The organism is Lysinibacillus parviboronicapiens (assembly GCF_003049605.2).
GTDB classification, from domain to species: domain Bacteria; phylum Bacillota; class Bacilli; order Bacillales_A; family Planococcaceae; genus Lysinibacillus; species Lysinibacillus parviboronicapiens.
This window is the reverse complement of sequence record NZ_CP073713.1, coordinates 3,163,913-3,221,583: the sequence shown is the minus strand read 5'-3', so window position 1 is coordinate 3,221,583 and position 57,671 is coordinate 3,163,913. Positions and strand designations below refer to the sequence as shown.

The 57,671-nt window shown below is 36.1% G+C and carries 63 protein-coding genes, 1 riboswitch and 1 other annotated feature (2 of these 65 running past the window's edge); of the genes, 47 read left to right on the top strand and 16 right to left on the bottom strand.

Annotated elements, in window-relative coordinates:
- Together C9J31_RS15550 and C9J31_RS15545 are read right to left on the bottom strand one after the other, a co-directional pair.
- On the bottom strand, positions 1–539 hold the beginning of the coding sequence (locus C9J31_RS15550) for a site-specific integrase (protein WP_476638794.1). The gene continues 682 nt to the left of window position 1, outside the view; 539 of the gene's 1,221 nt are visible here — the first part of the coding sequence; the start codon lies at positions 537–539; the stop codon falls past the left edge of the window.
- A gap of 59 nt (positions 540–598) precedes the next feature.
- Entirely contained in the window at positions 599–1,459 is an 861-nt protein-coding gene (locus C9J31_RS15545) for a helix-turn-helix domain-containing protein (RefSeq protein ID WP_107950296.1), read from the bottom strand.
- A 183-nt stretch (positions 1,460–1,642) separates the two neighbouring features.
- On the opposite strand from C9J31_RS15545, the gene C9J31_RS15540 reads away from it, so the two are divergent.
- The 10 genes from C9J31_RS15540 to C9J31_RS15495 all read left to right on the top strand — a co-directional run bounded on the left by C9J31_RS15540 (position 1,643) and on the right by C9J31_RS15495 (position 7,558).
- Positions 1,643–1,822 carry a helix-turn-helix domain-containing protein gene (locus tag C9J31_RS15540; RefSeq protein ID WP_107950294.1) on the top strand — a complete coding sequence of 60 codons (180 nt, stop codon included), beginning with the start codon at positions 1,643–1,645 and terminating at the stop codon, positions 1,820–1,822.
- A 129-nt stretch (positions 1,823–1,951) separates the two neighbouring features.
- Complete coding sequence (locus C9J31_RS15535; protein WP_107950292.1) at positions 1,952–2,221, top strand: hypothetical protein; 270 nt, start codon at positions 1,952–1,954, stop codon at positions 2,219–2,221.
- A 60-nt stretch (positions 2,222–2,281) separates the two neighbouring features.
- Positions 2,282–2,677: a hypothetical protein gene (locus tag C9J31_RS15530; protein ID WP_107950290.1), complete on the top strand. Its 396-nt coding sequence runs from the start codon at positions 2,282–2,284 to the stop codon at positions 2,675–2,677.
- 52 nt (positions 2,678–2,729) lie between these two features.
- On the top strand, positions 2,730–3,599 hold the full coding sequence (locus C9J31_RS23755; RefSeq protein ID WP_238602127.1) for a hypothetical protein: 870 nt from the start codon (positions 2,730–2,732) through the stop codon (positions 3,597–3,599).
- 30 nt (positions 3,600–3,629) lie between these two features.
- A complete protein-coding gene (locus tag C9J31_RS15520; protein ID WP_193767091.1) occupies positions 3,630–4,022 on the top strand; it encodes a hypothetical protein in 393 nt (130 codons plus the stop codon).
- Positions 4,023–4,038: 16 nt separating this feature from the next.
- On the top strand, positions 4,039–4,584 hold the full coding sequence (locus C9J31_RS15515) for a hypothetical protein (protein ID WP_107950288.1): 546 nt from the start codon (positions 4,039–4,041) through the stop codon (positions 4,582–4,584).
- A 19-nt stretch (positions 4,585–4,603) separates the two neighbouring features.
- A complete protein-coding gene (locus tag C9J31_RS15510; protein WP_193767092.1) occupies positions 4,604–4,765 on the top strand; it encodes a hypothetical protein in 162 nt (53 codons plus the stop codon).
- A gap of 321 nt (positions 4,766–5,086) precedes the next feature.
- Positions 5,087–5,992: a head maturation protease, ClpP-related gene (locus C9J31_RS15505; RefSeq protein ID WP_107950287.1), complete on the top strand. Its 906-nt coding sequence runs from the start codon at positions 5,087–5,089 to the stop codon at positions 5,990–5,992.
- A gap of 49 nt (positions 5,993–6,041) precedes the next feature.
- On the top strand, positions 6,042–6,959 hold the full coding sequence (locus tag C9J31_RS15500; protein ID WP_107950285.1) for a hypothetical protein: 918 nt from the start codon (positions 6,042–6,044) through the stop codon (positions 6,957–6,959).
- Between the two features lie 377 nt (positions 6,960–7,336).
- Complete coding sequence (locus tag C9J31_RS15495) at positions 7,337–7,558, top strand: hypothetical protein (protein WP_107950283.1); 222 nt, start codon at positions 7,337–7,339, stop codon at positions 7,556–7,558.
- A 311-nt stretch (positions 7,559–7,869) separates the two neighbouring features.
- Here C9J31_RS15495 and C9J31_RS15490 read toward each other — a convergent pair whose 3' ends face one another.
- The 3 genes from C9J31_RS15490 to C9J31_RS15480 form a co-directional block, all read right to left on the bottom strand.
- The gene (locus tag C9J31_RS15490; protein ID WP_107950282.1) at positions 7,870–8,892 is read right to left on the bottom strand and encodes a hypothetical protein; all 1,023 of its coding nucleotides are present in this window, start codon (positions 8,890–8,892) and stop codon (positions 7,870–7,872) included.
- Between the two features lie 204 nt (positions 8,893–9,096).
- On the bottom strand, positions 9,097–9,285 hold the full coding sequence (locus tag C9J31_RS15485; protein ID WP_107950280.1) for a hypothetical protein: 189 nt from the start codon (positions 9,283–9,285) through the stop codon (positions 9,097–9,099).
- Between the two features lie 39 nt (positions 9,286–9,324).
- Positions 9,325–10,215, bottom strand: a complete 891-nt coding sequence (locus C9J31_RS15480) for a 3'-5' exonuclease (RefSeq protein ID WP_193767093.1) — start codon at positions 10,213–10,215, stop codon at positions 9,325–9,327.
- Between the two features lie 240 nt (positions 10,216–10,455).
- On the opposite strand from C9J31_RS15480, the gene C9J31_RS15475 reads away from it, so the two are divergent.
- The 4 genes from C9J31_RS15475 (at position 10,456) to C9J31_RS15460 (ending at position 13,428) form a co-directional block, all read left to right on the top strand.
- Positions 10,456–11,037: a hypothetical protein gene (locus C9J31_RS15475; RefSeq protein ID WP_107950276.1), complete on the top strand. Its 582-nt coding sequence runs from the start codon at positions 10,456–10,458 to the stop codon at positions 11,035–11,037.
- A gap of 90 nt (positions 11,038–11,127) precedes the next feature.
- Positions 11,128–11,991 carry a DUF3775 domain-containing protein gene (locus C9J31_RS15470; protein WP_107950274.1) on the top strand — a complete coding sequence of 288 codons (864 nt, stop codon included), beginning with the start codon at positions 11,128–11,130 and terminating at the stop codon, positions 11,989–11,991.
- Positions 11,992–12,133: 142 nt separating this feature from the next.
- Complete coding sequence (locus tag C9J31_RS15465; RefSeq protein WP_107950273.1) at positions 12,134–12,439, top strand: hypothetical protein; 306 nt, start codon at positions 12,134–12,136, stop codon at positions 12,437–12,439.
- A 371-nt stretch (positions 12,440–12,810) separates the two neighbouring features.
- Positions 12,811–13,428, top strand: coding sequence for a DUF1643 domain-containing protein (locus C9J31_RS15460; protein WP_107950270.1), 618 nt, complete (start codon positions 12,811–12,813; stop codon positions 13,426–13,428).
- A 388-nt stretch (positions 13,429–13,816) separates the two neighbouring features.
- Here the strand turns inward: C9J31_RS15460 and C9J31_RS15455 are convergent, their stop codons facing one another.
- A complete protein-coding gene (locus tag C9J31_RS15455; protein WP_107950268.1) occupies positions 13,817–14,770 on the bottom strand; it encodes a hypothetical protein in 954 nt (317 codons plus the stop codon).
- Positions 14,771–15,137: 367 nt separating this feature from the next.
- Positions 15,138–15,356 (bottom strand): helix-turn-helix domain-containing protein, encoded by a 219-nt coding sequence (locus C9J31_RS15450; RefSeq protein WP_107950266.1) that lies wholly within the window; start codon positions 15,354–15,356, stop codon positions 15,138–15,140.
- A gap of 239 nt (positions 15,357–15,595) precedes the next feature.
- On the opposite strand from C9J31_RS15450, the gene C9J31_RS15445 reads away from it, so the two are divergent.
- The 4 genes from C9J31_RS15445 to C9J31_RS15430 all read left to right on the top strand — a co-directional run bounded on the left by C9J31_RS15445 (position 15,596) and on the right by C9J31_RS15430 (position 18,203).
- Positions 15,596–15,787 (top strand): hypothetical protein, encoded by a 192-nt coding sequence (locus C9J31_RS15445; protein WP_107950265.1) that lies wholly within the window; start codon positions 15,596–15,598, stop codon positions 15,785–15,787.
- Positions 15,788–15,817: 30 nt separating this feature from the next.
- A complete protein-coding gene (locus C9J31_RS15440) occupies positions 15,818–16,609 on the top strand; it encodes a helix-turn-helix domain-containing protein (RefSeq protein WP_107950263.1) in 792 nt (263 codons plus the stop codon).
- 133 nt (positions 16,610–16,742) lie between these two features.
- Positions 16,743–17,045, top strand: a complete 303-nt coding sequence (locus tag C9J31_RS15435; RefSeq protein ID WP_153062793.1) for a hypothetical protein — start codon at positions 16,743–16,745, stop codon at positions 17,043–17,045.
- A 141-nt stretch (positions 17,046–17,186) separates the two neighbouring features.
- Entirely contained in the window at positions 17,187–18,203 is a 1,017-nt protein-coding gene (locus C9J31_RS15430) for an RES family NAD+ phosphorylase (protein ID WP_107950259.1), read from the top strand.
- Between the two features lie 404 nt (positions 18,204–18,607).
- Here the strand turns inward: C9J31_RS15430 and C9J31_RS15425 are convergent, their stop codons facing one another.
- Positions 18,608–19,264, bottom strand: coding sequence for a potassium channel family protein (locus C9J31_RS15425; protein WP_107926681.1), 657 nt, complete (start codon positions 19,262–19,264; stop codon positions 18,608–18,610).
- Between the two features lie 23 nt (positions 19,265–19,287).
- Positions 19,288–20,625 carry a TrkH family potassium uptake protein gene (locus tag C9J31_RS15420; RefSeq protein ID WP_107926663.1) on the bottom strand — a complete coding sequence of 446 codons (1,338 nt, stop codon included), beginning with the start codon at positions 20,623–20,625 and terminating at the stop codon, positions 19,288–19,290.
- Positions 20,626–20,797: 172 nt separating this feature from the next.
- A riboswitch (cyclic di-AMP (ydaO/yuaA leader) is annotated at positions 20,798–20,937 on the bottom strand.
- A gap of 226 nt (positions 20,938–21,163) precedes the next feature.
- Between C9J31_RS15420 and rpsU the strand changes: the two genes are divergently transcribed.
- The 7 genes from rpsU (at position 21,164) to C9J31_RS15385 (ending at position 26,993) form a co-directional block, all read left to right on the top strand.
- Positions 21,164–21,337 carry a 30S ribosomal protein S21 gene (gene rpsU / locus C9J31_RS15415; RefSeq protein WP_004227078.1) on the top strand — a complete coding sequence of 58 codons (174 nt, stop codon included), beginning with the start codon at positions 21,164–21,166 and terminating at the stop codon, positions 21,335–21,337.
- Between the two features lie 414 nt (positions 21,338–21,751).
- Entirely contained in the window at positions 21,752–23,083 is a 1,332-nt protein-coding gene (locus tag C9J31_RS15410; protein WP_107950257.1) for an NfeD family protein, read from the top strand.
- Positions 23,084–24,088, top strand: coding sequence for a flotillin-like protein FloA (gene floA, locus C9J31_RS15405; RefSeq protein ID WP_054768188.1), 1,005 nt, complete (start codon positions 23,084–23,086; stop codon positions 24,086–24,088).
- Positions 24,089–24,114: 26 nt separating this feature from the next.
- Positions 24,115–24,618 (top strand): hypothetical protein, encoded by a 504-nt coding sequence (locus C9J31_RS15400; protein ID WP_107950255.1) that lies wholly within the window; start codon positions 24,115–24,117, stop codon positions 24,616–24,618.
- Between the two features lie 53 nt (positions 24,619–24,671).
- Positions 24,672–24,932: a hypothetical protein gene (locus C9J31_RS15395; protein WP_107926667.1), complete on the top strand. Its 261-nt coding sequence runs from the start codon at positions 24,672–24,674 to the stop codon at positions 24,930–24,932.
- Positions 24,922–26,034 carry a sporulation protein YqfD gene (locus C9J31_RS15390; RefSeq protein ID WP_107926669.1) on the top strand — a complete coding sequence of 371 codons (1,113 nt, stop codon included), beginning with the start codon at positions 24,922–24,924 and terminating at the stop codon, positions 26,032–26,034. Before C9J31_RS15395 ends, C9J31_RS15390 begins: the two co-directional genes overlap by 11 nt.
- Positions 26,035–26,036: 2 nt before the next feature.
- Positions 26,037–26,993, top strand: coding sequence for a PhoH family protein (locus C9J31_RS15385; protein ID WP_107950254.1), 957 nt, complete (start codon positions 26,037–26,039; stop codon positions 26,991–26,993).
- Here the strand turns inward: C9J31_RS15385 and C9J31_RS15380 are convergent.
- Positions 26,962–27,303 carry a hypothetical protein gene (locus C9J31_RS15380; RefSeq protein ID WP_211634921.1) on the bottom strand — a complete coding sequence of 114 codons (342 nt, stop codon included), beginning with the start codon at positions 27,301–27,303 and terminating at the stop codon, positions 26,962–26,964. The two genes, C9J31_RS15385 and C9J31_RS15380, sit on opposite strands and share 32 nt — an antisense overlap.
- A 412-nt stretch (positions 27,304–27,715) precedes the next feature.
- On the opposite strand from C9J31_RS15380, the gene C9J31_RS15375 reads away from it, so the two are divergent.
- The 6 genes from C9J31_RS15375 (at position 27,716) to recO (ending at position 33,218) form a co-directional block, all read left to right on the top strand.
- Complete coding sequence (locus tag C9J31_RS15375; RefSeq protein ID WP_107950252.1) at positions 27,716–29,836, top strand: HD family phosphohydrolase; 2,121 nt, start codon at positions 27,716–27,718, stop codon at positions 29,834–29,836.
- An 8-nt stretch (positions 29,837–29,844) separates the two neighbouring features.
- Positions 29,845–30,318 (top strand): rRNA maturation RNase YbeY, encoded by a 474-nt coding sequence (gene ybeY, locus C9J31_RS15370; protein ID WP_107950250.1) that lies wholly within the window; start codon positions 29,845–29,847, stop codon positions 30,316–30,318.
- Positions 30,319–30,669, top strand: coding sequence for a diacylglycerol kinase family protein (locus tag C9J31_RS15365; protein WP_054768193.1), 351 nt, complete (start codon positions 30,319–30,321; stop codon positions 30,667–30,669). It abuts the gene before it with no gap.
- Between the two features lie 276 nt (positions 30,670–30,945).
- The gene (locus C9J31_RS15360) at positions 30,946–31,359 is read left to right on the top strand and encodes a cytidine deaminase (protein WP_107926673.1); all 414 of its coding nucleotides are present in this window, start codon (positions 30,946–30,948) and stop codon (positions 31,357–31,359) included.
- The gene (gene era, locus C9J31_RS15355) at positions 31,346–32,263 is read left to right on the top strand and encodes a GTPase Era (RefSeq protein WP_107926675.1); all 918 of its coding nucleotides are present in this window, start codon (positions 31,346–31,348) and stop codon (positions 32,261–32,263) included. Before C9J31_RS15360 ends, era begins: the two co-directional genes overlap by 14 nt.
- 160 nt (positions 32,264–32,423) lie before the next feature.
- Positions 32,424–33,218, top strand: a complete 795-nt coding sequence (recO, locus tag C9J31_RS15350; protein ID WP_107926677.1) for a DNA repair protein RecO — start codon at positions 32,424–32,426, stop codon at positions 33,216–33,218.
- Positions 33,219–33,252: 34 nt separating this feature from the next.
- On the opposite strand, the gene C9J31_RS15345 is transcribed toward recO, so the two are convergent.
- On the bottom strand, positions 33,253–34,680 hold the full coding sequence (locus tag C9J31_RS15345) for an S-layer homology domain-containing protein (protein ID WP_107950248.1): 1,428 nt from the start codon (positions 34,678–34,680) through the stop codon (positions 33,253–33,255).
- 801 nt (positions 34,681–35,481) lie between these two features.
- Here C9J31_RS15345 and C9J31_RS15340 point away from each other — a divergent pair.
- A complete protein-coding gene (locus tag C9J31_RS15340) occupies positions 35,482–37,200 on the top strand; it encodes an HD-GYP domain-containing protein (protein WP_107924642.1) in 1,719 nt (572 codons plus the stop codon).
- 119 nt (positions 37,201–37,319) lie between these two features.
- Here the strand turns inward: C9J31_RS15340 and C9J31_RS15335 are convergent, their stop codons facing one another.
- On the bottom strand, positions 37,320–38,705 hold the full coding sequence (locus tag C9J31_RS15335) for a glycine--tRNA ligase (protein ID WP_107950245.1): 1,386 nt from the start codon (positions 38,703–38,705) through the stop codon (positions 37,320–37,322).
- Between the two features lie 137 nt (positions 38,706–38,842).
- Positions 38,843–39,020 (bottom strand) — a binding site (T-box leader).
- Positions 39,021–39,157: 137 nt separating this feature from the next.
- Here C9J31_RS15335 and ccpN point away from each other — a divergent pair.
- The 13 genes from ccpN to C9J31_RS15270 all read left to right on the top strand — a co-directional run bounded on the left by ccpN (position 39,158) and on the right by C9J31_RS15270 (position 51,408).
- Positions 39,158–39,790 carry a transcriptional regulator CcpN gene (gene ccpN / locus C9J31_RS15330; RefSeq protein ID WP_107924544.1) on the top strand — a complete coding sequence of 211 codons (633 nt, stop codon included), beginning with the start codon at positions 39,158–39,160 and terminating at the stop codon, positions 39,788–39,790.
- A 16-nt stretch (positions 39,791–39,806) separates the two neighbouring features.
- Complete coding sequence (locus C9J31_RS15325; protein ID WP_107950243.1) at positions 39,807–40,619, top strand: pyruvate, water dikinase regulatory protein; 813 nt, start codon at positions 39,807–39,809, stop codon at positions 40,617–40,619.
- Between the two features lie 220 nt (positions 40,620–40,839).
- Positions 40,840–42,660, top strand: a complete 1,821-nt coding sequence (gene dnaG, locus C9J31_RS15320; protein ID WP_238602129.1) for a DNA primase — start codon at positions 40,840–40,842, stop codon at positions 42,658–42,660.
- Positions 42,661–42,692: 32 nt separating this feature from the next.
- A complete protein-coding gene (gene rpoD, locus C9J31_RS15315) occupies positions 42,693–43,820 on the top strand; it encodes an RNA polymerase sigma factor RpoD (RefSeq protein WP_107924547.1) in 1,128 nt (375 codons plus the stop codon).
- A gap of 964 nt (positions 43,821–44,784) precedes the next feature.
- Positions 44,785–45,348: a hypothetical protein gene (locus tag C9J31_RS15310; protein WP_107924548.1), complete on the top strand. Its 564-nt coding sequence runs from the start codon at positions 44,785–44,787 to the stop codon at positions 45,346–45,348.
- A 531-nt stretch (positions 45,349–45,879) separates the two neighbouring features.
- Positions 45,880–46,230, top strand: coding sequence for a cytochrome c550 (cccA, locus tag C9J31_RS15305; protein WP_107950238.1), 351 nt, complete (start codon positions 45,880–45,882; stop codon positions 46,228–46,230).
- 153 nt (positions 46,231–46,383) lie between these two features.
- Complete coding sequence (locus C9J31_RS15300) at positions 46,384–47,076, top strand: tRNA (adenine(22)-N(1))-methyltransferase (RefSeq protein WP_107924549.1); 693 nt, start codon at positions 46,384–46,386, stop codon at positions 47,074–47,076.
- A gap of 1 nt (position 47,077) precedes the next feature.
- Positions 47,078–48,199 carry a Nif3-like dinuclear metal center hexameric protein gene (locus tag C9J31_RS15295; RefSeq protein ID WP_107950236.1) on the top strand — a complete coding sequence of 374 codons (1,122 nt, stop codon included), beginning with the start codon at positions 47,078–47,080 and terminating at the stop codon, positions 48,197–48,199.
- A 16-nt stretch (positions 48,200–48,215) separates the two neighbouring features.
- Positions 48,216–48,440, top strand: a complete 225-nt coding sequence (locus C9J31_RS15290; RefSeq protein WP_107950234.1) for a hypothetical protein — start codon at positions 48,216–48,218, stop codon at positions 48,438–48,440.
- A gap of 111 nt (positions 48,441–48,551) precedes the next feature.
- Positions 48,552–48,800 (top strand): DUF2164 domain-containing protein, encoded by a 249-nt coding sequence (locus tag C9J31_RS15285; protein WP_107950313.1) that lies wholly within the window; start codon positions 48,552–48,554, stop codon positions 48,798–48,800.
- Positions 48,801–49,172: 372 nt separating this feature from the next.
- Positions 49,173–49,709, top strand: coding sequence for an NADPH-dependent FMN reductase (locus tag C9J31_RS15280; RefSeq protein WP_107950232.1), 537 nt, complete (start codon positions 49,173–49,175; stop codon positions 49,707–49,709).
- Positions 49,710–49,877: 168 nt separating this feature from the next.
- The gene (lepB, locus tag C9J31_RS15275; RefSeq protein ID WP_107924553.1) at positions 49,878–50,453 is read left to right on the top strand and encodes a signal peptidase I; all 576 of its coding nucleotides are present in this window, start codon (positions 49,878–49,880) and stop codon (positions 50,451–50,453) included.
- A 58-nt stretch (positions 50,454–50,511) separates the two neighbouring features.
- Positions 50,512–51,408, top strand: coding sequence for a PhzF family phenazine biosynthesis isomerase (locus C9J31_RS15270; RefSeq protein WP_107950230.1), 897 nt, complete (start codon positions 50,512–50,514; stop codon positions 51,406–51,408).
- Positions 51,409–51,688: 280 nt separating this feature from the next.
- On the opposite strand, the gene C9J31_RS15265 is transcribed toward C9J31_RS15270, so the two are convergent.
- From C9J31_RS15265 to C9J31_RS15250, 4 genes are all read right to left on the bottom strand, one after another.
- Positions 51,689–51,886 (bottom strand): YwbE family protein, encoded by a 198-nt coding sequence (locus tag C9J31_RS15265; protein WP_107924554.1) that lies wholly within the window; start codon positions 51,884–51,886, stop codon positions 51,689–51,691.
- 51 nt (positions 51,887–51,937) lie between these two features.
- On the bottom strand, positions 51,938–52,474 hold the full coding sequence (locus tag C9J31_RS15260; protein ID WP_107950228.1) for a tubby C-terminal domain-like protein: 537 nt from the start codon (positions 52,472–52,474) through the stop codon (positions 51,938–51,940).
- A gap of 489 nt (positions 52,475–52,963) precedes the next feature.
- Positions 52,964–54,226 (bottom strand): dicarboxylate/amino acid:cation symporter, encoded by a 1,263-nt coding sequence (locus C9J31_RS15255; RefSeq protein ID WP_107924556.1) that lies wholly within the window; start codon positions 54,224–54,226, stop codon positions 52,964–52,966.
- A gap of 263 nt (positions 54,227–54,489) precedes the next feature.
- Positions 54,490–55,539 (bottom strand): TRAP transporter substrate-binding protein, encoded by a 1,050-nt coding sequence (locus tag C9J31_RS15250; protein WP_107950226.1) that lies wholly within the window; start codon positions 55,537–55,539, stop codon positions 54,490–54,492.
- Positions 55,540–55,650: 111 nt separating this feature from the next.
- Here C9J31_RS15250 and C9J31_RS15245 point away from each other — a divergent pair, with 111 nt between their 5' ends.
- Complete coding sequence (locus tag C9J31_RS15245) at positions 55,651–57,231, top strand: ATP-binding protein (RefSeq protein WP_235616285.1); 1,581 nt, start codon at positions 55,651–55,653, stop codon at positions 57,229–57,231.
- Between the two features lie 60 nt (positions 57,232–57,291).
- On the top strand, positions 57,292–57,671 hold the 5' portion of the coding sequence (locus tag C9J31_RS15240) for a response regulator (RefSeq protein ID WP_107924559.1). Its footprint extends 322 nt past the window's final position; the window shows 380 of its 702 coding nt (coding positions 1–380); the start codon lies at positions 57,292–57,294; the stop codon falls past the right edge of the window.

Sequence of the window (57,671 nt, the reverse complement as noted above, 5' to 3'; positions counted from 1 at the left end):
CTTTTAGTATTAGCAGGTAGTACAATGTCAACAAGAGGATTGTGGAGCAAGATTCTTTCTTTAATAGCAGCATTAATAATTGTTTTAAAGACATTGTGGGCTTGATGTACTGTACTAGGCTTGTACTGTTTAGCTAGCACGTCTATAAAGTTTTCTTGATACATAACATCATTAAGGCTTTGAAGCTTATAGCGTCCCAGCAGAGGCTTAAAGTGGAGACGTATAGCTTTCTCACGAATGAGAACTGAATTATCGCTCCATTTTTTCTTTTTGCAATTCTTCTCAAACCATAGATTTACATAATCACCAATAGTTAAATTTTCATTTTCTATATGTTTTGTTTCACCACGCAGCGTTGAAGCCTTCACTTCTAGTAGGGCTTTTAATGCTGCTTTTTCTGTTATAAAACCACTTTTCTTTTTCTCTTTCCGTTTTCCGGTAGCATCATAGTATTTATGTCGAAACATCCACAATTTTTCTTTATTCGCATTGAAATAGTGATATATTTCAGGTTCTTTTGTTGATTTATATAATTTCACCTTGTCCATTCCTTTCATGCTTGGCGGCGTGTGTACAGGAATAGGTGAGTAGGTGGGTATTATTTATTTTCTTTAATTGTCCATTCTTGAATGGTTTCTGGTGATTCATTTATTATTTTTGATATTTCTTCAACGCTGTTTCCTTGGGCAAACAATGTTAGTGCTATTTTCTTTGATTTTAGCGAATCCATAATTAATGTATCTAAAAAAGATTCAAGAAGTTTAATCTGCTGTTTGGATAATCTATGAGTTTTATATAGGATATTGGGTTGTTCTAAAAAAAACGAAAGTTCTTTATTTGATGTTTCAATTGATTCGGATGATGGGTTTATTCGCTCCAAAGCCAATTCTGTGAGTTTACCTAATACTTCTTCTCTCCAATCAAACGCCTTTGAATTGAGTTCAACAGTGAGTGTTTTAAGCACCGTATTGTAGTTATAAAATTTTATGAATGCTTCTTCCAATTCTACGTCTATATAGTCCGGTTCTTCCTCTTCTTTATATCTTAAGTATTCGAGATAGAACTTATCAAAATCTTCAAGACCTGGTTCAAAACTCATATTTCCTAAAAATATTTTGAATATCTTTATTTGAACATCTTCAAAAAAATACCCATTTGTTGAAAGTGCTTTTAGAACTTTTGTTGTCATCTCATGTAGTTTTACATCATGTTCATAGTAATCGTGTAAAGCCTCATTGTCTAAATGTCCAGCAGCTTTCAAAAGTTTTTCATATCGAACATCTAAAGGTTCAGAAATTTTTATTAGAATCTCTGGTGACGGGAAGTTTTTTAGTTTTCCGTTTTCTATTTGAGATAGATAAGGATGAGAAACTCCTGATAATGCAGATAACGAAGCGAGTGTTAGCCCCTTTTTTTTACGTAATTCTTTTATATAAGAACCAAATTGAATTAAATCCATGATTAGTACACCTCTCCTCTTTGACAATATCATAAACATTTAATGTTGATATAGCAACAAATAATAACGAATAACAAAATTGAAACAAATAAATGTTGACGCAACAACGATAGTTACGCTAATATTTGATGTATCAACATAAAAATTTGATGTATCAACATAAATGCGAGGTGGTGAAATCGAATGGATAAAATGACTGTAAAAGAGGCAGCTCCTTACATTGGATCATCAGAGTACAAGTTACGTGAGATGGTTCGAGGAAACGAAGTTCCTCATTACCGTATTGGCAATAAGATTATGTTTCGAAAAACAACGCTTGATGACTGGATAACACAACAAGAGTCAAAATCTTTGTCTAAATAAATATAGGTCAAGCCATATAGCTTAATTGCTTTTTATTTTTATTGCTCTTTTAAAAGGCAGTAAACCATAGGGGGTCTATTTAATTAAAGGATGAGGATAAAAAACTGATAGATAGGAGGTGGAATGTTTATGATTCCAGCAAACATTGAGGTTAACTTCGATAAACAAGCCATTCGACAATACATAGAGAAACGGCTTGATGAAGAAATAAGAGAAGTATTGTGGTGGATTGATTTAAACAAAATGGCAGAACTAACGAATATGTCACCACGATTTTTAGAAAGTGAGCTTGTATGTGATGTACGTATGCGAGCCATTGAGGTTAAGAAAAATCGTAAACGCTGGTGGCCGGCGAGACAGGCTTTTGAAGTAATAAGCGAAATTACAAGTGAATGGTGAAAATACACAGCTTGGCGGCGTGTGTTATAGGAATAAGTCATAAAAAAGGTGGTGAGAAAGATGAATGAAGAATATTTAATTGGACGTATAACTGTGCATTTTGGCATTGATATTGTTTCCTTAGTGCACAAAGTAAATGGCCGTTTTTCGTACATGGATTTAGTAGAAGGTGATCTTATCGAAGTAAAAGAGGATGACCAATACAAGGCGATTACTATTAAAGATATATTAAACACAATTGAACGCGATTCAAGTCAGGTGTGGAATCACGGTTCGTCAATTTATGAAGGTGCACAAGTTAGGGTGAAGCTAGACCCTCAAGGAAACAAAAGAGCAGCTTTAACGGAAAAAAGCCTAAAAATAAATAAAGTAATGTTTGCCCTTAAGCAAGGGCTCATAACTCATGAGGAAGCTACACAAGCATTTTTGGTGCTTGAATTAGACGATGATGAATAAAAGAGCATCTGCACTGTTTAAGCAACATAGGCATTGACAAGGTGGTGTGACGATGTCCGATAATTTCTTTTTTCCAGTTTTTACGGGTCTACTCGAGCCAGAACATGTCGAAAAAATTGGTTCTGCTTTATGGGAGTTTTTATGGTTAATATCTAAAGTTACAAAAGAAGTCGTCGAGAATGATGAAACTATCGGCATTGTTCTTGGCGGTAGGCCTGTTAAAAATATTGAAATGTCCGAATCGTTAGGTTACAGTCTGGCGAAAGTTGAACGGAATATTTCAACTTTAAAAAAACACGGATATATAACCACAAAGCGAACACCCTATGGAAATATTTTTAAAGTGAAAAACTCAAAGAAGTTCTATAAAAATAGAACCCTCAAAAATGACGGTTCTAAAAGTAGAGAACCCTCAGATTTGGAGAGAGAACCCTCAAATTTGGTGGAGAGAACCCTCAGATTTGAGGGATGTAATAAAGATATAAAAGATATAAAAGATATAAATACTACTCGTCAAAAAAAATATGACGAGGATAACACCTATTTCAAAATGGCAATGTACTTTCATGAAAAAGTTTCAGCAGTTGCAAATGAAGCTGGAATATCTCATTTGATTAAAAAGTCCAATATGCAAACCTGGGCTGATGATATGCGTAAATTAATCGAGCTTGATGGAGTAGATAAACATCAAGCGAAACAAGTAATGGATTGGGTAACACAAGATTCATTTTGGAAAACTAATGTACTATCAGCCAAAAAGCTTCGTGAGAGATTTATGGAGCTAGCTATCAAAATGAATGCAGATAAAAAACCTTCTCAACCAAAACAAAAACCGCAATATGATCCTAGAGATAAAGAAATAGAGTTCCAACGCTGGATACAAGACGGGAATGATCCAAATGACTTTGATTGGAGTGATTGAAATATAGGTTGTCAAAAGTAAGAAGCGAGGATGATACCAATGGAACTATTAAAACACTTAACTAGAGCAGAGAAAGTGAAAATTCGTAAAGCTGTTGTAAAAGAATTGGCACGATATCGAATTTCTAAATTTACTGATCCAGATAATGATAATGTTGCCTTTCAACAAATGATTGAACGAGCTATTGAGAGATTACCGACACCGGAACGCTTTCTAATTGAAGCAAGGTATTTGTCAGCTAATAGTGAATACTTGACAGATTATCACGTCTACAATTTAAAGTTTGATCCACCAATAAGTGCAATGACATATACAAAGATTAGAGATGCAGCCATGATAAAGATTTCATTGTATTTAAATCTTGATACAGGTGTGGAAATTGACTATTTAATTCAAACAAACTATCCGGTTAGGTTTAGTTGAAAGGAGGGTGTGCTGCATGAACCAAACCACAATTTCAGAAGATTTCGGTGAACAATTAGCACTTATTACAGCTGACACACCTTATGCAATTGAAAGTGATTCAGATACTTTTGTTTCAGAACTAGAACAAAAAGTAAGGAAGTATATGTATTCATTGTGGATGGATGCCCAAGCTTACAAACTAGCAAACTATTTGGAGAAAAGACAAGCAGCACACTTTGCTCAGCTGTACGAATTTAGTTATGGCGTGTCTATGTATGATAACGATCAATCTATTTCGAGTAGGTCGGATATTCTAGCATTTATGATTATTGACGAGAAGGCATCTTACAAGAAACGGCTAGAACGTATTAGGCTTCAATACAAGCGTTTTAGAGAGATATGTGAACTAATTAGTGCGGAAGATAGAAAGTTGTTTATACGCTATTTTGAGCAGTCTCAGAAGGTAGATTATGAAACCTTAAGGAAAGCTGTCATAAACAATCTAACATTAATTGGTGAACGTTATTGGCGTGATGAAAAAATGAAAGAGGAACACACTCGTCATTCTCTTAATACTTAAAAGATAATGAGGTGATTTTATGAAAGAGCTACGTTGCACAAAATGCGGAAAGCTATTATTAAAAGCTTCGCGTGAATATGAAGCTGGTGCTGCACTTATCCATTGTGATTTAGAAGTACAATGCACACGATCTGGCTGTAAAGCGATCAATCGTTACAAAGATAAACATAGAGACTCATAAAGTCCAGTAACTGCACAGTGATGTGTATGTTATTGGGCTTTTCTTTATTAGGGGGTGTGGCATTTGATTTCAATTAGAAGTCCGGCCAGTTTGCGTAGGTTCTTCTAGGACTCTTGTTGCATGCGGGGCTTGCGAGCCCCAAAAGTGGTCTATTTTTATTCCGAAAAATTCACTTTCGCTTTCGTTTGTGGGAGCTCAAAATTACAACTTTGAGAAAATTTCTACATCTAATGCTTTGAAAAATGAAGCGAGGATATAAGTGAAAAAGACGAAAGTAAGGTGTGTATACAAAACGAAAGTAAAGAAAGGAATTAAGAACAAATGAATATTAACATCCGTGGTCCAATCATTTCAGATAGCGAGCAGCAGATTTACGATTACTTCAATATTCCTGCTACTAGTCCGGGTGTAATTAATAAACAATTAGAATCTGCTAAAAAAACAGGATCAACGAAAGTGAACGTTTTAATAAATAGCGGGGGTGGTTCTGTTTTTAGTGCCTCTGAAATTTATACAGCTTTAAAATCATTTTCTGGAGAAGTAGTCGTTCAAATTGTGGGTGTGGCTGCATCTGCAGCAAGTGTAATTGCGATGGCCGGTAGCAATGTTGAAATGTCTCCTACGGCTCAATTAATGATTCATAACGCAAGTGTTTCTGTACATGGTGATTATCGTGAAATGGATCATACAAGTGAGTTTCTCAAAAATATTAACAAGTCTATTATGAATGCTTATACTGCCAAAACTGGTTTGAATGAAGCGAAATTAAAGTCCATGATGGATAAAACAACTTGGATGAATGCCCAACAAGCATTGGAATTACGCTTTATCGATTCAGTGATGTTTGAAAACGAGCAAAGTGTTACTGCAAGCATTAACATGCCACATTTAGTGAATGGTGTATTACCACCAGAGGTTGTTGAAAAAATGAGAAATCAGTTATCAAATAAGCGCTCATTCACTGCATCCAATACAACAGAAGATTCTAAATCAACAGAGAGGCAACTAATAATGGCACACAAAAATATGTTAAAAGACAAACCTGGGATTAACTCTTTACCAAAGGATAAACCTCCTTCATGTAGCCGTGAAGAAGGTGAGTATGCAATCAATGTAATGAAAACAATGAAAAATTTGAATACAAAAGGGATCGACACTAATGATCTTACTACAGATGAGGTTTTGGAAGTACAAGGACTTATTGAAGCATTTGAAACTAAAAGTTAATTGATATGTATCAGAAAAAATTATTTTTTTAAAAGAAAGGTGATTACTCATGTCTAAGAAAACAGAAGCAATAGAGGTTGTAAAAAGCACATTAAACAATTTTTTTGATGAAACTATGAATACAATAACCGCCGAAAAACAGCGTTATAGAAATTCTGAAAATAAAGTTATTGATGAAATTAAAGATTTATTAAAAAATGCGACATCTGCTACGCTTCATCTTAGAAATAAAGTAGATGATATTAAGGTGAATATTGAAGAATTATCAGAGCAGCAGCAAAAATTAGCACAAGATTTAGCGATAAAAGAAATTAAAGGCGATCATAAGAGAGCTGCTGAATTAGAAGAGGAATTAACGAATGTAACTGCAAAGAAAATGGCCGTTCAAATAAAACTAGACGTTTTAGCAAAACAAGAAACAGATATCAGTGTGGATGAAAAACAAAAACTCATAACATTAGTCAATTCATTTAATAATATTATGTTCGACTCTACACCTGTGCAAAAAGGGGTGGATATGTTAGATAGTTTAATTCAGCAGTTAACGTCTTATAAAGAACAAGTCTCACGTGAAAAGTACATGGCCACTCAACAACCAGATTTAGAAACTATACTAAAACGTGTGAATACTGATACTCAACTGGTGAATGCCATCGTTAATTATGAAGCTCGTCAATATATTAAAGAGACTAAACAACGCAAACTACACAATTATCCAGAAACCCGATTTGTAGCAATGTGGTTAAATGATGAGCAAAGTGGTACATTCACAGAATTCTGTCGGAAATACCATCACATAGTATCAAACCCAAGTAATGAATTAATCTATTATGTAAATCGAGATCTTCGACACAATGGTGATCGATACAAAATAGGTAATGTATTAACAACATATGATTTAAAACGATTTAAACCTGAAGATATCGAGAGTTTAGAAAAAAATGGCGCAATTAGCTCCGAAAAATAATCACAGGATCTCTTGTACGTCTTTGATTAATTTACCTTGGCAACTCTTCATGAGTGGTCTTTTATAAATGGTTAAGTGTGTCCAGGTTGTAGATAAATTTTATATATGGGTTTTCGATGCATAGGAAGCATGTACAGCGGTTTCGAATGTTAGGTGATAAAAATAATACTATTTAGGGTTTACAACGCCTCATAGAAAGCGGAATCAAGGGGAAATGCTTTGTGCATGGTTAGAGTAGGTTGAATAATTCAGTATGCGGTTTTTAACCGCCCATCAAATTTAAGGGGGGAGCTACGGACAAAATGTCTATTGACTGCTAAATTTTCAGCAGCGCACAAAAGATAAAAGCACCTATTCAATTGAGTAGATGCTTTTTTGTGTGGATATTCTTCTCTCTTTCTAACCTGAGTATTTCTGAAATTTCGACAACTGAAGTCTTACAAGCTTTTAAAGTATCTGGGAACAGGGAACTATATGCACAGGCAATTAAAGATGGCATTATTCAGGAATCGTACTTTAAGGATTTACAGAATAGTACAATGACGACTGTCCGTTTAATGGGCTTGTATATTACGATTCAACAAAGACGCAGTAAATAATATGAATGCCTAGATACTCATTAAAAGGTGAGTACCTAGGCTTTTTTTATTTCCAGAAATTACACTTGATAAAAAGAGAACGTCTATTCAAAAAATACAAACGAGTGTTCTTGTGAAGGGGAGTGTAGAAGGATGAAAGAACAATTAGTTAAAGCAATGCAATGTAATTAATATGTGTCGAGGTGACAGGGAGTACAACAAAACTTTAGAATGACATTTGCTCAAAGGAAATAGAAATTATAGGAGCATTCCTGAGCTTGATTTTAATGTCCATTTTGTATTTTCCTTGATAATAAGCAACCTTCTTTCAATTACAAATTAATTAGCCAATATAACTTATCGTCAATATCCTCCACCTCAATATCGGATGAATCTTTTTTATCATATAAATTTTCAAGATAACAATGTAGAATTCTTAATTTGGAATAAACACCAACTTTATCAGTAAGTAAATGTATACATGTTTTTGATTGTTCGAAATAAAGGTTCAATCCTACATCTATTTGATGAACACCTGAATTTTTTAATTCGGAATATGTTTTTAAATCAAGTTTAGGTATAGAGTTTTTTAATTTAATATTATATTGAGGTTTAAAATGATAAATTAACATGGCTTCAACTACATTAACTACTGTAGCATCAGTTATTTTTTCTCCCAATTTATCAGTAGTTTGCCAGTAAGAGTTCCCTAATAAAATGGAAGTCATTGAATCTGGGGTCATAACTGTATGCAACTTAGATTTTGTATGAAGCAATAATATTACCAACTCTTTATCTCTGTACTTCATATTATAATCTCTATATATTTTTAAGATCTTCTCGTGACTGTTTAATCTATCAAAGATATTTCTACCCCCACCAGTTTCAAGAGATTGCCCAATATACAAAATTTCGTACTCCTCACTTGTTTCCTCATTTTGATTCGATATATTTATTAGATCGTAAATAGAGATCTTCTTTTTTTGACTTAAGTTCGAACTATTGAAGTAATCAACATGATTTTTCTTAATGAATTCGATCCCATAATTAGTAATCCCTATTTCAATTGCAGTGCCGTAATCGCTGATATTAATATCAATGGAATTTTCCGGGATATCGAAAGGCAGTAGTATAATATTCGATATTCTAAAACTTTGGTTTAACTCTAAGCACTTATAGTTGACAATTAATTGTTGATTGATATACTGCGCATCTAATATTTGATATTTTTTTGCTAACATAACCATATAAATATTTGAATTTCCATATTGTGAATGCTGTTCACGAACATCTTCCAAATGCATGTATGGAAATATAAACTGTTCATCGAAAAAAATCTCGAGTAGTTTTTTCATAAAAAGTCCCACCCTTTTTTGATATACTTTAAGCGTAAAAAACCTGCTAAACTATTTTCATCGTACACTGAGATATTTCAGAGACCTCAGGTTTCCATACTATTTATTTTATATCCTTCGTTTTTCTTCTATTCTGAAGAATTACTATTTAGCCATATAAACAAATGACCAGGACTCACTTCAAAATGAGTGCCTGGTTTTGTTCTATATTTTTTTGTATTTGTTAGGATGGAATTGCTTATGTAACATATCTGAGCCAATAAAAATACAAAACGTCCCTAAAACTTTTAAAAGCATATTTTTGATTAATAAAGAATCGTCAATTGTTATGACTATAAACATAGGCCCAACCGCAATTAATATTAACCCTATTAACCCTTTTACAAGCCTCATATAAAACCTCCTAATTAAAAAGCCACTTATTTGAGTGAATTAATTTTTAACTAGGTTTTCTTCATAACAATATTTATACAATTCAGCTGTTACATAGCAATCGTGTAGTGCATCGTGTGATTTTAAATGATTCAATTTTAAGAAGCTTTTTAATGTAGATAATTTATGATTTTTTGTAAAGTCAATATGTTTACGAGATAAAGCTAAAGTATCTATAGCTTTAAATTTACGGTATTCGATTTTCTCTTTGTACATTGCACTTAGTAAAAATTTCATGTCGAATGAGGCATTATGTGCAACGATGACATCATCTTTTAAAAACTCAAGTAATTTTGGTAGTATTTCTTTAATTGAAGGGGCATCTTTAACATCATCGTTACTTATACCATTTATTTCTGTTGCGTCATAAGGAATTCGTTTAGAAGGCTTTACAAAGGTAACAAATTTTTCTTTTTCCTCAAAGTTCTCATATCGCACGGCAGCAACTTGAATAATTTCGTCCGTATTATTAGATAGACCTGTTGTTTCAAAATCTAAAACTATAAAATTTGGCACAAGTTTTCTTATTCTAGAATAGACAAGTTTGCTATCAGGAACGATGTTTAAATCCCTAAAACTGGTAACTTTCTGCGGTTGTTGTATAGTATTATTTGAATTCGGCTTTCCTCTAACAATTTCAATTTTAGTATTGTTAATTATATTATCAGCTATTTTTCGCTTTTCTTCCTCGATAATTTTTGTTTTTATTTCTTCCTCTGTCATATTAGGATTTTCATTATGTAATTCAACAATACGTTTTTCTATTGGTGTCATAGCAGAAGAATCGTTCATTCTTAACTTCACTGTATAATCTTTTCGTTCTGATTTTTGTTTTTCGATAGTAATATCAATTTTTTTCTTTTTAGAGAATAATTTTTTAAACCAATTCATTGTTTGTAGCCTCCCTTTATATTTCCATTTTAGGGAATTAGGAGTTGGAAGTACATACAAAAAATCAACTCTATTTATAAATCTGTGAAGGACAAATCGCATATAGAGCCTCCAGTGCCTTTTTACAATTGGTTGGAACAACCAAATATAAATCGCCTAAGATATAATGTGCGGAGGTAAAAAGCATATTAACTATTCAATTGGAGAAAATATTCCTAAATTAAATTTTAGGAGGATGAAATGAATAAATATTTTCTTATATTATTGTTATTAGGTTGTATATTAATTAGATCCATTAACGAAACGGTAGATGCGAAGTCAAGTGATTCACCACAACCTTTTGAAGAATTTTTCCCCGAAGGAGGATATAAAACTGTAGAATCTGCGATAAAAGATTTTGAACAACATTATAAAAAGGAACTTAAGCTGCCACTTAGAGTACCACCAATAAGTTTTACCCATCGTTTTGGTAGATTTAGTAACTTAGATGGAGATATAAATGATGCATTCGAGATAAAAATGATAAGTGATCAATTCCCTGAAAATCATTTTAAAATTGATGTTCGTCCAATTAAGCATAAAATATCATTCGAAAAGTATATTTTAGATGTATTTGAATTAAAAAATGGAAGTGATGCAGCATATATAGAAAATCCGAATTTTGGTTTTAATATGTTAGTCTTTGAAAGAGATAATTGGCAGTATGTGTTTAGTATTGATCAAGATGTTTCTGATAAAGTAACATCTGACGTACTTATTGATATAGCAAATTCTATTGATTATCCTAATGAAAAACTAACACTCCGTGACGGGTGGCAATAAATAGGATTGTCAAAACACTTACTTCGGTAGGTGTTTTTTAATTACTGGAATTAGATATATAATATTGGTAAATGATTGGAGGGGGAAAAAATGAATTTTGCTCATTTTATTAACGTCACAAAAACAGTATATCAACTTGCTTGCAATAGACGAACTTGCAGAAGCATTGAAGCAAGTAGAGAGCTAGAAAAGTATGTAAACCAGCTATCATTTGATGAAATAAAATTTATCCAAATTATTATGTATTTAGGGAGAGAAACAACAGATGAAGATCGATTGAAATATACTAATAGAGAATTATTTGAGAGTCAACAACGCTATCTTGAAAAGAAATCTTGGAGTATAAGAGAGCTTGAAGCTGACCATATCGTTGCTAAAATGCCCTTAGACGAGTATCTTGAAAAGGGGTTGGGGATAGCCGGGAATTTAAACATTCAATTAGATAGTTATAATGATTTAGATACTAAAAAGGACAATGTCAAAAAAGAGGAAGGAACCATTTTTATGTCAAGATATTCTCGAATTCAAACAATGGATGCTAATTTTGTAGATTCTTATTTAGCAAAGGGGTGGGAACTCATAGATACCACTAAAGAATTATCAAGTTTTGGAGAAACAACTATCACATATCATATGGGATACCCTATCAATTCTTATATTGCTGATTTAAAGGGGATAATTGAGAAGTATGAAGAATTGGGCTTATTTGAAGAGCTCAAAAAACGTTTATGCGAAAAAGAAGGGATAAAAATTCAAGGTTTAAGAGAAGAATCGTTTTATTTGGGGAATCATCCAAAAAATGAAACAGTAAATTTTTTAAATCATTATGTAAATGTATTAAAGAACAAAGAGGGCAATTATATATATGAAGCTCCTGTTAAAAAGAAAAAAGAAGAATCTAAAATAAATGAAAATGTACCTGTAATAGTAGATAAGGATAGTTTACCTTTTTAAATGAAATAGTTGAGATAAGTCACATCTTACTATAAGTGACTTTTTATTATAAAAGTTAGTTCTTGTAAAATTACTGATTAATCTTTCTGTAATTTACATCCATTTCTTATTTGATACAATTAATATTAGAGGAGGGATAATTATGGAACGTAAAAGTCCACAATCATTTATCATGAAAAAAGATGATTTAATACGATTAGGTGTAACTGTTGAGAAATTGTGTAAAGTATTAATTGAAAATGAATATGGTAAATATAGATTTGATGAAGATGATCCGTTTATGTTACCAGCAATTCTAGTAATTGATGGTATGCAGGATTGGCAAAAAAAGCATAATATAGGGTTAAGAATTAATGTAATTGGTGATGGTTACGATACATTTGAAATTTATAATTTAAAAGAATATCAAGATAAAATTGATAAAGCAATAATGTCGTTGAATTTATAAATAATGGATAATTAAATTAGTCGTTCATTTTTGAACGGCTTTTTATTATGCATTTAATATGAGTTGAGGAGGACAAAACCACAAGATTAGAGATCTACAGTACTGACAGTAACTATTACATTAAAAGTAGTATTTATAAGAGAATATTGTAAGGCTGTAGATCGATTAAATAATAAGTTGACTAAATCATTATCTGTGGAGGAAAAGTACACAGAGAGTGTTCTGTGCCTTTCTATATTTGGTTAAACGAGCGTGTAGGCCTTCTACAATTAATTGTGCAATGTGAACTAGCGATAGAAAATTGGTTGGAATGGTAAATTTGAAGTAATATTGAAAATAGAAAAACATTCTTAGAATAAGGAGAAATAAAAATGAAAGAAGTCTATTTTTCAGAGTACATTGATGAAGAAAATATTGTAATGGATCCACCGATATATAACGCTAATGAAGATACTTTACACCGGTATTCACTCACATTATCATTCAGAGACAGAAAAGGTGGGGGCCATGCAATAGTTATTTTAAAAAATCCGAGTAAAGCAGGTAAGGAAGATAATACAGGAAGAAGACTCTCTGACGATACAATTTATAAGGTATCTGACTACTTATACAAAAAGAAATCATATCAAAAAATAACAATCTTAAATTTATTTACTATAGTAAGTGGAATGACAGGTAATATTAGAGAACTAATAGGAACTTCGGATGAGCAAATACACAGAAATAAAAATAATAATGTTTTACTTCAGTTATTAGATGAAGATGTATTTAACGAAGAAAAAGATAGAATTTTTGCTGCTTGGGGAGACTACTCAAAATTACTAGAAAGTCAATATAAAAAACGTATTAGGGAAGTGCTTGGATTAATTGGGGATAAACCACTTTATCGTGTCGGTTCTATGGTGAATGGAACGAAATATCCAGGGCACGGTAAGTATTGGTATGACTATGAAGAAGTTTTACCATATCCACAGGATGCAGTTAGATAGAATATATAACACGCTTTTATAATTTATACATTTATAGGAAACTGCAACAATGCAGTTCCTTTTTATATCAACATTCTAAAACACATTTAACCCTTTCCGGTCTATGATATAGGTAAAATTAGAGGGTATTATATGAAATGTCTTGGATGCGAATCATCAAACATTATAGTAATTGACCAAAAAATTTATTAGGGAACCCGATGGAAGATTCGTTACTAAAACTAAAATTCAATGTAATGAGTGCTTTAGACGTTCTGATATAAAAACATATTAATCGTTTCTAGTCACATCCAACCAGGTGTGTTTTTTTGTAATGACAAAAACCAAGGTACTGTGGCCTTGGTCTTTTTTCGTTTTACAAGTATTAATTTAATACACAGTTTTTTTACTAAAACTTTTCGGAAATAAACTGTCCAATTGTTAATAGTGAACTAATCGAACCTAATGAGTTTAATAAAAAACTATGAAGTAATTTAGCCTTACCTTTATCTCTAGTCTGAATAGCCGTTTGTAATTCCTGGGCGTTGTAATTTGCTTGCTGCTTTTCATATGGACTAATTGTACTGTTATCTATAATTTTGAATAGTTCTTCAAAAACTTTATTGAGAGAGTCGTTAACCGTAATAATTTTGTTTTGTTTTACATTATCACCTAAAAGATTAACATTGTCTCCAAATGATGAATCTGTAATGTTTCCAATTTTTTTTGACATTAAATTTACCTCCTTGTTTCCCTGTAGAAGAAATACATTTTCAGCTTCAACTATAAACTTTTCACTTTGGGAATTATCCACTATTATTTTCTTTTCTATATCAGAAGGCATTAAGTCTGTGTATTCTTTCAAATCTATATGAAATTTTGATTCGATATAAGAAAGGGGGTGTGTTTCTAATGAGTTCATGTAAGTAGCGACATCTGAAAAATCATAATCTCTAAAGCAATTATTATAATAAAAATTCATATCGGCTGTATCTGAAATGTTCCATTTTTTTTCGTTATTTATTAACTTTTCTCTAGGTAAGTGTTCAAAAAATAAACTTTCATTATTTTCTTGTTTGTAATCTTCTTCAACATCTTCGGCCCATTTTAAAATTCGGTATAGCGCATACTCATGAAGTGGAGATATATCTCTTTCAAAGTTATCTCTACTCCATAATTCAATATTCCTAGCGGCAGAATCACATGTTTCTTTCTTAGTGTAATATATTGTTTCTGGAAATAAATCTGAAAAATCATCTCCGGAATCCCTTTTAACAATGAAATAATGTTTAATGATTGATGCAAGTGTATCTCTAGCTACTGCTTTTACATCTGGTTTTACATCATGATATATTGGTAACATTCCATGTTCCTCTCAAACCTATTATATTTAACTCATATATAGCTTCTTCCAATTCCTATTTTAGGGAATTATGTAATGGAAGTACACATAAATAACAGACAATTGTAATTAGTTATCGATTTTCCACATTGTATTAAATGTCCCACCGTAATGTCCTACCGTTGAAATGCTGAAATCCATTGGGAGAGTAAGCAAGGACATATAAATTTTATATCTTAATCATTTATTCTTTTAATCTTTTAAAACAAGCTCTTAATAATTAATATATATAATCAAGCAGCTGCAGAAATGTGGTTGCTTTTTATTATGGCCAAAAGAAAAACACTTTCAGCTGCTAAAGCCGAGAGTGTTTTTTTGTTTACTCTTTTTAATCAGGGGTGAATTCCAATAGATCAGATAGCTTACAATCAAAAACCTCGCATAGTGTGATAAGCGTTTTTAAGTTTGTTGACTTCATTTCTTCATCAGTTCCCTTGTATAACCGATTAATAGCATTTCTACTAAGCCCTGACTTCTCCATTAATTCTGAAATTCCATCAATACGATGTTCAGCCATTAAAATTCTTAAATTTGATTTTATAACCATTTATAAACCCCTTTCTAAGGTTAATTATAACACTTTTGATGATAAATAGTTTTAAAAAATATAAAAAAGTGACCTTGTAAGGTTAAAAATTAACTTTACATTAACTTTTCGGAGTGATATATTAACCTTGTAGAGTTAATCGTGATAAAAAAGCAGTGTGGATTTAACCATCAAAGGTTAGTCGGTGAATGGACAAGAAATAGCCGACATGCTGCAGTAACAGAAAGGGGGGAGGAATCATGTGTAAACAAGCATTGAAAACCATCTCACAACGAAATGAGTACATCCACAATAAAATGATTCAACTGGACGAGGTAAAAGACGCTCGAAAGCATACACACCGTTTAGCGCGTATTATGAAATACCACAAGTTATTAACTGATGAGGAAGTTTCATTTATGAGACAGAAATTGAAACAAGCGTTTAAATAGCAAACTGGGTTAGAAAGTGAGGTGAAAACAATGGCAGCGTTCGAATATTTAGCACAATATGAAACATTCAATTCTGTACAAGAAATGGATCAGCATATTGAGCAGCATATCCAGCAACATTACTATGACCTGACCGAATCAGAGCGTGCCATTGTTTATAAACTCGCTTCGCATGCACTTAATTATCCTGGGGCATGCCACTTAAAAGCTTCCACAATTGCGGACAGCATAGAGATCAGCACGAAAACTATATACCGCGCCATTAAGAAATTAGAATCACTAGGCATCATCAAAAAGGAAATAACTATGAAAGAAAAAGGTGGACGCGGTGCAAATATATATATTATTTTGCCCAGTCATTCTGAAACATGTGGGAGCCGTAAGGAGACTTTCGAGGAATGTGAGGTAGTTTCATTACAAGAAGCATATAACGCGGCTAATGCTGAAAAAGAAGTATGCAAAGAATTTATGAATGAATATCAAGTGATGTTGTATGATTTTATGCATTCGTTACCTCTTCCAGATAACTTTAAAGAAGAGCTGCATAAAGTGGTACTAGCATCCAATGTAAGTAACATTCAGGAATTCATAATGGCCAAGAACATCATTTTTAAAATGGCTAACGATATTAAAGATGGTGTGCTGATGGTCACTAAAACAATACGTGCCATATTTGTAGGGGCTCATAAGAAGGCATTACAACGCAAAGATAAGCACCCCACAATAAATACATCATCTATAGGTGAAAAACCTGTAAATGTGCATACAGTGCCTTTCTACAACTGGCTAACTGATAAAGACGGACCAACAGAAGTATTTTAATATGAAGGAAGTGAGGACACATGAAAGTAACAGCTAAAGAATGGCGTGTCATGTCTGACCACAATAAACAATTACTTTTAAAAGCAGTAGCAAACAAATAATGTATATCATATTTAGAAGGGAAATGATGAACATGGAACAAAATTCACAACACTTGACTAATTATTTTGCGATTGGAGATTTAGTAGCAGAGGTCTCTATCGCATTAGAGAAGGCGCGAATTACTCAACAAGAACTTATTGATGGTTACTTTAGTAAATGGCAACCAACAAAGAAGAAAGATGATCTTTATCTTGCCGCTCATGATTTTGAGCGTTATGATGTATTCGCGCGAATCGTAGAAGATTATATGTTTGAAATTACAAAGAAAGTTACAGAGTTAGAAGGAAAGTTAAAAGCATATGAAAGCTTTTCAAAGAATGAAATGGGAGATTAGTAATTGTTTATGTTTTATGAATGTAATAGGATTCTATATAGCAGAAAACATAAAGTGAAAATATTTTATATAAAATCTATATAAGGTAAGATATTATTGAATTGTAAAATTTCTTTTTATAATTAAGAAGGGGGAAAGGGTATGTATTATGAAGAATACTTACCAGAGTTAAATAGGACAGCTGAAAAGTTTAGAGATAAAGCCCAAAAGAAGTTAAAATATTGTACTACCTGTCAACCGTATGATGGTGGTGAATATATTTGGATAATGGGAAATAAAACTTCAATCGATGAAATTTTTGATGATATAAATTGTCCTGAAAAATATCGTGAAGATATCGCTGAACACCTACATTGTCCAAACTGCGGTAAATCTGGGTTTGAACAGTATGAAGTGGCTGGTACAGAAGATTTACATGTCTTAGAGGAAGAAAGAAAAATTAAATCAATTTATACTCGTTTTGAAAAAAAACTAATTGATTTTCGATCTCATTTAGAAAAATTACCTTCCCTAGCATTAGCCCATCCACTAGGAAGAAAAATACATAAGGAGATTATTAACAACAATGTAAAAACTATATCTATTAAACAAACTAATTGGTCTAGAGCTAGACTAGTTACTCATTCTAAGGTATTTGAACAAACTGATATGACCGCACCTGAAGTTGGCCTATCCTCTGGTGGTAGATTTCATCATCAGGGTCAAAGTGTTTTATATCTAGCTGAGGATGATGAACTTGCAATGATTGAAACTTTAGATAATCCAAATAATCCTTCTTTAATTTGGATTCAAAAGTACATTCAAGAATTAGAATTAACTGGGATATTGGATTTAAGAAATGATTGGGATACGTTAAGTGATGATCATAATGAAGTTATTCAAGCACTTTTAGCTTTCCGTTATATATTCGAAAAAGTTGAAGATAGATCTAGTAAATGGAGACCACAATATTTTTTAACTACTTTTATAGCTGATTGCGCGAGAGAAGCAGGATTTAATGGGATTTTATATACTTCAAGTCGTTCTTATGGAAACAACCTCGTCTTATTTAATCCAAATTCTACCGCTGTACATCCGATAGATAAGCCTAAAGTATTTATATATGAACCAAAGAAAAGTTTATTTGAAGATCCAGACGATTTAACTAGGTTTTTTTAAAGATGAAAGACCACTCGTTAGTGAGTGGTCCAGTCTAGTTCCTTGGTAGATGGTTTTAATTTAAGATTTTAAAAAATTTAAAGCAAAAGCTCATAATCTTTTTACTCACCTATTCCTGTACACACGCCTGCCTAATTTTAATTAGCCCCAATCTAGCCCCACTTAGCCCCAAAACAATACAATTTTATGCTTTACTTTGCATTATTAAAAATACATTTAGAAGGTATAAAGCTTTAAAATAAAGGGATTACAACCCAGTATCTATTGAGTTTGCAATGAAGTAAAACTACAGATTCAAATTATTAGTATTATGTGCATATAGAAGAAAGGGGTAGTTCGTGATGAACTACCCCTTTTTTATGCAAAGAATGATGCAGTCAATTTTAATAGATAATGTGTGCTTTTTATTCTATATTTGCAAATAAAGCGAGATCAGACTTATGTCCAATCATCACTAATAAATCTTCCTCTTCGATAATTTGTTCAGGAGATGGAGAAATGATGATTGTTCCTTTTCGCACGATGGCGATGGCACTAACATTGTATTTAGCCCGAATGTCCAAATCACGTAAGTTTTTTCCAGCCATCTTAGAAGGAATCATAATTTCTTCTACACTATATTCCTTAGACAATTCAATATAATTTAACATATTGGGAGAGAGGAGCTGATTAGCCACCCGTTCACCCATATCTCTCTCTGGGTAAATAATCCAGTCAGCTCCGACTTTGTCTAACACTTGCCCGTGTCTTTTTCCTAGAGCTTTTGCAATTACTTTTTTAATACCAAGTTCTTTGAGTAATGAAACGGTCAATATACTAGATTGCATATCGTTACCAATAGCGACGATGACACAATCAAAATTTGTAATTCCTATGGAGGTTAATGCCTTTTCTTCAGTGGTATCAGCTACGACTGCATGTGTCACAAAGAATTCAGCATCCTCGACCCTTTCTTCATTCACATCAATACCTAGAACTTCCTGTCCTGCTTCGTGTAATCTCCGTGCTACACTTGTTCCAAATCTTCCTAAACCGATTACAGCATATTGTTTTATGGTCATAATAGTCAGCTCCTTGCATGTAATTAACCAATCATGATATTTCCTTTTGGATGTCGATAAGCTTGTGATTTTCTCCGTTTTGTAATAGCGAAAGCAATGGTTAATGGCCCTAATCTACCTGCAAACATGGTAAATATGATGAGTATTCGACCAAATGGAGTTAGTTCAGGAGTTAACCCCATAGAAAGTCCAACTGTACCGAATGCTGAAGTTGCTTCAAATAAATACAGGATAAAGTTGTGACCTTGTTCTGTAATACTGAGTATTATGGTGACAAGTACAACAATCATCATCCCACACATGGTTACAGTCAGTGCTTTTAGAATCGTTTCAACTACAATTCTACGTCTAAATAAGACCACATCTTCTTTTCCTCTAATTTGTGACCAGAGCGTGGCAACTAAAACAGCAAAGGTTGTAATTTTAATTCCCCCTGCCGTAGAACCAGAACCTCCTCCGATAAACATGAGCAAAATTATTAAAAATAACGTGGAATGAGTTAAATCACCGATAGAAAGAGTATTTGATCCAGCCGTTCTTGGCGTAACTGCCTGGTAAAACGAACCTAATATTTTCCCCCATTCAGATAAAGGACCAATTGTCTTGTTATTATCGTATTCGAACAAGAAGATTAACAGTGTAGCTCCTACGGTTAAAACAGTCGTCGTAAACAAAACAATCTTCGAATGCACTGATAAACGTCGCGTATCGCGATATTCATACAATTCATTCATAACGATAAAGCCTAACCCACCAATGGTAATAAGGGCACAAATAGTCAAAACGACAAACGGGTCATCAACATAAGCAGTCAGACCTTGAAAACCTCCCATTAAATCAAAGCCAGCATTATTAAAGTTGGATATTGAGTGGAAGAAGCCGAAATAAATAGCTGTAGCTAATTCCATATCAAATGAAAAGCGAATGGATAAAATAATCCCACCCATTACTTCAATAACAACAGTGAAAATAATTATTCTCTTAACCAATTTTACAAGTCCAGCTATTGAGATGTTATTAAACGCCTCTTTTAACAGTAGTCTTTCTTTTAATGAAATCTTTTTTCCTAATAGTAAAAATAAAAATGTTGCAAATGTCATAAACCCTAAGCCACCTATTTGAATAAGGGCTAAAATAACTAACTCACCAAACGTAGAAAAAGTGTCACCGGTGTCTACAACGATTAGACCCGTTACACATGTTGCAGAGGTAGCTGTGAACAAAGCATTTAAAAATGACAGACCTTTTCCGTCTTCAGTAGCTATAGGAAGCATTAGTAAGAGTGCCCCGATAATAATAATCGTTGCAAAGCCTAGCACAAGAACTTTCGGCGGATTAAGAAAATCTTTAATTTTTTTCATGATGATCTCCTCATGAATGGACAGTAAAACACAGATATCCACTCTATAATCTGTAAACTTAATATTATTTATTTGTTTATAGGCATAAGAAAAAGACCATTGTCTATGTATGTTAGAGTGCTGGATAATTTAGGCGTCACAAATAAGCAATCTAAATACTGGTGGTCTTCATGACCTCCTTCGCTTTAGCCGACGAAGTTAGCTGACGGGTAGGATGGCGAAAGAGTTTCTCATCCCTTCTACAATTTGCAGAATTAACCCCAAAAAATTGGTTCCTCCGTTCCCAATACTGAGATTAGGCAGATATGAAATTGAATGAGATTATTCTACGCCCATTTTCTATTTTTTGTAAACCCCTTATTTTTAGGTAAAGCATATGTATTTATTGTTGTCCAAATGCTAACTATAAATTCTCGAAAATAATTCGAATTCTTTCTATTGACCATTATTAGACAATACGATATAATTCTTTAGTACACAACAGTTGGTTATTTGCCTATTTGTGTATTGACGTGTGTTCGGAGGGAGGGAAAGAGAGATGTCAAAAACTGTCGTTCGCAAAAACGAATCGCTTGAAGATGCTCTTCGCCGCTTCAAACGTACTGTATCAAAAAGTGGTACAATTCAAGAAGTTAGAAAGCGCGAGTTCTACGAAAAACCTAGCGTAAAACGTAAAAAGAAATCAGAAGCTGCACGTAAACGTAAGTGGTAATTTAATTTCCCATTAAAAATCCCTACGTTCATAACACGCAATTTTATGGTTCACTGAGCAGACAATGATATACCTGAAATTAATCATACTTATGGTTAATTTCAGGTATTTTACATGTTGCTCTATTTTGCGGTACATATTGCTGAAGCCGAATGAAGTCATCTTTGATTTCATTCGGCTTTTTATGTATCATATTCGAGCGTTTGCTAAGACTTTGAATGAAAAACCTTTAAAAGGTAATGAATCGCCGTAGCGCTTATGGTTCATTGCGGAAGTATTTTGGATATCGAAAGGAATTGGAAAACACCCCACAGAGTAAAGTTTCACTGTATAATAAAATGAAAGGAATTGTGAAACTTTTTACAAGGTCATTCGTATATAAGAAGAGAAGCATGTTAGAAGGGAGGGAAAAAGATGCGAAAAAGGAGGATCCTTAGCTATTTGATGGTCATATGGATGACTTTTTTGTTAGCGTTTCCATTGACATCTGCTTTTGCGAGTAGCAAGGTATACCATGTGCCTATTCATGATGAAGTCGAACGAGGACTTCACGCATTTTTAGAACGAGCATTTAAAGAGGCAGAGGATAATTATGCGGAAGCAATTATACTAGACATACATACGCCTGGTGGATTCGTCAATGCAGCAAGTGACATCGCCATGCTTATGGATGCCACATCGATTCGCACGATTGCTTACATTAATAAAGATGCGCATTCAGCAGGTGCTTTTTTAGCCTTGCATGCAGATGAAATCTATATGGTGCCAAATGGAACAATTGGAGCAGCGGCGGTCATTGACTCAGCAGGAAATGCGGCAGATTATAAGGCTCATAGTGCATGGCTAGCACAAATGCAAGCGGCAGCAGAAACGTCTAATCGTAATCCTAAATATGCCCTAGCAATGGCGGATTCATCTATTGATTTACCGGAATTCCGAGCAGGCGGCAAAAATTTATTAACATTATCGGCATCTGAGGCGCGGGAAGTAGGCTATTCCGAAGGTACTGTATCGAATTTTCAAGAACTACTAGCCGATACTAATTTAAAGGGTAGTGACATTGTATCAATTGAACCGACTTTTGCAGAAAAAATTGCTCGTTTTATTACAAATCCAATCATAGTACCAATTTTACTATCGATTGCAAGTTTAGGACTTGTCATGGAGCTGTATTCGCCAGGTTTCGGTGTTCCGGGTATAATGGGATTATCGTCTCTAGGGTTATTTTTCTTCGGTCATATGGTGGCAGGTTTTGCGGGCTATGAAACATTACTGTTGTTTATTGCTGGATTAGCACTTGTCATTGCGGAGTTTTTTGTCCCCGGAGGCATTGTTGGTATTTTAGGTGGTGTGCTTATATTACTTAGTTTGTTACTGGCTGGTGCAAACATGATGCAAATGGTTGTGGCAATTTTCATTGCACTCGTAGTAGCAATAATAGGAATGGTGATCCTGATGAAATTTTTCGGAAAAAAAATGCATGTTTTAAACAAGCTTGTCCTGATGGATGCGACAACAACGGAAGAAGGTTATGTGTCCAATGTTAATCGCATTGAGTTGCTTGGGAAGGTGGGGAAAACGATGACACCACTCCGTCCTTCAGGTACGATGCAATTTGGCAGTGAACGTATTGATGTAGTATCAGAAGGTGGCTACGTTGATGCAAGTAAGTATGTAGAAATCATTAAAGTAGAAGGCTCACGTGTTGTCGTGAGACCAACAAACAAAGAGATGGAGGAATTATAAATGGGATTTGATTTAGCTCTAATTGGGCCAGTGGTCGGGCTAGTTTTACTATTCATTGTACTAGCGGTATTCTTTACCTTTGTACCAGTGGCACTATGGATTTCTGCTTTAGCAGCAGGTGTCCGTGTTAGTATTTTCACATTAATCGGGATGCGTTTACGTCGTGTAATTCCGTCACGAATTGTTAATCCGTTAATTAAAGCACATAAAGCAGGCTTACCTGTTACGATTAATCAACTAGAAAGTCACTATTTAGCAGGCGGTAATGTTGACCGTGTTGTCAATGCGTTAATTGCAGCGCATCGAGCAAATATTGAGTTATCTTTTGAGCGCTGTGCAGCCATTGATTTAGCAGGTCGTGATGTATTAGAAGCGGTACAAATGTCGGTTAACCCGAAAGTTATTGAAACGCCATTTATTTCAGGTGTGGCGATGAACGGTATCGAAGTTAAAGCAAAAGCACGTATTACAGTGCGTGCCAATATCGAACGTTTAGTCGGTGGTGCTGGTGAGGAAACAATTGTTGCCCGTGTTGGTGAAGGGATTGTATCGACAATTGGTTCTGCTACACATCATACAGAAGTATTAGAAAATCCAGATATGATTTCACAAACTGTACTTTCAAAAGGTTTAGACTCTGGAACAGCGTTTGAAATCTTGTCGATTGATATTGCGGATGTTGATATCGGTAAAAATATCGGTGCTGAATTACAAATCGAGCAAGCACAAGCAGATAAAAACATTGCCCAAGCGAAGGCTGAGGAACGTCGTGCAATGGCCGTGGCAAACGAACAAGAGATGATTGCTCGCGTTCAAGAGATGAAGGCGAAAGTAGTAGAAGCAGAGGCTGAGGTGCCACAAGCGATGGCGGAAGCTCTACGCTCTGGTAATCTTGGTATTATGGATTACATGAACTACCGTAATATACAAGCTGATACGGCTATGCGTGACTCCATTTCCAAGGTGAGCTCGGATAAATCAGAGACAAATGAACCAAACGCATAAAATACGGAAAGGAGCAGTACTAACAAATGGAACAATTAATAATATTTGCGATCATTGCCATAGTCAGCTCTCTTTTCGGTAAATCAAAAAACAACAAAGAACAAAAACAAATGCCGCCCTTTAATAAGGAAGAGCAGCCGCAACCTCATGTCATTATAGAGACAGATGAGCCAAAACCACAACGTCCAACTGTCAAAACACAAAACTTTGAAGATTTCGCACGTGAGTTTTTAGGGAATAGGAATGCGGAAAAACCTAAAGTGGAAGCCCGTGAGACACGTGTTAAACGAATAGAAGAAAAAGTGATGGAGCAAATGCCAAGCTATGTGGCGCCACCACTGATTCCGACTGAGCCATTAAGTCGCACAAGTGATCGTCCAAGTCTAGGGCGATTGGCTGCTGGTAAAACTACAGGTGTACATGTAGCGACGACAAATAAGGATTTTCTGTTACCAAATTCTAAAAAAGCATTAATGCAGGCTGTGGTGATGGCAGAAGTTTTAGGCCCACCGAAAGCAAAAAGAAAATAACTAGCATGTCCTCCTTTTTTGGCGCATATATTGCCGAAGAAGGAGGCATTTTTATGAAAAAATTATTTCAATTAACGCCACTACTTGAATTATCACAGTTTGAAACATTAAAAATCATCGGCCCATATCGTTTTTTACATGCAGATGCTACATCATGTGCGTTCATCTATGCAGATTATCATATTACTGTGCGCGGAAAATCCGTGGATATAAACGCTATTAAAGAAGAAATGCTTCATCTTTCAATTGATGATTTACAAGAGCTACATGTAAAAATGACAAAAGATATGGGTGTGAGCGACAATGTGGAATAATCGGCCAATCATCATACGTATAAAGCGTCATGAAAATGTTCATCCTTTTATTCAAACATTGCATGCACAACATGTCCCGTTAAAACGTGTAGTCTTTCGGGAACAAGAAGTCATATTTGAAACAAATATGCGTTATCTATCTAAGATTCGTCGCAGTCGTAGCCGTTACCGACTAAAAATGACTGTACATTATGCAGATGAACTTCATGTATTTCGAGCGCAGCTTTGGACATTGCTCGGCTTATTTATAATGATATTAATACCACTATTCTGTGCGCAGGTAGTCTGGCGCGTTGATATTGAGGCAGCTTCTCCTGAATTACAACAGCAGGTAGAAAAAACATTCAAAGAGACTTTCAAAATGGAAACACCTATGTCTAAAAAAGGACTACCAACAGATGCAATCATCCGGCAAGAGCTGTTAGAAAAGCATCGAGAGCTAGCATGGGTGCATATTGAAAAACATGGCGGTCGTGTAATTCTACGGCCACAAGAATCTCCTAAGCAAGCCGAGCAGACGAATGAAAAATTAGCAACACACTTGGTGGCTACGAAAAGTGGCGTTATAACACACTTTAATATTCAAAACGGCGAACGAAAAATTTCGGTAAATGATACAGCCTATGACGGCGATGTCCTTGTAAGTGGAGTTATTGAAAGTGGGGATGATCACGTCTTTGTCGGTGCAAAAGGAGAGGTTTTTGCAGATTATTGGCTTGAATGTACATTTAAAATTCCGACTAAGCTAACGATGGAAACGCTACAACAGAAACAGTGGCGTGTATTAGTAAAGGGCATTCATAGCGAAGAAGTTGACTATGTTCAAAAAAAAGAATTACCAAATTGGTTGGATCCATACGTTTCAATTGTTGAGGAGCAACAAACCAAAAAGATGGAAGTAGTACTGGATGAATCGAAAGTAGATTCACTCCTTATTCCATTACTCCATGAAAAAATGTTACGATCACTACCCGCTAAAACGGTTATCAAAAAAGAAAACCTTTTACAGGCGAAGTGGGGGAATGGTACAGTTGAAGGGAAAGTTCTATTTTTAGTCAATGAAAACATTGCAAGTCCAATACATGGCCCACAAGGAGAATGATTATGTCTGAACATTTAACTGTATTACAAGTGGATAATCCAAACGAAGCGGTGATGCTACTCGGTATTTCCGATGCTAATATGAAATTAATTGAAGAGGCACTACATGTCCATATAATTACTCGTGGTGAACAAATTCAACTTGCTGGTGAAGAAGACGCAAAGGAACAAGCGACTTTTCTTTTACAGGCACTCTTAAAAGTCATTCGTAAAAGCATTAACATTGATCAGCGTGATGTAGCGACAGCAATCGAAATGACACAAAAAGGTACAATTGAATATTTTGCAGAACTCTACGATGAAGAAATTGCGCGCACGACGAAGGGCAAACCAATTCGTGCGAAAACAATTGGTCAGCGAGAATACATACAAGCGATTCGTCACAAAGACGTTGTTTTCGGTATTGGGCCAGCAGGTACAGGTAAAACGTACCTAGCGGTGGTAATGGCTACACAAGCATTAAAAAATGGACATGTAAAGCGTATTATTTTAACGCGTCCTGCTGTAGAAGCAGGAGAGTCTCTGGGCTTTCTTCCAGGGGACTTAAAAGAAAAGGTAGATCCCTATTTACGCCCTCTGTATGATGCGTTAAATGACATTTATGGCTCGGAGCAAACGCAACGTCTTATTGAGCGGGGCACCATTGAAATTGCACCGTTAGCCTATATGCGTGGACGTACATTGGATGACGCCTTTGTTATTTTAGATGAAGCGCAAAATACAACGCATCCGCAAATGAAAATGTTTTTAACACGTTTAGGCTTCGGCTCAAAAATGGTTATCACAGGTGATAAAACGCAAATCGACTTACCGAAAAATACTGACTCTGGTTTGATTGTGGCAGAACGTACGTTAAAGTATGTCAAATCAATCCACTTCCAAATTTTAGAACAAGGCGATGTTGTTCGCCACCCAGTAGTAGCAAAAATCATTCAAGCCTACGAAGAACAGCAACTTTAGAATTGCGCACAAGCGCAATTCTAAAGTCTGCCCCGAAAGTGAAGAAAAACGAAACGGCAGGGGCAACAAGGTAATAAAGCGCGCACAAGCGCAATTCTAAAGTCTGCCCCGAAAGTGAAGAAAAACGAAACGGCAGGGGCAACAAGGTAATAAAGCGCACAAGCGCAATTCTAAAGTCTGCCCCGAAAGTGAAGAAAAACGAAACGGCAGGGGCAACAAGGTAATAAAGCGCGCACAAGCGCAATTCTAAAGTCTGCCCCGAAAGTGAAGAAAAACGAAACGGCAGGGGCAACAAGGTAATAAAGCGCACAAGCGCAATTCTAAAGTCTGCCCCGAAAGTGAAGAAAAACGAAACGGCAGGGGCAACAAGGTAATAAAGCGCACAAGCGCAATTCTAAAGTCTGCCCCGATATGAGTACAACGAAGTCTGCGCGAAAGGTGAAGCCGGTAGCAACAGTTGGTTTTAAGTACCGCAAGCGAAGGCGGCAGGTACAGCGCAATTTGTGCAAAGGGTGAACCTGACTACAACAAAGGATTAGTACCCACAGTAAAGTGACAAATCGTGACAGTAGACACATGTTTCAATGAGAATATAGTTATATTTTGGGAAAAATTGTGACAGCTATGCAAATTTGTATAGCTGTTTTTTGCTTTCTTATACATTTTTCGAGAAAAATGTTTTTTGAATTGGTATGATAGAAGATAGATAGAGGAGGTGCCAGATGGAGAAACAACTTCGAAAAATTACCGAGCTTATTGGTTTTCGCTATTTTTTGATTACTGTTCTCATCTTAACAGGAGCCCTACAGTTTGCATTTATGTATGGCAATGTTAAAGGTGTTACATATGATTTTAAACCCTTACAGCTTGCACCAGAAACTGTTCGATCTACTAAAACAATCGAAGATACAGTTAAGACACAACAAGAGCGAGAAAAAGCAGCAGACGCAGTAACGCCCGTCTATCAGTTTTCAGAGGACGTCGCGAAACAACGCGCCGCTATTGTGACGTCTTTATTTGACTATGTCCTTGAAGTCAAGAAGGATGTTGACAGCAGTGAAAAACCTGTTGCTATTGTTGACCAGGTGGCGCAGCTCCGAAAAAAAGTAGAATCCATTGATGTTGACCAAATGTCTGTATCCTTTACAGATGCACAGCTAGAAAGTTTACTAGTGCAAAGTGATACAGATTTAAAGAGAACGAGTACAATGCTATCAAAGCTTGTGCAGGACTTTTTACAAAAATCAATACGTACGGAAAATGTGCTAGCTGCTCAAAATGATGTGGAAACAAAAATTCGTGGGCAGCGTGGTTATCCCGATAAAATATTAAGTGCTGTCGTTCTAATCGGGCGTGCAAGTATTATTGAAAATGAAACGATAAACGAAGAGCAAACAAAAGTTAGAATCGAGCAAGCGAAAGAATCAATTGAACCTACCCGTATTTTACAAGGACAAATAATTGTTCAGGAAGGCCAAATAATCGATACGGAGGCTTACCGGCAACTGGAACTTCTTGGGATGGTAAGCAATAAAGCTTCTATGAAACCTATTGCAGGGCTGATAATATTAACGTTCCTGCAGTTGATATTCATGTATATTTTATTTGAACGCTGGGAAACAGATGAGCAAAAAAAGCGCAATGCACTACTTGTTACCGTGATTGTCTATAGTTTATCTATTCTCTTAATGAAGTTCATTAGCTTAGTCGCGGATGGTTTTGATGTGACCGTCGCATTTTTATTCCCGACGGCATTAGCGACAATGCTTGTACGTTTGCTGGCAGACGATCGGGCTGCGGTACTAATCACAGTTATGACAGCCGCTTCAGCAGGGGTTGTTTTCCAAGAAGGCTATTCATCAGTGATGCAAATGGAAATCACACTGTATATTATCTTTGGTGGCTTTGCGAGCCTATTCTTTATGCGTAGTGTTGAAAAACGCTCGCATATTTTACAAGCAGTCGGCGTCATTTCACTTGTAAATATGGCTTTTATTGCATTTTATTTACTCATGACACAGTCGTCCTATGGTCTTTCTGAGCTAATGTTTTACTTTATTGCCGGAATATTATCTGCCCTACTTTCAGGTGCGCTCACAATGGGCTTATTACCATTCTTTGAATCAGCCTTTAGCTTATTATCGACATTGCGTTTGATTGAACTGTCCAATCCCAATCATCCGTTACTGAAAAAGTTACTCATGGAAACGCCAGGAACATATCATCATAGTGTAATGGTTGCAAACTTAGCCGAGGCTGCCTGTGAAGAAATAGGTGCGGATGGCTTACTTGCGCGTGTTGGCTGTTATTATCATGATATCGGGAAAACGAAAAGACCTGCTTTTTTCATCGAAAATCAAATGTCTGGTATTAACCCACATGATTCGATGCCGTCAGAAACAAGTGCTGAAATTATTATTGCACATACGACGGATGGCGCAGAGATGTTAAAACGCTACAAAATGCCACAAGAAATTATTGATATTGCCTTGCAACATCATGGGACGAGTTTGTTAAAGTTCTTCCTATATAAAGCGAAGGAAGAGGGCAAAGTAATTGATGAAGCAAAGTTCCGCTACCCAGGTCCGAAGCCACAAACAAAGGAAGCGGCAGTTATTAGTGTTGCTGATAGTGTTGAAGCGGCTGTTCGTTCAATGAAGGAACCGAATGCAGAAAAAATTCACAAGCTTGTGAAGGCAATTATTGATGATCGTGTACAGGACAATCAGTTTGATGAATGCGATATTTCAATAAAAGAGTTAAAATGTATAGAGCGAGTACTTTGTGAAACATTGAATGGAATTTTCCACTCACGAATCGAATACCCAAAGGCAGATAAGTAGGAGGATCTATGATTTTAACAATTGATTTTACAGATGAAACAAACGAAGTAACTGCAGAACATATGGAGCTGGTGGAAAAGCTTTTACAGCATGCAGCAAAAACTGAAAACATTGAACCGGAAACAGAAGTGTCGGTTACATTTGTGACAAATGAAGCTATACGTGAAATAAATCGAGAATACCGTGATAAGGACCAAGCGACAGATGTAATTTCGTTTGCATTAGAAGAATTAGGAGAGAGCGAAATGGAAGTAACGTTTGAAGGGATGCCGCGAATTTTAGGGGATATCATTATTTCAACGGATCGTACGAAAGAGCAGGCTGAAGAATACGGTCATACGTTCGAACGCGAATTAGGCTTTTTAGCGGTGCATGGCTTCTTGCATCTACTTGGTTATGATCATATGGTACCTGAAGATGAAAAAGTGATGTTCGGGAAGCAAGATGAGATTTTACAGTCTTACGGCTTAGGACGTGACTAAATGGATGGGCGTAAATATATTCGCTCGTTCGTCTATGCCTTTCAAGGCATCCTAACAGCATGCGAGGAGCAAAATTTCCAATCGCATGTGCTGAGTGCGGGAATTGTCTTGATTGTTGGCTATTTTACTGGTTTATCACGTGTAGAATGGTTCATTGTGTTATTATTAATAGCACTGATGTTTGCTCTTGAAATGATAAATACTGCCATTGAACGAGTGGTGGATTTGGCGTCACCAGCTATTCATCCTCTTGCTAAGCAAGCAAAGGATTTAGCAGCAGGTGCAGTGCTTGTATTTGCTATATTCAGTGCTATAATCGGATTACTAATCTTTATACCGAAATGGTTTTAACTTCATTCCGTATTGAAAGAAACACAGGCGAAGCGACAGGACGGCGCTTCGCCTGTGTGACCCACATCAAGTGGAAAAAAGCTTCGACAATGGGCATGAATGTTGAGAAGGTCTGATTAGATGTTAGCGATAAAGTATGGAGATGCATACAACGCGTTTAACAAACAAGCCACATACTAGTGTCAATCTGCACTTTATTGCTTTATTGGAAGCGCGGTGTCAGTTACTAGTATGTCGAGGCAAAATTGATTTATATGTAGAGGAGAATTAGCGTAGATGACAATTGATATGCATGCATTATTAGAGGAGTCAAAATTGGCGCGTGAAAAGGCGTATGTTCCATATTCAAAATTTAAAGTGGGCGCAGCTCTTTTAACGAAAAATGGCGATGTCATTCACGGCTGTAATATTGAAAATGCAGGTTATAGTATGACCAATTGTGCAGAGCGTACAGCATTTTTTAAAGCAGTATCAGAGGGCATATATGATTTTGAAGCAATCGCAATTGTTGCTGATACGGATGGCCCATGTGCGCCGTGTGGAGCATGCCGTCAAGTGATGATGGAGTTTTGCGGGCCAACTATGCCTGTCTATTTAACAAATTTAAAAGGTGATGTCACGGTAACGTCGGTGGGCGAATTACTACCGTTCGCATTCACAACGGAGGATTTAGAGAATGCTGGAAAATAACACTGGCTTTAAGTCAGGCTTTATCTCAATTATTGGTCGACCAAATGTAGGGAAGTCAACATTTTTAAACCGAGTAATAGGTCAAAAAATTGCCATTATGAGTGATAAGCCACAAACAACACGAAACAAAGTACAAGGTGTACTGACATCAGATGAAAGCCAGATGATTTTTATCGATACGCCTGGGATTCATAAGCCAAAGCATAAGTTAGGCGACTTCATGTTAAAGGTCTCTAAAAACACCTTGCGTGAAGTGGATGTAATTATGTTCATGGTTAACGCAGAGCAGAAGCTTGGAAAGGGAGACGAGTTCATCTTAGAATTGCTAGCAGGTAACCCTACCCCGGTATTCTTAGTTATCAATAAGATTGATCAGGTGCACCCAGATGAATTGATGGGAATAATCGAGAGCTATAAGGAACGCTATGACTTTGCAGAAATAGTGCCTATTTCAGCACTGCAAGGAAATAATGTTGAAAATCTATTGGCTACATTAACGAAATATTTGCCAGAAGGTCCACAGTATTATCCAGCTGACCAAGTAACAGACCACCCAGAGCGATTCATTATTTCAGAGCTTATTCGAGAAAAGGTGTTACATTTAACTCGTGAAGAAATACCGCATTCTATTGCCGTGGTCATCGAAAAAATCCGTCGTGATGAAGAAAATGAAGACAAAATCCATGTGGCAGCGACAATTATCGTTGAACGTGATTCGCAAAAAGGAATTGTCATCGGTAAACGAGGAGCATTATTAAAAGAAGTTGGGATACGTGCACGAAAAGATATCGAAATGCTTCTTGGATCAAAAGTATATCTAGAACTATGGGTTAAGGTGCAGAAGGATTGGCGTAATAAAGCAACACATCTCCGTGATTTTGGTTTCCGTGATGACGAATATTAACAATTATTTTAGTTTGTAGTGTATTCTCACTACTGTAGTCGCTCCAAAATAATACTGATTTTAGACGTAATGATTATATAGTGCGAGAAGGGGCTGTCCAAATACTGATTTGGGGAGCTCTATTTTCTTGTGAATGCTTCAGGGGAAGGGGGAGACTGACTTGCTATATAAATGGGAAGGGATTGTTCTAAAGGCACGAGCATATGGTGAGTCCAACAAAATTGTCACGCTACTGACGCGTGAAGCTGGAAAGGTTGCAACTATGGCACGGGGCGCAAAGAAGCCTTCGAGTAGGTTAGCTGCGGTGACGCAGCCATTCACATACGGCATGTTTATGGTACAACATCATACGGGCATGGGGACATTACAACAAGGCGAACATCTGAATTCCATGCGTCATATTCGTGAGGATATTATGGCAACTGCCTATGCCAGCTATATCATGGAACTGGTAGAGCGTGTGGTGGAAGAAGGGAAGCCAGAGCCGTTTGCGTTTGAAGTGCTGTTACAGGCATTACAGGCGATTGAGGACGGCTATGATCCAGAAGCAATTACGCTGTTTGTAGAGTGGAAAATGCTACCTTATACTGGTGTGCAGCCAATTTTACATGCCTGTGCCACATGTGGTGCAGTAGACGGTGAATTCGCCTTTTCCTTTGCGCAAGGTGGCTTTTTATGTCATCGCTGTTATCGGCATGATCCATATATTATCCGTTTAACACCTACACAACTAAAGCTTATACGAATGTTTTATGCTGTACCAATTGATCAAATTGGTAAACTAGAATTGAAGAAGGAAACAAAATATTTTATCAAAAAAATTATTACAACTATTTATGAGGAACAAACAGGAATTCGCTTTAAGACAAAGAAATTTATCGAGCAACTGGAGAGAACACCTGAGTTACAACCGAGATTAACAAGTACAAATACAGAAATGCCAGAGGAAGATTAACATTCCTCTGGCATTTTTTATCACCTACAATTTCTTAAAATTCATCTTCGTCAGTGGTAACATCATGATAAGCAGCCCATTTACCAGCGATTTTTAGGAATTCAATAAACAGATAAGTCGTTTCACCATTTTTACCAGTTATATGTAAAATAGCTGTCCCTTCCGCTAGAGGAGTAACTTTTAGTGTACTGCCCTCAATTGTTGCCTTCACTGGAATCTTGTATGCAGAATCATAACCATTGTTTAAATCCTCTAATACAACATTCACTGGCTCAAACGATAAATCTTCGCTTGTAAATGTAAGATCATTTGAAAGCTCATAAAGATCGATGCTACGAACAAAATCATACGTATACACATCAGCAGCCATTGTTTGTTGTTGTGTATCATTAGTAAATGTTAAAAGATATTGTCCGTTTTTAAAGATGGACAGTGTTGTTGCATTATTTTTTGTGTCTAAAGCATATAACTCAGGGGATAGGGCTTGACCATCAGCAGTTTGTATAGTTACTTCCGTTGGTACGAATTTTAAATCACTTTCCGCTAGATCTAGAGGAAGATTTTCAATGTGGTCTGTTTCTTGAACTTCTTGCAAAGTTGTTTGTAATTTTCCATTTACATTTTTAACATGAACTAAGAAAAAGACATCCGTAAACTCCTCATTATCCTCAGTAAAACCAGTAATAACTAATTTACCAGTCCCTTCTTTTAAAGGCTTAATCGTTATAGACTCTGACATATCTTGTTCTTCGTCCCAAGCGAATATATCCTCTGCCGGCTCAATGCCACCGTAAGAGGCAAAGATATAATCTTGGTTATAAGTACTAGCATAAATAGTAGCGTTGTTTAGAGTGTTTTCAGCACGAACAACAAAAGTAGCTAATTGTGAGCGTTTTACATTGTTTTGCGGTCCGAATGTAGTAGGTGTAGTTCCTTTTGTGATGTGATTGGCAAATAGCGTTTGAATATAAGGTTCGTATTCACTTCCTGCTTCCACATCAGTAAAAGGAATATCAGTAGTGTCAGCGATTGGTAATTTAAAACCTTTTACTATCATTTTTGACATTTGACCACGTGTAATATTTTTAGTTGGGTAGAAGTAACCATTGGAGCCACTGATGATGCCTGCGTTTGCTAATGCTGCAATCGCTCCATAGTTCTCATCGCCTGGTTGAATATCCTTAAATTGTGGATTTGTGACATTGTTAGTATCAAGATGTAGAATTCCAGCTAAAATTTTCGCTGCTTGTGTACGAGTAATCGAATTTGCTGGTTTGAATGTGCCATCTGGGTAGCCAGAAATGATACCTCGTTGTGCTAGGTTAAGAATAGCTTTGCCTTCCTCTGTAGATGCATTGATATCGGGGAATGATGTAGCAGCTTGTGCTGGGGTAGTAATGACAATAGCGCTAGTCGCTAAAGTTGCAGCTAAAGCCATTTGATAAAAACGATGTGTATTCACTTAATTTCCTCCAAAAAATAGATGTACATTATAGTACTGTCTGCGATAGTGAACCGTTAACAAATTCAAACTTCCGGACGCCTGAAAAAGTACGGCGGTATACCTTAAAAATGTTAAATTATTGTTTTTCAACATTCAACATTAACTATAATACTTTATTTATATCAAAATGTTGAAGGTGAGAATAGAGGGAATTTTATCCTCTCAACATAAAGTAAGAGTGAAGTTGAATAAAAACTGAAAAAATATACAGTACTAGACAATTTACCGAAAGCAAAAGTATTTGTTTGAAAAATAGAAATAAACGCTTATACGGTAACGATAAAGGAAAAAAATCATATTTCTTAGAAATTTATTTATAACAAAAAAATGTTTTTTAATAATAATAATATCTTTTTTTCTTGATTGATAGGTATATATGTATAATATTTTCAGAAAATAAATCTGAGTAAAATGGAAATTTATAAGCCAAAAGAAATGATTATGAAAAGGGTTTTTAATATAAGCATAGTATTAACTAATCATTTCAGTCCCATATACTAGTTGAAAAGGTATTTTAACCTATGATATTGTAAGGAATATAGATAATTATATTTATGCTATTCTTGTATAATTTATACGTATTGTACCAGTTGAAAATTAGTTTCATTATTTATAATATATCTGACATGCATATAAAAAATGTAAAACATGCCTCTATCAGCAAAACGTATGAAAACTACGTTTATTAGAACAACGCAGTCCAATGGAAAAGGGAGGGAGGTCACATAATGCTGGAACATTGCGTATGTGGCAAAAAATGTGCTAAGAAAAGTGACATTAAGTATTGATGAAGTGAAAGCGGATGATATTTTAGCAGAAGATATTTTTTCCGAGTACCGCCTATTAGCTAAAAGAGATTTAGTGTTAACAGAGCGGATTATTGCATTACTCAAGCTTAGAAAAGTAGAAGAATTATCAGTTTATTTGCCTTCAGATTCAGTACGAATTGTCCATGATTTAGGTGCACAGCGTACAAGGGAGTACGAGGATGTATTTGCACCACTCATAGAGAAAAAGGAAGAGATTGATGAATATAAAGAAGCGGTAAACAATCTTTTTATGACAACTTTAGAAAATGTTGTTCATGAATTGCGTTATGGCCAAATTTTAAAAAGTATACAGGATACTTCCTATGTGAGAAATATTTTTGAACAGATTCTGGCAGAAAAGCATCGCTATGACTTACTGATGCGATTAAGGGAATGGGATGAGTATTCATTTGTTCATTCATTTGACGTATTCGTACTAGGTACAATTTTTGCGCGTCATTTAGGCTTAACAGATATTGAAACACTTGCAAGAGGCTATTTATTCCACGATATTGGAAAGTTATTTATTCCCCAAGAAATCTTGAATTTAAAGCGAAAACTATCTGAAGATGAATTTGAAATTGTTAAATTGCATACTACAAAAGGCTTTGAGTTACTTGTCGAGAATGGCGAAGAAGATATTGCCTATTTGGCACGTGACCATCATGAACGCTTTGCTGGGAAAGGTTATCCTAATCATCTTTGTGCAGATGAAATGAGTGAGGGTGTTCAGTTATTACAAATAATAGATGTGTATTCCGCCATGACATCGAAACGTGTGTATCATACAGGGTATGGTGCGACAGATGCGTTAGCTGTTTTATATCGTGATCGTCATTTGTATAACGAAAAGTTTATGCATAAATTTGTAGAGTGTCTAGGGATTTATCCTGTGAATTCAGTGGTGCTACTTTCCGATTATCGACGGGCGCAAGTAGAGCTTGTCTATGATTTATTCCCGACGCTACCGAAAGTAAAATTGCTAGATGAGCAAACGTCTATGAATTTACCTTTGAATTATAGTATAAAAATTGCTGAAATGATTGACTATCGTGTAAATAGTTTTGAGGAAATATTTAACTTATTTGTTGAGCAACTTATACGTTGTGATGAAGATAAATTAAGAGGTCATTTTAATAAATTAATCGATCATTTGCATCCAAAAGAAATAGTTTTGAAAATCTTCTTACCTGCTTTCCGAATTTTGCGACTATTAACAAGGGAAATTCAAACCGATATGACGAAGTATAGAAATTCTATAAATATTTTAAAGATATTGTTAGAAGAGCAGCTAAATGTTTTGTACATGGATTATCAGCATGATAAAACGACAGTTTTAGTGGTGGAGACAACACTTCGCGAAAATTTTTTCATTAAATTAGTTCAGAGTATTTTGTATATTGATAAAATCGTGCCATTCTTTATTAATCCAGGTGATGATCAGCGGATTACACAGCTTATGGAGCACTGTGAGGTAAATGTAGCCTATTTTATTGAAGATGAGTTAACAATGGAAAAAAGAGTGCGTCCGATGCGAGAAGGCACATTTCTTTATTACTCCTTAAAAGATATTGAAGAGTTGCTTGTTAGTTTAGTAGGGACGAGTATGAAAAAATTTTCCTTTGAAGAAAAAATGCAAGAACGTTTGTTTACAAAATTAAAGGCATAAGAAAGAGGGAGTCACATGGTGTGACTCCCTTGCTTTTTACCATCCATATAGAATATCAGCGATAAGTATCCGAAGACTACTGTTGTCAAAGTGTTCGCATCCATTAATACGCATGTGCACTAAAATTGAAGATGTTTTTCGATATATGCCTTAACATCAGCGATTGGCATACGAACTTGTTCCATAGAGTCACGGTGACGTACTGTTACTTGACCATCTTCTTTTGAATCAAAATCGTATGTGATACAGAAAGGTGTACCGATTTCATCTTGACGACGGTAGCGTTTACCAATTGATTGTGATTCATCATAGTCTACCGGGAATGCTTTGCGAAGCTCTGACCAAACATCTCCAGCTTCATCCGATAATTTTTTAGAAAGTGGTAACACTGCCGCTTTAAATGGTGCAAGAGCTGGATGGAAACGTAATACTGTACGCTTATCATCTCCTTCTAGCTCCTCTTCATCATAGGCATCACATAAGAAAGCTAATGTTACACGGTCTGCCCCTAATGATGGTTCAATACAATATGGTACATAGCGTTCATTTGTGACAGGATCAATATACGTGAAATCTTCACCAGAATGCTCCATGTGTTGTTTTAAGTCGTAGTCTGTACGATCAGCTACTCCCCAAAGCTCGCCCCAACCAAACGGGAATTTAAACTCGATATCTGTTGTTGCGTTTGAGTAGTGGGATAATTCATCGTCTTCGTGGTCACGAAGGCGCATTGAATCTTCGTTCATACCTAAGTTCAGTAACCAGTTTTTACAAAATTCTTTCCAATATGCATGCCACTCAAGGTCTTCACCTGGTTTACAGAAGAATTCAAGCTCCATCTGTTCAAATTCACGTGTACGGAATGTGAAGTTACCTGGTGTAATCTCGTTACGGAATGATTTACCAATTTGTGCAATACCAAATGGTGTACGTTTACGCATAGAGCGTTGAACATTCTTGAAGTTTACGAAAATACCTTGTGCTGTCTCTGGACGGAGGTAAATTTCGTTTGTAGAAGATTCTGTTACACCTTGGAATGTTTTGAACATTAAATTAAATTGGCGAATATCTGTGAAATCAGCTTTACCGCAATCAGGGCAAACGACGTCGTATTTCACCATTGTTTCTTTCATTTGTTCGAACGTCATTCCGTCGACAATGATTTCATCGCCTTTTGCTAAAGCAGCATCTTCGATGATTTTATCAGCTCGGTGACGTGCTTTACATGCTTTACAGTCCACCATTGGATCGTTGAAATTTCCTACGTGGCCAGAAGCAACCCATGCTTTTGGGTTCATTAGAATTGCAGCGTCAATACCTACATTATGTTCAGATTCTTGGACGAATTTTTGCCACCAAGCTTTTTTTACGTTATTTTTTAATTCAACACCAAGCGGACCGTAATCCCAAGTGTTTGCTAAGCCTCCATAGATTTCAGATCCAGGGAAGACAAAGCCTCGATGCTTTGCTAAAGATACAATAGTTTCCATTGATTTGTTAGCCATTTAAATAGCCTCCTTAATTGTTTTACATAAAATGAGTGAGGAGTTTAATCAGATACACTTAAGTGCAGGTTGTTGTGCTGCATTCGGCGTCATCCTCGTTAAACTAAAATAGCACCCGTCTCCGGGCACAAATAATGCCCAGGGACGAGTGCTAATACCCGCGGTTCCACCCTGATTGTTTTAAACGTCTTGTTTAAAACCTCTTTTTAATAAGTTAGCTCAAGGAGTGCCTTTTCTCTGTTACTGTGTAGACTTTCACCATCTTCTACTCGCTTTTAGAAAGAACAGATACTTTTTTCCTATCATCGCTTGTATAACGCAATATCGCTCGAAAATACATGTAGAGCTAGCGTCTGTGTCAATATTGTAGCATGTAGTTCTTTTCTTCGCAATAACCATTAAAATAGTATATAATAATTGAGCATGAGTATAACACTATTAGAGTTGAGGCGGTGAGTCCAATCGAACTCAATAAACGTCAGGAAGACATTTTACAAATTGTGAAAGAAAACGGCCCGATTACAGGCGAACATATTGCAGAACGTCTTAATCTGACAAGAGCGACATTAAGACCAGATTTAGCTATACTGACAATGGCGGGCTTTTTAGATGCAAGACCACGTGTTGGCTATTTCTATTCAGGTAAAAAAACGTCCGTTACGATGACGGACAGCATCAACAATTTAAAAGTAAAAGATTTTCACTCCGGCCCAGTTGTTGTACCCGAAACAATGACTGTGTATGATGCGATTTGCTTCATGTTTTCGGAGGATGTGGGGACCCTCTTTGTCGTAGATAAGAACGAATTTTTGACAGGAGTGTTGTCTCGTAAGGATTTACTGCGTACAAGTATTGGCACGCAGGATTTAAATAAAATTCCTGTACATATTATTATGACGAGAATGCCAAATATTTCGTACTGTGAAAGATCTGATTCGTTAATTGTCGCAGCGAATAAACTAATTGAGCGTGAAGTTGATTCGTTACCAGTAATAGAACCACAAGAGGGTGGCCTAACGATTGTTGGGCGTCTCACAAAAACGACGATTACACGTGCTTTCTTATCACTTGCACAAAATGTCTGAAATTGAGGGGAACAGCATGAAGAAACTTCGAGTTTTTGTCGTTTCCGATTCCGTCGGTGAAACGGGTGACCAAGTAGCAAAAGCCGTTATTAGTCAATTCCGACCAGGTTTAGAAAAAACGATTATTCGTCGTTTTCCACATATTCAATCTGAAGAACTTGTACGAAAAATTGTATGCCTAGCAGCGAAACAGAAGGCCTTCATTATTTATACACTTGTTCGACAGGAGATGCGTTCGTTATTACATGAATTGTGTGAAAAAGAAAAAGTACATGCGGTCGATATATTGGGAACTGCACTGAAATCTATGGCTACGTTTATGGAAGAGATTCCACTAGAAACACCAGGTATTGTACATCAGCTTGATGATGATTACTTTAAAAAAATTGAAGCAATTGAATTTGCGGTGAAATATGATGATGGTCGAGATCCGCGTGGTTTATTACAAGCTGACATTGTGTTAGTTGGGGTTTCTCGTACTTCGAAAACGCCCCTTTCGCAATATTTAGCACATAAACGTTATAAGGTGGCGAACGTACCTTTAGTCCCAGAAGTGGAGCCACCAGAAGAATTATTACAAATAGATCCCAGAAAATGTTTTGGCTTAATTATTTCTCCTGATAAATTAAACTATATTAGAAAAGAAAGATTAATGTCTTTAGGATTAAATGATGATGCTATCTATGCGCAACACACGCGTATTTTAGAAGAAATTCAACATTTTGAAAAAATTGTCGGTAAAATTGGTTGTAAAGTTATTGATGTGACCAATAAAGCAGTAGAAGAAACAGCGAATGAAATTATCGAACATCTTACAAATTGTCAATAAGAAACAAAGTTCAGTAAACCACCTCGGTTTGTTAGAGGCGGTTTTTTTGAGTCGGTATTGAAAATAGTATAGATAAAAACTAATTTTTGTTTTATAATAATAAAATTGTGGTAAAAATATTTAAAAAGAGAAAATTCCTATTTTTTTGTCGAGAAATAAAGGATTTTTAAAACGGATAGCGAATTGTGTTCTAGAACGTAACTTAAAGATGGTGATGAATATGGCAGGGAAGATTCCTGAAGAAGTGATTGAACAGATTCGGACACAATCGGATATTGTGGATGTCATTAGCGAATATATGCAACTCACAAAGCGTGGGCGTAATTGGTTTGGACTCTGTCCATTTCATGGAGAACAAACACCATCTTTTTCTGTTTCTACAGACAAGCAGATTTTCCATTGCTTTGGTTGCGGGGCAGGCGGTAATGCTATTACTTTCGTCATGGACATTGAGGGTATAACTTTCCCAGACGCAGTTGTGAAACTTGGTGAACGTGCTGGCATACATTTAGATGTTGGTCCAAGTTTACCTGAAATGACGAAAACAGTCTCAAAAGCAGAAGAGCGCATGAAAGAAGCACATGCTTTTGCAGCGGATTTTTTCCATCATTTACTGTTGAACACAGAAGATGGTGAAGAGCCTTTAAATTATTTGCTAGAAAGAGGATTTACAAGGGAACTTATCGAATCTAATAGCATTGGATGGTCTCTCCCAAGCTTTGATGCTTTAACGATATTGCTTGAAAGAAAAGGTTATAACTTACAAGAAATCGCTGATAGTGGTTTAATTATCAAACGTGATGGGGAAGAACGCTATTTTGATCGATTTAGAGGACGTATTATGTTTCCGATTCGTGATGAGAATGGAAAAATCATTGCATTCTCAGGACGAATACTTTCATCGACAGGTGAAGAGGCAAAATATTTAAATAGTCCAGAATCACCAATTTTTCATAAGAGTGAAGTACTTTATAACCTAGATAAGGCACGAACCTCTATTCGAAAAAATCGTCAAGTAGTATTGATGGAAGGTTTTATGGATGTTTTAGCAGCTAGTTCAGCTGGTGTAATGAATGCTGTCGCAACAATGGGTACTTCGCTTACGAATCAGCATATCACAAAGCTAAAGCGCTTAGTAGAGCAAGTTACGATTTGCTATGACGGTGATAATGCTGGGTTTGATGCGGCGAAGAGAGCGGCACAGTTATTACAAACTGAACGCATGAAAGTAGATATTGCAGTGTTACCTGACAAACAAGACCCCGATGAATATATTCGGAGTCTTGGTGGACAAGCCTTTAAAGAACAAATTTTGGAAAATCCACATGCGTATATTGCTTTTATGATGATGCATGCTAGACGCAATAAGAATTTTCAGTTTGAAAATGATACGCTTCAATATATTCAAGAAGTGCTCGAACAACTAGTAGGTAGATCCTCACCGGTGGAACGAGACTTGTATATAAGGCAGCTATCGAATGAAACAAATATTTCGGAAGAAGCGATTTATGCTCAATTTCGAAAAATAGAGGCAAGTCAGGTACGCTCTGCAAAAGTAGAGCTACCAGAACAAGTGCCTTCAATGCCAGTCACGCAGCAACAAAAGCCTATGGACGCAGCCGAACGTGCCGAACGTTTATTACTGGCTCATATGCTTCATAATATAGATGTAGTGGACAGGGTATTACGTAATGAACAAAGAGAGCCTTTTGTACGAGATGCGTATTTGGCTGTTTTTGTTCGATTAGTAGGTTTTTATGAGGAATACGGTCATTCAGATTATCAGCGTTTTGTAGAGATTCTAGATGACGCTGAATTACGAAAATTAGTTATGGAAGCTGCATTAGTAGAGCGAGACCCTGATCAAGCAGAGGCAGAGGTTACGGATTCTATACGTCAGTTGCAGAAATATCGAATTGAGCAAGAAATTCAACAAAAGATGCATGAGTCAAAGGAAGCGGAGAAGATGCATGAGTATGCGCGTGCACTTGAAATCGCCCAACAGATTATTCATTTAAGAAAATCGTTATCGGCGATTTAACCCGATTCGGTTGTTTAGAAGGAGGAAGGTTTATGGCGGACAAGTCTGAACGTTCAAAAGAGGTAGAAGTAGAAATTACATTAGATGAAGCAAAAAAATTGCTTCAAGAAAAGGCGAAAACAGAAGGTGAAATTTCAATGAAAGAAATTTCAGAGAAATTATTACCTTACGAATTGGAAAACGAAGAGGTTTTTCACTTCGCCGAAGATCTTGAAAAACATAAAGACATTCAAATCATTGGTAAAGAAGAATTTGAAGAAGAAAGTCTAATGAAAGAAGAAGCAAGTGAAGAGACTTTCGACTTAAATGATTTGAGCGTACCACCCGGCGTGAAGATAAATGATCCCGTTCGTATGTACTTGAAAGAAATTGGTCGAGTTGATTTACTTTCTGCCGAGCAAGAAATTGCCTTAGCAGAACGCATTGAACAAGGTGATGAAGAAGCTCGTAAACGTCTAGCAGAAGCTAACTTACGTCTAGTTGTGTCGATTGCGAAACGTTATGTTGGTCGTGGTATGTTGTTCCTTGATTTAATTCAAGAAGGGAATATGGGACTTATTAAGGCAGTTGAAAAGTTCGACTATCGCAAAGGTTTTAAATTCTCGACATATGCAACATGGTGGATTCGTCAGGCAATTACACGTGCAATTGCTGACCAAGCACGAACAATCCGTATTCCTGTGCATATGGTAGAAACAATCAACAAACTAATTCGTGTACAACGTCAATTACTTCAGGACTTAGGACGTGAGCCTTCTCCAGAGGAAATTGGAGAAGAAATGGATTTAACGCCTGAAAAAGTACGTGAAATTTTAAAAATTGCGCAAGAACCAGTATCTCTTGAAACGCCAATCGGGGAAGAAGACGATTCACACTTAGGTGACTTCATCGAGGATTCAGAAGCGCAATCTCCTTCTGACCATGCAGCATATGAACTGTTAAAAGAACAATTAGAAGATGTTTTAGATACATTAACTGACCGTGAAGAAAATGTACTACGTCTACGATTTGGTTTAGATGATGGACGTACACGCACTCTTGAAGAAGTAGGGAAAGTATTCGGTGTAACACGTGAACGTATACGTCAAATTGAAGCTAAAGCGCTTCGTAAATTACGTCACCCTTCCCGCAGTAAACGATTAAAAGATTTCTTAGAATAAATTTCAATATAAAGTTACCTTTCAAATAAGGTAGTCCACTGAAAGTCCATATCGTTTCATGTTACGAGGTATTCGACGATTTGATCGTTTGAATACCTCGCTTTTTTTCATTTGGCACCCGAAACTCCCCTGTTGTTTCGAAGCACTCCACTCGCTTTCCGTGGGCGAGCCCGAGCCTCCACCTATGCTTCGCTGCGGGGTCTCGTCTGTCTTGCTATCACCGTACAGTCAAGGGGGAAAAAAGCAAAGGAATAGGGCACTTCTTGTTCAATTTCGAACAGAAAGTGCCCTATTTTAATTTGAAGGACAACAAAATGTAAGTCTTTCAGTGCCTAAGGACTTAGCGTGAATGTTTCTTGTTTGGAAATTATGGACAGCATCATCTTGCATTAGTCCTTTCAATAGAAAGTGGTAGATATGAATCGGAAAGGATGAAAACTCAGAAAAAACGATAAAGTTAGTTGATGTGAGTGTAGGCAGTGACTCATGAGGGAACTAGGGAACCCGCAGGAACGTTAGCGACCAGGAGGCACAAGGTTCGCCCCAGGAAAGCGTCCGCTGTAACGGAAATCAACGCCATCAAAGAAAAAGCCATGGCAGGAATGATTTATCGTTTCCGAATGGCGAAAATTCATTTTATGGATTTTTTCAGTGCGCTCCTCATTGGGAGGTATCTCTTATATAGAAATATAAAAGTACTAGCACCTACGTAGGGTGTTTGCTAAGCAGGTCTTGGCGGAAATAAGCTGACATATGTAATTTTGCAAAAGAATATTGCCTTGATGAAACAACTATACTTGAAAATTAAATAAAAACGTTACTAACGATATGCATGGTCATAAAAATACCACATTAGAACGGGGCATAAGTTCTCCTATTTGCGACTTTTTACAGATGCCCTTTTGCCGCTTGTGAGATAAAATTGTAGTACAACCATTATTAAGCAATGTTTGGAGAATACACTATGACAAATCCTCGAAAAAAAATAATCTTAAATGAGATTTTGTTTTGGAAGCAAAATAAACTATTACCAGAGCATTACTGCGATTTTTTAGCAACACTTTATGCAGAAGGAACAGACTTGGAGGAGCTAGAGTTTGCGTCTCATAAACAGGCTGTTATACCCTTAGAAAAACGAAAAATGATATTCTTATTAGGAACTCTATGTATTAGCGTAATTGCACTCTTATATGTCTATTTTACAGTTCCTTCTTTAACAATGATTTTAACGTTTATTGTAGCTAGTGCATCGATTACGTTATTCATAATAGCGTTCAGAGTAGTGAAGCAACATAATTTGCTCGCTCCTATACTCCATATTATTGCCGCTATTTTGTTATTTAGTGTTTCAATTCGCATCTGTACTACATATTTTAGTGGGAATAATATTGCATTATTTGGTTTGATTGCAGCAAATTGTGGTGTGTGGCTGTGGTCAGGCATAAAAATGAAGCTACTTTATTTCACAGTCTCTGGTGTTCTAGGGTTAATTGCACTAATTGGCTATTATATCATAAACTTAACATAAACCTATCCTTCCTTTGATATCAGCTCAAAGGAGGGTATTTTATTTTTCTAAAATAGTAGTATGGCTTTTTTTATAAGCAGAAACAAAAGGAAAAAACAGTAGAAATACATATTAAAAATATATTGAAATAATAGTATGGCTTATTTAGTGAAAAAGTAATTAGAAATTTGCGTCACAGTGATTCAAAAGACTGGATATACTATTTCATTAGGAATTGTGTTTTTTTGAACATGTTTTTGGTCGACATAAAAAAATCATGATAGTTTTAGGTATATGAAAGCGCTGAAAGTGGAAAGATAGTTTCGAGAAGATTGGACGATTAACGATTGGAAAAGCTATATTAGAAGTCCAAAATATGGGGATAGCAAGTCATATTTTATCCAATTGATACAGAAATGTCGAATTTGTTACAAACAAAGGAAAACTTAGCGAATAGGGCTTTTCGTTTCCTGTTTAATGCAGTACAATATTAGATGTTGACTGATTCTATATTATAATAGAAGTAGATTTAAAAATGAGGAGGGGAAACACATGAAAAACAATCCAGTCGTTCCTTACATCTTAATTCTGGCATTTGGTATTGGTCTTATTTTCTTCATGTCTTTACAAGGCGCAGATAACAAGAAAGAAATTGCTGCTGAACATGAGGGTGGTGGCGACACTACAGAAGCTACTGATGATGGTTCTGCATTAGTACAATCTTGTATCGGTTGTCACGGTGGTGACTTAACTGGTGGTGTTGGTCCAAACCTACACGGTTTAGATGAAGCTCATATCGTAGATGTATTAACAAACGGTATCGAAGGTACACCAATGACTCCAGGAATGAAAAATGAAGCGGAAGCAAAAGCAATCGCTGAATACATTTCTACTCTAAAATAGTTTGACAATGGCTGTACTAAAAGTGTTTTCACACTTTTGGTACAGCCTCTATTATTTTGATGGAGTTGCTCAAAATTTGAGACAGCTCCATTTGTTTTTTCTTACGACATCATACATACTAGAGTAGACTCTATATAAGGTAGGCGGTTAAAAATGAACGCACAAAAATTATCAAAAAGATTAGAAACAGTGGCGAAATTTGTGCCAACAGGTGCGGTTGTTGCTGATATAGGTAGTGATCATGCCTATTTGCCTTGCTATTTAATTCATAAAGGTATTGCTTCTTCCGCAGTAGCAGGTGAAGTAGTCAAAGGTCCATTTGAATCAGCTGTTGGACAAGTACAAAAAGAAGGTTTAACAGAAAAAATTACTGTGAGACTAGCAGACGGCTTAGCGGCAGTGGAAGAGACAGATCATGTTGACACAATTACAATTGCAGGTATGGGTGGACCTCTGATTGTATCGATTTTAGAAAAACATCCAAAAAGCCTAGACGGCGTTACACGTCTTATTTTACAGCCAAATATTCATGCAAAAGTCATTCGTGAATGGGCATTAGTGAATAATTGGGCAATCCTTGATGAAGATATTCTTGAAGAAGACGATAAAATTTATGAAATTCTCGTATTGCAACGTGGACCGATGAAGCTAACAGCTTCAGAACTTTTATTTGGACCGAAATTAATGTTGCGTAAAATGCCAGCATTTATAAAAAAATGGACGCGTGAAAAAGAAAACTGGCAGCGTGTTTTACATTCTATTGAAGGAGCAGAGCAAACACCTGAAATTGCTGAAAAACGCGCAGAGTTACTAGGGCAATTAAAGTTAGTGGAAGGGGTTTTATAAGTTGAAGACAGAAAACGGTCAGGAAATCATTCAATTGTTTGAATCATGGTCACCTAAAAAACTAGCATGCATGGAAAATGATCCAATTGGACTCGCAATTGGCACACTAAATAAACCAGTAACTAAAGTTTTAGTGACATTGGATGTTAACGAAGCAGTAGCGGATGAAGCCATCGCTCAAGGCTGTGAGCTTATAATCGCGCATCACCCGCCCATATTTAGACGTCTTGCCAATATTCGTACCGATAACCCAGCGGGACAATTATACGAAAAGCTTATCAAGCATGATATTGCAGTCTACGCTGCTCATACGAATCTAGATGTAGCAAATGGAGGTGTCAATGATTTACTTGCTGATGCACTGCAACTTGAAAACCGTTCTATATTAGAAGAAACATATGCAGAGGATGTACTTAAACTGGTTGTTTTTATTCCTACTGCCAATGCAGAAGAATTACGTGAGGCACTAGCAAAGGCTGGCGCAGGGCGTTTAGGGTCCTATGAGGCATGTAGTTATACATCGGTCGGAGAAGGGCGTTTCCGTGCACGAGATGGAGCGAATCCGCATGTAGGATTAATTGGAGAGTTGCATGTCGAGCGTGAAGTAAAGGTGGAAGTCGTATTCCCAGCCTCTCTCAAAAATCGTTTATTAAAGGCGATGTTAAATGTGCATCCCTACGAGGAACCTGCATATGATGTGATTCGTTTGGACCAACAAACGAATATTATGGGCTTAGGACGTGTCGGTTATTTACCACAAGAAATGACGCTCCATGAGTTTGCAGAGTTTGTAAAGCAGCAGTTAGATGTGCCAACAGTACGTGTTGTTGGTGATTTACAATCGAAGGTTAAAAAGATAGCACTTGTTGGTGGGGACGGCAATAAATATATTTATACGGCAAAACGTGCAGGGGCAGATGTGTTTTTAACAGGTGATATGTATTTCCATACTGCACAAGATGCACAAGCAATCGGTCTACAAATCGTGGACCCAGGACATCATGTAGAAAAAGTGATGATTGCAGGCGTAGCTAAAAAAATGGCAGACATGTGTAAAGATAAAAATTTTACAGTAGAATTTGTTCAAACTACCATTGATACAGAACCATTTTTATTTGTCTAAGAGAGGGGAATTTAGTGTGGGAAATAGGCGACCCGCGGGCAATAACACTGGTAAGTTATGGATTATTATTGGCCTAATGATTGCTGTATTTGGGGGCGGCATGACGTTGATGACCAATAATATGAATGATAAGAAAATAGATACGATGACACAGCAATGTGAGAATGATGGTGGTAAGGCCATTGTCTCAAAGGAAAAAAACTTTTTATCAACAAGCTATTCATTTGAATGTAAACAATAGAAGAACAAAAGGCTGGATTATACAATCTTGGTAATTCAGTCTTTTTGTCAATATATTGTGCAAGTTTGTAGTGATGGGATGTTGGGAAAGTACAGAGAGGAGAGAGTGATGTTGTTTATCCGGTTAACAAAGGAACAACAAGAACTTATAATAGCTGACATTCAAAGTTTTTTTTATAATAATCGTGACGAGGATATTACGGAATTTGAGGCTGAACGAGTATTTGATTTTATGAAGGAATATGTGGCACCTCATATTTATAATGCAGCGATTTCTGATGCGAAATACGTAATGGAAAGACAGCTCTCTACAATTGAAGATGAACTAGCTTCTTTAGAACGTCCGATAAAAATAAAATGAATTACCTGAAGAGACGCAATTGTACAAAGAGTTGTGTCTTTTTTCGTTTAGAAAAGTAAAAAAATTCAAAACGAAACAATTGACAATAATGTTTAATGTATGATAAATTTATCTCGAATTAAAGATAAAAGAATTAAAAGTAAATTCACAATAAGAATTTATATTTTTTTATAAATATCTCGAATTCGAGATAATTGCAGCTCCAGGTTTTATTAAATTATGAGTAAATATTGAATAAAGGAATGAATTCCTGTGCACCATGGCTTAGAGAGCTTTTTTCCTTAAAATTTACGGAGAATAGGAAGGCACAAGCTTGCGCATTACAAAAAATTATTCGTTTTCAGTTCGTATGAACAAGAAGGAGGAAAAGAAATGTTGAAAATAGGAATTATTTTAGGAAGTACACGTGAAGGTCGTTTAAGTCCCCAAGTAGGTCAATGGGTAAAGGAATTAGCAGAAAAACGCCGTGATGCACAATATGAAATTATTGATATTGCAGAATTCAAATTACCTTTATTAGGTGAGCCAGGTACTGATGCTTCTGGGGCAGCTGCATGGTCTCAAAGAGTTGCTGCGTGTGACGGCTTTGTTTTCATTGTTCAAGAATATAACCACTCCATCACAGGGGCACTTAAAAATGCATTAGATTACTTACGGGAAGAATGGAATAACAAAGCAGCTGGTATTGTTTCATATGGTTCTGTTGGTGGGGCACGTGCTGCAGAGCATTTACGTGGCATTCTTGGAGAGTTACTGGTAGCAGATGTTCGTGTACATCCAGCACTATCTTTATTTACTGACTTCGAAAACGGCTCCGTATTTAAGCCAAAAGATGTGCAAGCTGATTCAGTTAACCAAATGTTAGATCAAGTCATTCCATGGGCAACAGCATTAAAAACAATTCGCTAATAACCATAAGCGATATGTACATAATAATATGTGCATATTGCTTTTTTTGTCCAATGTACTTTTCATAACAATATTTAATTTTTACTGATAGAAACTTTTTCACTAGTAAAGCGTATACATTATTGGAAGTAAAATAGGATAATGGTTATTTAAGGGGGAGTATTAAGTTTGACTAAAAAGAAAAATAAAAATGAAGCATGGGCATGGGCAAAGATAATAGGTTTAACGATAATTTTTACAATCGGTGTTCGGTATTTCATACTTTCTCCAGTAATTGTAGATGGTGCTTCGATGATGCCTACTTTTGAAGATGGGGAAAAACTATTAATTAATAAAATCGGTCCTCGATTAACGAACTATAATCGGTTTGACATTATTGTATTTGAAGAGAAAAAAGATTTAAATTATATTAAAAGAATTATTGGTTTACCGGGAGATCAAATTGCCTATAAGGATGACGTTTTATATATAAACGGGGAGAAGTACGAAGAGCCATATTTAAAAAAATATAAAGGGACCCTACAAGATAAAGGGGATTTTACATATGATTTCACGTTAGAAGAGCAATTAGGAGAGATGACAGTACCACAAGGGCATTTTTTCGTCTTAGGCGATAATAGACGTAGAAGTATAGATAGTCGTGACCCGAATGTTGGTTTTATTGCTCAAGACGCGATTTTGGGAACAGCAAGTTCTACATTGTGGCCTTTTGTCAAACGTGAAAATATACGCTTTGATCATTAAGATTTTTTGAAAGGCATGCTATAATTTTTCATTAAATACCGTGAAGGGGCAGAGATTTATGAAAACAATTATCGTCCATCATTATGATGCATTTAGCACGATACCAAATAAGGGGAATCCAGCTGGCGTTGTATTAGAAGCTGATAGCTACAATGAATTAGAAATGCAAGAAATCGCCAAGCAAGTTGGCTTTAATGAAACAGCTTTTGCCATGAAATCAGATAGAGCGGATTTATGCATACGTTATTTCACGCCTGGACACGAGGTGAATTTATGCGGTCATGCCACGATGGCAACGATTTATGCACTTAAAACGAATGGTTTGTTAGAGAATAAATCTATGTTCACAATTGAAACAAAAGCCGGTATTTTACCTATTCATTTGCAAGAGCGAGCAGGGGATGTTTTTATAACCATGCAACATGCTGCACCGCAATTCGAATCCTTCAATGGTTCAAGGGTAGAGTTGGCGAAAGCGATTGGATTAGCAGAGCATGAATTAAATTTAGATTTACCGATTATTTATGGCAGTACAGGGCTTTGGACATTGCTAATTCCTGTACGAAGTTTAGCAGCCATCAAAAAGATGGTACCTCAAACAGCTACGTTTCCAAGTATTTTAAAAGAAATGCCTAAAGCATCATTGCATCCGTTTTGTTTAGAAACGTTCGATGAAACTGCAGATATGCATGCAAGACATTTTTCTTCACCTTTCTCTGGGACAGTTGAAGATGTGGTGACAGGCACTGCATCGGGTGTTATGGGGGCTTACTATGCAAAATATATCGATAATAACATGTCATTACCAAAAACACTCCTTGTTGAACAAGGGCAAGAACTTGGTAGAGACGGGCGTGTACGTGTACATGTAAAACAGAAAGAGAATAATTTAGACATTTCTATTACTGGCACTGCAGTATATGTGAAAAAGTTGACCGTAAAGATTGAGAATTAAGCACACAGTATGCGTCTAGCGCAAATCTCCACCTTTATCAATAATCAATATAAGAGAGACTGCCCTAATTGATTAATACCTCATCTGTTGGACAGCCTCTCTCTTTTGATAAACCTATAAGAGCCAATTGATTGACATTATCTATAAGATTAATGTTTTATTTCTTCCATAACTTGCTGTTTTAAATCTATATCCATAGCAGAAAGATGTTTCTAGCCTGTCTAGTTCCCAACAAGAACATAAAATAGCTGGCTATCTCATTTTGAGATAACCAGCTATTTTATCTTTGTAGAATGTCACAAACACGGCCAATTTGACCATCAGTTAAGCGAACCTTGATACCGTGTGGATGGTAAGGAGAATTTGTCAGTAAATCCTTCACAATGCCCTTTGTTTTTACGCCTGACCGCTGATCTTTTTTGAGAATAATGTTGACCTCAAGACCGGGGTGAATATCTTTTCGATGTTGTCCGTTCATACTTTACCTCTTAACTTTGTAGAATGATTTGAATTATAGCATAAAGTGAAGTTAGTTACTTCCTACAAATAATGTTTGGTAAAGTGAAGCCAATAATGCCACAAATAAAGCATCGTCGGATTGCAAGAGTTTATAGACGATACCTTCCCGTACAAGGCCATTTTCTACAAAACAAGCACTCGCAATTTTTTTATCATTGCAATATAAATAAGCTGTTGAAGTAAAGTCCTTTTCAAAGCGAAAGACTAGGCCATCCATCGTAAAGGAATAGGAAGATTCCAGTAATTGTACAGTTTTTCGTTGAATCGGTAGCATACTTCCATCAGGCAAAGTTAGCTGGTGACTTACACCTTTGGGAAATAGCGTAGATTGCACTTGGAAAAGTGGCTTCCCTTGAGTAGTGCATGTTTCATAACGTTGTGGTAGTGAATCTTGCGTCGCAATGAGGAGTGCAGTATTAAGTACTTTTCCAACAGTTGAACGTTCAACTTTTTGCAGTAGGCAAACCGTTTCATTGTGCTCATTAACAATCGGTAAATTTGCCATTTTATTAAATAATTTAGGATATGTAAGTGAAAATATAGCCATGAAAAAACCTCCAATCTATTTACTATATACGAGTAACCTAAACTGGAGGTTTCGCATTATTTTCATTTTATTTTGCCCATTTTAAAATGAAGTGAAAATGCGTGTAGAATCGAATGTTGCATGTAACAGGGCAATCAAGACATGGTCAAGCGCTCTTGTAAAAGTTAATTGTGCTCTTGGAACAGGTTTTGTCATTCTTTATATAGTAATTAGTAGTAGTAATATAAAGAGCTATTAGAAGTCTTACAAAGAAAGCAGAGCACAAAGAGCGATTTCTACTGAAAAATAGCTGTCCGCTAAAGCTTAAAACAGCTCTATTGGACAGCCTGTATGAAATACCAATTTATATTGTATGAACAGTCATGAAAACACATCTTAAGTTGAAAGTTGAGAACGAGTCAACTATTTGCATGATTAACTGAGCGCAATTGCCTGTTTGATTCGGCTAGTAATCAGTTGGAGACGAAGATATTCCCGCTGATTGAAGGTTCACTTTACCATTACTTCACCTGCAAGTGCGCGTTTTTCTTGCTCTGGGTCAAACTCTTTTTCCATTTTAGAAACGACTACTGCTGCCACACCGTTACCGATTAAGTTTGTTACTGCTCGTGCTTCTGACATAAAGCGGTCAACACCAATTAATAATGCAATGCCCTCGACAGGTATCATTGGGAATGCAGCAAGCGTTGCAGCAAGTGTGATGAATCCTGAACCTGTTACACCGGCAGCACCTTTAGAAGTTAGCATTAAAATAGCTAGCAATGTAATCTGATGCCAAATATCTAAATCAACACCATATGCTTGTGCGATAAAAATAGCCGCCATTGATAAGTAAATAGATGTACCATCTAAGTTAAAGGAATAGCCTGTTGGTACAACAAGTCCCACTACCTGTTTAGAACAGCCGTAGTTTTCTAATTTACGCATCATAGAAGGTAGCGCAGATTCAGAAGAGGATGTCCCAATGACGATAAAAATTTCATCTTTAATATATTTAATAAATTTAAAAATACTAAAGCCGAAGTAGCGTGTAATTAAACCGATGATAAGAGTGATAAATATGAACATTGTAATGTAAACCGATAACATTAAGAAACCTAAATTACCAAGTGATTTTAAACCAAAGTTCCCGATTGTATAACTCATAGCACCGAATGCGCCAATTGGTGAGATTTTCATCACCATATTGACGATTTTAAAGAAGATATCTGCTACTTGTTCAAAAAACTTAATGACTGGTTTAGCTGGTTCGCCAATCGCAGCAGCCGCTAAACCAAATAATACAGCAGAGAATAACACCGGTAATAATTCCCCATTTGCAAGTGCCCCAACAACATTATCAGGGATAATTTGCATGATAAATGCGCCAATGCCATGCTCTGCAGCAGCAGCCTGCTCAGTATATTGTGATACATCAGCACCATTTGCAGCTTCTGTATTAAAGCCTTTCCCAGGTTGCACAATATTGACAACGAGTAAACCAATTGCTAGTGCAAATGTAGACACAATTTCAAAATAAATAAGTGCCTTCCCACCGATTTTACCAACCTTTTTAACGTCACCCATACTACCAATTCCAATAACAACGGTTAAGAAAATAATAGGTGCAATTAACATTTTAATTAATTTGATGAAAATATCTGCTAATATTTTTAAGCTAGCGCCGAATTCTGGGAACACAGCACCGACAATAATACCGAGCACGATGGCAATCAGTACTTGTACAGTTAAATTTTTAAAATTAATACGCATTAAACTCTCCCCCTTAAAAAGTCGATGAATATTTTGTGAACGTTTTCATGTGGTTATCATAGCTGAAATTTTCCGACAATAGTTTTTATGACCGAAAAGTTTCTATTGTTCATTTTGTTCATTTTTGGTGATGTCTAAGGAAAACAAGGAATAGCAAGATTTTAGAGCTGTTTTATAGTAGATAGTATTTTAGTGAACTATTATAATACACAAGAAAAAACCCCACTAAAAAAGTGAGGTTTTTTCATTAATGAACAAAAGTATTAAGGAGTAACAATTTTTTGAATTTCAGTGAGTACATGAACGTTTTCATGATTTTTGCGGTAATGGTCATAGACGGGGGATAGTTTTTCTTTAAAACGTTTCCGTTCCTGTTCGCTCATAACATAAATATCAAAGTCATCCTGTTGCTCAAGTTTGTGTAAATCGATTTCATTCATGAGAACAGCTTGTTCGAATTGCCATTCCGTCGTTTCCTCCATAGCTTCCTCAATTTGCTTTTGAATTTTTGGAGGAAGCGATTTCCAAAATTTACTGTTGATTAAAACTGCGTAACCTAAAATGCCATGCTTTGTTAAAGTCATATGTTGTTGCACTTTGTAAAAACCTTTCGAGTAAATATTGGATGCCGTATTTTCTTGAGCATCAATGGCGTGTGTTTCTAAATCCGTAAAGACCTCACTAAAAGAAATAGGGACAGGGGTAGCACCAACTGCCTCAAATTGTTTTTCAAGTGTTTTGCTAGGCATGGTACGTACGCGTAAACCTTGTAAATCTTCATAGCTATGAATAGGTTGCTCGACTGCAGTTAAATGTTTGAAGCCATTATGCCAAAAACCAAGACCTTTTACATGATAGGGCTCAAGCTCTTCTAATAATTGCTTACCAATTGAGCCTGTTAGTACTTGTTTCACTTCATCATCTGTTTTAAAAAGGTAGGGAAGATCGAGCACTTGCCAATCTTGTACATAAGATGTCATCTTTGAAAAAGTAGGGATAATCATTTCAACTTCACCATTTTGAAGTGCATTAAACTCATTTTCATCATTAAAAAGCGAGGCATTTGGATAAACATGTACCCTGACCTCACCATTTGTTTTTTCCTGCACGAGCTCAGCAAATTTACTGGCTGCTTGTCCTTTCGGTGTATTTTCTGCAACGACATGACTTAAATGAATGGTGATTTGTGTATCCAAGCCCTTTTGTTCATCGTCATAGGGGAGTGGTTTTGCAAAAAGTAAGCCTTGCTGTATGCTTATGGAAATTGTTAACAATATTGCGGTTGCTATTGTTCCAATAATAAATTTTTTCATATATTACACCCAATTGATTCGTATTTTCCTATGTTTTTGTTATTCTAACATATGGAGTAAGCTAAAATATAGTGATAGGAGGCGATGATCTTGAAATTTCATAAGTTATCAATGAAGAGAAAAATCATGTCTCTTACTTTTTTTATACTCATTGTTTCCTTTAGTATAGGTGGTACTTTTTTGTTAGGATTTGTTATGAATGAGCAGAAAGATAAGCTTGAAAATCAGGCATTACTTGTAGCAAAAACAGTATCGCAGTTACCAGAATTAAAAACTTATATTGTCCATGATGATTTTGTGAAAGCGACACAGCATATTAATCCTGTTGTGGAAGAAATTCGTGATATAAATGGAGCGCAGTATATTGTTGTGCTCGATATGCAAAGACGCAAATATTCGCATCCAAGTGCGGAAGAAATCGGTAGAATCTCCCAATCGGGCGATTTAAACGCTGCATTTTCTGAACATTATTATACATCAATTGCACATGGACAACATGGAGAGATGGTACGTGCTTTCGTCCCCATTATGAGCAATGAGGGTCACCAAGTTGGGGTAGTTGTGGTGGGTTATAGTGTTTTGACTGTCACTGAGTTGCTTCAGTCTATCCAAAAAGAGCTATTCATTACCATCCTATTGTCATTGTTATTTAGTGCCTGGGGCGCGCATACGTTAGGGCTTCACATGAAAAAACAAATGTTTGGATTAGAGCCACATGAAATTGCCAAAATGTATGTGGAACGAACTGAAACATTTAACGCTATGCATGAAGGAATTATTGCCATTGATAATGATTTGACAATTACAATTTTCAATGAAAAAGCCTGTGAGATTTTAGGGGTATCGGAACGACCGGTGACGCTCATTGGTAAGAAAATTTTTGAGGTGTTACCAGATACACGATTGCCTGAAATTTTAGCATTAGATCGTCCTATCTACAATCGTGAGCTCTATATTAATAATCATAGTATTATGAGTAATCGAATTCCAATACAGGTAAACGGAGACACTGTTGGTGCTGTAGCTATGTTTAAAGACCGTACGGAAGTGAAACAGCTCGCAGAGGAATTAACGGGTGTTAGGGCGTTCGTTCAGGCTCTGCGTGTGCAAACACATGAGCATAAAAATAAATTGCATACCATTGCAGGGCTTTTACAGCTTGGCCATCATGCACAGGCGCTTTCCTATCTAACGCAAGTGAAGGAAGAACATGATGAAATTACCAATTTTCTAAATGAACGTATTAAAAACGAAAATATTTCTGGCCTGCTGCTTAGTAAAATTTCCTATGCGAAGGAGCAAGGGATTACATTGGAAATTGATCGAGCAAGCCATCTCTCAACATTTCCGAAAAATTTAGATCATCATGATTTCGTTATTTTATTTGGAAACTTAATAGAAAATGCCTTTGATGCCTTAAAAGACATGCCAGTTGGAGAAAAAATTGTGCATGTTTCAGTTGATGAGGAAGACGATGTGCTTGCGATATTAGTAACGGATAATGGCGTTGGCATGTCAGAAGAAGTAAAAGCCCATATTTTTGATAATGGTTTTTCGACAAAGGAAAAAAAGGGCAGGGGCATTGGACTCTATTTGATAAAAGAAATTGTTCAAAAAGGACATGGTGATATTGAAGTCATAAGTGAACCCAATAAAGGAACAAGTTTTTTATTAACATTTTATCTGCATTAAGCAACAGATTTTAGTAAGAAAGCGAAGCGCCAGCGATATATTTTGAAGGGTGGGCTGACAGTGACACTTATAAGAGTACTATTAATTGAAGATGATCCCATGGTACGCGAGGTCAATCGCCAATTTATTGAAAAGGTTGAGGGATTTGAGGTAATTGGCCAAGCGGCAAATGGTGTTACAGGGGTAGAGCAAATTAGTACCCTCAAACCAGATTTAGTATTTATGGATATTTTCATGCCAGAGCAGGATGGAATTACTAGCTTGCATAAAATTCGGGAACTTAAAATGCAAGTCGATATCATTACCGTAACAGCAGCCAATGACATGGAGACGGTGAAACAGGTATTGCATCTCGGTGTCTTTGATTATATTATGAAACCTTTTTCGTTTGAGCGAGTACAAGGGACACTTGAGAATTATAAGCGATTTAAGAAGAAAAT

Bases quoted from the DNA above. Each gene is read 5' to 3' on its own strand.
- C9J31_RS15420 (WP_107926663.1), bottom strand. From the start codon at position 20,625: ATGAAAAAAATTAAAGATTTTCTTAATCCGCCGAAAGTTCTTGTGCTA.
- C9J31_RS15540 (WP_107950294.1), top strand. From the start codon at position 1,643: ATGGATAAAATGACTGTAAAAGAGGCAGCTCCTTACATTGGATCATCA.
- C9J31_RS15475 (WP_107950276.1), top strand. From the start codon at position 10,456: ATGAATAAATATTTTCTTATATTATTGTTATTAGGTTGTATATTAATT.
- C9J31_RS15265 (WP_107924554.1), bottom strand. From the start codon at position 51,886: ATGAACGGACAACATCGAAAAGATATTCACCCCGGTCTTGAGGTCAAC.
- cccA (WP_107950238.1), top strand. From the start codon at position 45,880: ATGAAAAACAATCCAGTCGTTCCTTACATCTTAATTCTGGCATTTGGT.
- C9J31_RS15545 (WP_107950296.1), bottom strand. From the start codon at position 1,459: ATGGATTTAATTCAATTTGGTTCTTATATAAAAGAATTACGTAAAAAA.
- C9J31_RS15260 (WP_107950228.1), bottom strand. From the start codon at position 52,474: ATGGCTATATTTTCACTTACATATCCTAAATTATTTAATAAAATGGCA.
- C9J31_RS15450 (WP_107950266.1), bottom strand. From the start codon at position 15,356: ATGGTTATAAAATCAAATTTAAGAATTTTAATGGCTGAACATCGTATT.
- C9J31_RS15485 (WP_107950280.1), bottom strand. From the start codon at position 9,285: ATGAGGCTTGTAAAAGGGTTAATAGGGTTAATATTAATTGCGGTTGGG.
- C9J31_RS15410 (WP_107950257.1), top strand. From the start codon at position 21,752: ATGCGAAAAAGGAGGATCCTTAGCTATTTGATGGTCATATGGATGACT.
- dnaG (WP_238602129.1), top strand. From the start codon at position 40,840: ATGGCAGGGAAGATTCCTGAAGAAGTGATTGAACAGATTCGGACACAA.
- C9J31_RS23755 (WP_238602127.1), top strand. From the start codon at position 2,730: ATGTCCGATAATTTCTTTTTTCCAGTTTTTACGGGTCTACTCGAGCCA.
- C9J31_RS15325 (WP_107950243.1), top strand. From the start codon at position 39,807: ATGAAGAAACTTCGAGTTTTTGTCGTTTCCGATTCCGTCGGTGAAACG.
- floA (WP_054768188.1), top strand. From the start codon at position 23,084: ATGGGATTTGATTTAGCTCTAATTGGGCCAGTGGTCGGGCTAGTTTTA.
- C9J31_RS15445 (WP_107950265.1), top strand. From the start codon at position 15,596: ATGTGTAAACAAGCATTGAAAACCATCTCACAACGAAATGAGTACATC.
- C9J31_RS15470 (WP_107950274.1), top strand. From the start codon at position 11,128: ATGAATTTTGCTCATTTTATTAACGTCACAAAAACAGTATATCAACTT.
- C9J31_RS15385 (WP_107950254.1), top strand. From the start codon at position 26,037: ATGTCTGAACATTTAACTGTATTACAAGTGGATAATCCAAACGAAGCG.
- C9J31_RS15515 (WP_107950288.1), top strand. From the start codon at position 4,039: ATGAACCAAACCACAATTTCAGAAGATTTCGGTGAACAATTAGCACTT.
- C9J31_RS15505 (WP_107950287.1), top strand. From the start codon at position 5,087: ATGAATATTAACATCCGTGGTCCAATCATTTCAGATAGCGAGCAGCAG.
- C9J31_RS15460 (WP_107950270.1), top strand. From the start codon at position 12,811: ATGAAAGAAGTCTATTTTTCAGAGTACATTGATGAAGAAAATATTGTA.
- C9J31_RS15310 (WP_107924548.1), top strand. From the start codon at position 44,785: ATGACAAATCCTCGAAAAAAAATAATCTTAAATGAGATTTTGTTTTGG.
- C9J31_RS15430 (WP_107950259.1), top strand. From the start codon at position 17,187: ATGTATTATGAAGAATACTTACCAGAGTTAAATAGGACAGCTGAAAAG.
- C9J31_RS15455 (WP_107950268.1), bottom strand. From the start codon at position 14,770: ATGTTACCAATATATCATGATGTAAAACCAGATGTAAAAGCAGTAGCT.
- C9J31_RS15435 (WP_153062793.1), top strand. From the start codon at position 16,743: ATGGAACAAAATTCACAACACTTGACTAATTATTTTGCGATTGGAGAT.
- C9J31_RS15510 (WP_193767092.1), top strand. From the start codon at position 4,604: ATGAAAGAGCTACGTTGCACAAAATGCGGAAAGCTATTATTAAAAGCT.
- C9J31_RS15360 (WP_107926673.1), top strand. From the start codon at position 30,946: ATGACAATTGATATGCATGCATTATTAGAGGAGTCAAAATTGGCGCGT.
- C9J31_RS15535 (WP_107950292.1), top strand. From the start codon at position 1,952: ATGATTCCAGCAAACATTGAGGTTAACTTCGATAAACAAGCCATTCGA.
- rpsU (WP_004227078.1), top strand. From the start codon at position 21,164: ATGTCAAAAACTGTCGTTCGCAAAAACGAATCGCTTGAAGATGCTCTT.
- C9J31_RS15390 (WP_107926669.1), top strand. From the start codon at position 24,922: ATGTGGAATAATCGGCCAATCATCATACGTATAAAGCGTCATGAAAAT.
- C9J31_RS15530 (WP_107950290.1), top strand. From the start codon at position 2,282: ATGAATGAAGAATATTTAATTGGACGTATAACTGTGCATTTTGGCATT.
- C9J31_RS15500 (WP_107950285.1), top strand. From the start codon at position 6,042: ATGTCTAAGAAAACAGAAGCAATAGAGGTTGTAAAAAGCACATTAAAC.
- era (WP_107926675.1), top strand. From the start codon at position 31,346: ATGCTGGAAAATAACACTGGCTTTAAGTCAGGCTTTATCTCAATTATT.
- C9J31_RS15245 (WP_235616285.1), top strand. From the start codon at position 55,651: ATGAAGAGAAAAATCATGTCTCTTACTTTTTTTATACTCATTGTTTCC.
- C9J31_RS15520 (WP_193767091.1), top strand. From the start codon at position 3,630: ATGATACCAATGGAACTATTAAAACACTTAACTAGAGCAGAGAAAGTG.
- C9J31_RS15395 (WP_107926667.1), top strand. From the start codon at position 24,672: ATGAAAAAATTATTTCAATTAACGCCACTACTTGAATTATCACAGTTT.
- C9J31_RS15335 (WP_107950245.1), bottom strand. From the start codon at position 38,705: ATGGCTAACAAATCAATGGAAACTATTGTATCTTTAGCAAAGCATCGA.
- C9J31_RS15480 (WP_193767093.1), bottom strand. From the start codon at position 10,215: ATGAATTGGTTTAAAAAATTATTCTCTAAAAAGAAAAAAATTGATATT.
- C9J31_RS15280 (WP_107950232.1), top strand. From the start codon at position 49,173: ATGTTGAAAATAGGAATTATTTTAGGAAGTACACGTGAAGGTCGTTTA.
- C9J31_RS15400 (WP_107950255.1), top strand. From the start codon at position 24,115: ATGGAACAATTAATAATATTTGCGATCATTGCCATAGTCAGCTCTCTT.
- C9J31_RS15255 (WP_107924556.1), bottom strand. From the start codon at position 54,226: ATGCGTATTAATTTTAAAAATTTAACTGTACAAGTACTGATTGCCATC.
- C9J31_RS15490 (WP_107950282.1), bottom strand. From the start codon at position 8,892: ATGAAAAAACTACTCGAGATTTTTTTCGATGAACAGTTTATATTTCCA.
- C9J31_RS15270 (WP_107950230.1), top strand. From the start codon at position 50,512: ATGAAAACAATTATCGTCCATCATTATGATGCATTTAGCACGATACCA.
- C9J31_RS15300 (WP_107924549.1), top strand. From the start codon at position 46,384: ATGAACGCACAAAAATTATCAAAAAGATTAGAAACAGTGGCGAAATTT.
- C9J31_RS15440 (WP_107950263.1), top strand. From the start codon at position 15,818: ATGGCAGCGTTCGAATATTTAGCACAATATGAAACATTCAATTCTGTA.
- C9J31_RS15375 (WP_107950252.1), top strand. From the start codon at position 27,716: ATGGAGAAACAACTTCGAAAAATTACCGAGCTTATTGGTTTTCGCTAT.
- ybeY (WP_107950250.1), top strand. From the start codon at position 29,845: ATGATTTTAACAATTGATTTTACAGATGAAACAAACGAAGTAACTGCA.
- C9J31_RS15425 (WP_107926681.1), bottom strand. From the start codon at position 19,264: ATGACCATAAAACAATATGCTGTAATCGGTTTAGGAAGATTTGGAACA.
- C9J31_RS15465 (WP_107950273.1), top strand. From the start codon at position 12,134: ATGGAACGTAAAAGTCCACAATCATTTATCATGAAAAAAGATGATTTA.
- C9J31_RS15365 (WP_054768193.1), top strand. From the start codon at position 30,319: ATGGATGGGCGTAAATATATTCGCTCGTTCGTCTATGCCTTTCAAGGC.
- rpoD (WP_107924547.1), top strand. From the start codon at position 42,693: ATGGCGGACAAGTCTGAACGTTCAAAAGAGGTAGAAGTAGAAATTACA.
- C9J31_RS15250 (WP_107950226.1), bottom strand. From the start codon at position 55,539: ATGAAAAAATTTATTATTGGAACAATAGCAACCGCAATATTGTTAACA.